This is a genomic window from Kitasatospora sp. NPDC058063 (assembly GCF_042885395.1).
Classification (GTDB): domain Bacteria; phylum Actinomycetota; class Actinomycetes; order Streptomycetales; family Streptomycetaceae; genus Kitasatospora; species Kitasatospora lactacystinica.
In genome coordinates, this window is sequence record NZ_JBHVSD010000040.1 from 1 (window position 1) to 55003 (window position 55003).

At 71.1% G+C, this 55003-nt stretch carries 55 protein-coding genes, 4 pseudogenes and 2 CRISPR repeat arrays (1 of these 61 cut by a window edge); of the genes and pseudogenes, 19 read left to right on the forward strand and 40 right to left on the reverse strand.

Annotated elements, in window-relative coordinates:
* Positions 1-334: 334 nt before the first annotated feature.
* Both ACFVUY_RS39985 and ACFVUY_RS39990 read left to right on the forward strand, forming a co-directional pair.
* Positions 335-541: pseudogene (locus ACFVUY_RS39985) on the forward strand (LysR substrate-binding domain-containing protein); the annotation flags it as partial.
* Positions 534-695 (forward strand): hypothetical protein, encoded by a 162-nt coding sequence (locus ACFVUY_RS39990; protein WP_387736949.1) that lies wholly within the window; start codon positions 534-536, stop codon positions 693-695. The pseudogene ACFVUY_RS39985 and the gene ACFVUY_RS39990, both read left to right, overlap by 8 nt.
* Before the next feature lie 191 nt (positions 696-886).
* On the opposite strand, the gene ACFVUY_RS39995 is transcribed toward ACFVUY_RS39990, so the two are convergent.
* Genes ACFVUY_RS39995 through ACFVUY_RS40005 form a run of 3 tightly spaced genes read right to left on the reverse strand, consistent with a single transcriptional unit; the run spans position 887 to position 4640 of the window.
* Positions 887-1468, reverse strand: a complete 582-nt coding sequence (locus ACFVUY_RS39995) for a 2OG-Fe(II) oxygenase (RefSeq protein WP_387736950.1) — start codon at positions 1466-1468, stop codon at positions 887-889.
* Positions 1465-2589 (reverse strand): hypothetical protein, encoded by a 1125-nt coding sequence (locus ACFVUY_RS40000; RefSeq protein WP_387736951.1) that lies wholly within the window; start codon positions 2587-2589, stop codon positions 1465-1467. Before ACFVUY_RS40000 ends, ACFVUY_RS39995 begins: the two co-directional genes overlap by 4 nt.
* Entirely contained in the window at positions 2583-4640 is a 2058-nt protein-coding gene (locus tag ACFVUY_RS40005) for a carbamoyltransferase (RefSeq protein WP_387736952.1), read from the reverse strand. Before ACFVUY_RS40005 ends, ACFVUY_RS40000 begins: the two co-directional genes overlap by 7 nt.
* Before the next feature lie 203 nt (positions 4641-4843).
* Here ACFVUY_RS40005 and ACFVUY_RS40010 point away from each other — a divergent pair, with 203 nt between their 5' ends.
* Together ACFVUY_RS40010 and ACFVUY_RS40015 are read left to right on the forward strand one after the other, a co-directional pair.
* Positions 4844-6295 (forward strand): radical SAM/SPASM domain-containing protein, encoded by a 1452-nt coding sequence (locus tag ACFVUY_RS40010; RefSeq protein WP_387736953.1) that lies wholly within the window; start codon positions 4844-4846, stop codon positions 6293-6295.
* Between the two features lie 20 nt (positions 6296-6315).
* Positions 6316-6525, forward strand: coding sequence for a hypothetical protein (locus tag ACFVUY_RS40015; protein ID WP_387736954.1), 210 nt, complete (start codon positions 6316-6318; stop codon positions 6523-6525).
* Here the strand turns inward: ACFVUY_RS40015 and ACFVUY_RS40020 are convergent.
* Entirely contained in the window at positions 6468-6986 is a 519-nt protein-coding gene (locus tag ACFVUY_RS40020; RefSeq protein ID WP_387737000.1) for an aminoglycoside phosphotransferase family protein, read from the reverse strand. The two genes, ACFVUY_RS40015 and ACFVUY_RS40020, sit on opposite strands and share 58 nt — an antisense overlap.
* Positions 6987-7848: 862 nt before the next feature.
* Between ACFVUY_RS40020 and ACFVUY_RS40025 the strand changes: the two genes are divergently transcribed.
* Positions 7849-9441 (forward strand): ISL3 family transposase, encoded by a 1593-nt coding sequence (locus tag ACFVUY_RS40025; RefSeq protein ID WP_387736955.1) that lies wholly within the window; start codon positions 7849-7851, stop codon positions 9439-9441.
* Between the two features lie 48 nt (positions 9442-9489).
* Here ACFVUY_RS40025 and ACFVUY_RS40030 read toward each other — a convergent pair whose 3' ends face one another.
* The 4 genes and pseudogenes from ACFVUY_RS40030 to ACFVUY_RS40045 form a co-directional block, all read right to left on the reverse strand.
* Positions 9490-9681: a hypothetical protein gene (locus tag ACFVUY_RS40030; RefSeq protein ID WP_387736956.1), complete on the reverse strand. Its 192-nt coding sequence runs from the start codon at positions 9679-9681 to the stop codon at positions 9490-9492.
* Positions 9682-10137: a CRISPR direct-repeat array (repeat unit 29 nt; unit sequence GGAGCTATCCCCGCGAGCGCGGGGCCGAC).
* A gap of 321 nt (positions 10138-10458) precedes the next feature.
* The gene (locus tag ACFVUY_RS40035) at positions 10459-11070 is read right to left on the reverse strand and encodes a transposase (RefSeq protein ID WP_387736957.1); all 612 of its coding nucleotides are present in this window, start codon (positions 11068-11070) and stop codon (positions 10459-10461) included.
* Positions 11071-11132: 62 nt separating this feature from the next.
* A pseudogene (locus ACFVUY_RS40040) lies at positions 11133-11333 on the reverse strand (winged helix-turn-helix domain-containing protein); the annotation flags it as partial.
* Positions 11334-11409: 76 nt separating this feature from the next.
* Positions 11410-11538: pseudogene (locus tag ACFVUY_RS40045) on the reverse strand (hypothetical protein); the annotation flags it as partial.
* A 137-nt stretch (positions 11539-11675) separates the two neighbouring features.
* Here ACFVUY_RS40045 and ACFVUY_RS40050 point away from each other — a divergent pair.
* Entirely contained in the window at positions 11676-12089 is a 414-nt protein-coding gene (locus tag ACFVUY_RS40050; RefSeq protein WP_387736958.1) for a hypothetical protein, read from the forward strand.
* A gap of 75 nt (positions 12090-12164) precedes the next feature.
* Here ACFVUY_RS40050 and ACFVUY_RS40055 read toward each other — a convergent pair whose 3' ends face one another.
* From ACFVUY_RS40055 to ACFVUY_RS40065, 3 genes are all read right to left on the reverse strand, one after another.
* Entirely contained in the window at positions 12165-12602 is a 438-nt protein-coding gene (locus ACFVUY_RS40055; RefSeq protein ID WP_387736959.1) for an SMI1/KNR4 family protein, read from the reverse strand.
* A 179-nt stretch (positions 12603-12781) separates the two neighbouring features.
* On the reverse strand, positions 12782-13672 hold the full coding sequence (locus tag ACFVUY_RS40060) for a glycosyltransferase family 2 protein (RefSeq protein WP_387736960.1): 891 nt from the start codon (positions 13670-13672) through the stop codon (positions 12782-12784).
* 346 nt (positions 13673-14018) lie between these two features.
* Positions 14019-14396 carry a nuclear transport factor 2 family protein gene (locus tag ACFVUY_RS40065; RefSeq protein WP_387736961.1) on the reverse strand — a complete coding sequence of 126 codons (378 nt, stop codon included), beginning with the start codon at positions 14394-14396 and terminating at the stop codon, positions 14019-14021.
* Between the two features lie 259 nt (positions 14397-14655).
* On the opposite strand from ACFVUY_RS40065, the gene ACFVUY_RS40070 reads away from it, so the two are divergent.
* Positions 14656-15213 (forward strand): hypothetical protein, encoded by a 558-nt coding sequence (locus ACFVUY_RS40070; protein ID WP_387736962.1) that lies wholly within the window; start codon positions 14656-14658, stop codon positions 15211-15213.
* Between the two features lie 173 nt (positions 15214-15386).
* Here the strand turns inward: ACFVUY_RS40070 and ACFVUY_RS40075 are convergent, their stop codons facing one another.
* From ACFVUY_RS40075 to ACFVUY_RS40125, 11 genes are all read right to left on the reverse strand, one after another.
* Positions 15387-15797 (reverse strand): hypothetical protein, encoded by a 411-nt coding sequence (locus ACFVUY_RS40075; protein WP_387736963.1) that lies wholly within the window; start codon positions 15795-15797, stop codon positions 15387-15389.
* Between the two features lie 97 nt (positions 15798-15894).
* Positions 15895-16236 carry a DUF5713 family protein gene (locus ACFVUY_RS40080; protein WP_387736964.1) on the reverse strand — a complete coding sequence of 114 codons (342 nt, stop codon included), beginning with the start codon at positions 16234-16236 and terminating at the stop codon, positions 15895-15897.
* A gap of 238 nt (positions 16237-16474) precedes the next feature.
* Positions 16475-18451, reverse strand: coding sequence for a hypothetical protein (locus ACFVUY_RS40085; RefSeq protein ID WP_387736965.1), 1977 nt, complete (start codon positions 18449-18451; stop codon positions 16475-16477).
* A gap of 97 nt (positions 18452-18548) precedes the next feature.
* A complete protein-coding gene (locus ACFVUY_RS40090; protein ID WP_387736966.1) occupies positions 18549-19076 on the reverse strand; it encodes a hypothetical protein in 528 nt (175 codons plus the stop codon).
* A 12-nt stretch (positions 19077-19088) separates the two neighbouring features.
* The gene (locus tag ACFVUY_RS40095) at positions 19089-20822 is read right to left on the reverse strand and encodes a type IV secretory system conjugative DNA transfer family protein (protein ID WP_387736967.1); all 1734 of its coding nucleotides are present in this window, start codon (positions 20820-20822) and stop codon (positions 19089-19091) included.
* Positions 20819-22348 carry a type VI secretion protein gene (locus ACFVUY_RS40100; RefSeq protein ID WP_387736968.1) on the reverse strand — a complete coding sequence of 510 codons (1530 nt, stop codon included), beginning with the start codon at positions 22346-22348 and terminating at the stop codon, positions 20819-20821. Before ACFVUY_RS40100 ends, ACFVUY_RS40095 begins: the two co-directional genes overlap by 4 nt.
* A complete protein-coding gene (locus ACFVUY_RS40105) occupies positions 22348-23877 on the reverse strand; it encodes an SCO6880 family protein (RefSeq protein WP_387736969.1) in 1530 nt (509 codons plus the stop codon). The genes ACFVUY_RS40100 and ACFVUY_RS40105 overlap by 1 nt, the downstream gene beginning before the upstream one ends.
* A complete protein-coding gene (locus ACFVUY_RS40110; RefSeq protein WP_387736970.1) occupies positions 23874-25778 on the reverse strand; it encodes a hypothetical protein in 1905 nt (634 codons plus the stop codon). Before ACFVUY_RS40110 ends, ACFVUY_RS40105 begins: the two co-directional genes overlap by 4 nt.
* A complete protein-coding gene (locus tag ACFVUY_RS40115) occupies positions 25762-26484 on the reverse strand; it encodes a hypothetical protein (RefSeq protein ID WP_387736971.1) in 723 nt (240 codons plus the stop codon). The genes ACFVUY_RS40110 and ACFVUY_RS40115 overlap by 17 nt, the downstream gene beginning before the upstream one ends.
* A gap of 3 nt (positions 26485-26487) precedes the next feature.
* Positions 26488-26844 (reverse strand): hypothetical protein, encoded by a 357-nt coding sequence (locus ACFVUY_RS40120; RefSeq protein ID WP_387736972.1) that lies wholly within the window; start codon positions 26842-26844, stop codon positions 26488-26490.
* Positions 26789-27691, reverse strand: a complete 903-nt coding sequence (locus ACFVUY_RS40125; protein ID WP_387736973.1) for a hypothetical protein — start codon at positions 27689-27691, stop codon at positions 26789-26791. Before ACFVUY_RS40125 ends, ACFVUY_RS40120 begins: the two co-directional genes overlap by 56 nt.
* A 448-nt stretch (positions 27692-28139) precedes the next feature.
* On the opposite strand from ACFVUY_RS40125, the gene ACFVUY_RS40130 reads away from it, so the two are divergent.
* The 3 genes from ACFVUY_RS40130 to ACFVUY_RS40140 all read left to right on the forward strand — a co-directional run bounded on the left by ACFVUY_RS40130 (position 28140) and on the right by ACFVUY_RS40140 (position 31357).
* Positions 28140-29216: an NlpC/P60 family protein gene (locus ACFVUY_RS40130; RefSeq protein WP_387736974.1), complete on the forward strand. Its 1077-nt coding sequence runs from the start codon at positions 28140-28142 to the stop codon at positions 29214-29216.
* Between the two features lie 129 nt (positions 29217-29345).
* Positions 29346-29759: a hypothetical protein gene (locus tag ACFVUY_RS40135; RefSeq protein WP_387736975.1), complete on the forward strand. Its 414-nt coding sequence runs from the start codon at positions 29346-29348 to the stop codon at positions 29757-29759.
* Positions 29756-31357: a hypothetical protein gene (locus tag ACFVUY_RS40140; RefSeq protein ID WP_387736976.1), complete on the forward strand. Its 1602-nt coding sequence runs from the start codon at positions 29756-29758 to the stop codon at positions 31355-31357. The genes ACFVUY_RS40135 and ACFVUY_RS40140 overlap by 4 nt, the downstream gene beginning before the upstream one ends.
* Positions 31358-31845: 488 nt before the next feature.
* Positions 31846-32852: a CRISPR direct-repeat array (repeat unit 28 nt; unit sequence GTCGGCCCCGCGCTCGCGGGGATAGCTC).
* Between the two features lie 240 nt (positions 32853-33092).
* Here the strand turns inward: ACFVUY_RS40140 and ACFVUY_RS40145 are convergent.
* The 4 genes from ACFVUY_RS40145 to ACFVUY_RS40160 all read right to left on the reverse strand — a co-directional run bounded on the left by ACFVUY_RS40145 (position 33093) and on the right by ACFVUY_RS40160 (position 35266).
* Entirely contained in the window at positions 33093-33548 is a 456-nt protein-coding gene (locus ACFVUY_RS40145) for a hypothetical protein (protein WP_359896551.1), read from the reverse strand.
* 263 nt (positions 33549-33811) lie between these two features.
* On the reverse strand, positions 33812-34384 hold the full coding sequence (locus ACFVUY_RS40150; RefSeq protein WP_387736977.1) for a DUF4240 domain-containing protein: 573 nt from the start codon (positions 34382-34384) through the stop codon (positions 33812-33814).
* Between the two features lie 100 nt (positions 34385-34484).
* Entirely contained in the window at positions 34485-34787 is a 303-nt protein-coding gene (locus tag ACFVUY_RS40155) for a hypothetical protein (protein ID WP_387736978.1), read from the reverse strand.
* A 140-nt stretch (positions 34788-34927) separates the two neighbouring features.
* A complete protein-coding gene (locus tag ACFVUY_RS40160) occupies positions 34928-35266 on the reverse strand; it encodes a hypothetical protein (protein ID WP_387736979.1) in 339 nt (112 codons plus the stop codon).
* Between the two features lie 20 nt (positions 35267-35286).
* Between ACFVUY_RS40160 and ACFVUY_RS40165 the strand changes: the two genes are divergently transcribed.
* The 3 genes from ACFVUY_RS40165 to cutA (ACFVUY_RS40175) all read left to right on the forward strand — a co-directional run bounded on the left by ACFVUY_RS40165 (position 35287) and on the right by cutA (ACFVUY_RS40175) (position 37795).
* On the forward strand, positions 35287-36129 hold the full coding sequence (locus ACFVUY_RS40165; RefSeq protein ID WP_387736980.1) for a PIN domain-containing protein: 843 nt from the start codon (positions 35287-35289) through the stop codon (positions 36127-36129).
* 1049 nt (positions 36130-37178) lie between these two features.
* A complete protein-coding gene (locus ACFVUY_RS40170) occupies positions 37179-37316 on the forward strand; it encodes a hypothetical protein (protein WP_387736981.1) in 138 nt (45 codons plus the stop codon).
* A 158-nt stretch (positions 37317-37474) separates the two neighbouring features.
* A complete protein-coding gene (gene cutA / locus ACFVUY_RS40175) occupies positions 37475-37795 on the forward strand; it encodes a divalent-cation tolerance protein CutA (RefSeq protein ID WP_380347792.1) in 321 nt (106 codons plus the stop codon).
* A 17-nt stretch (positions 37796-37812) separates the two neighbouring features.
* Here the strand turns inward: cutA (ACFVUY_RS40175) and ACFVUY_RS40180 are convergent.
* The 4 genes and pseudogenes from ACFVUY_RS40180 to ACFVUY_RS40195 form a co-directional block, all read right to left on the reverse strand.
* Positions 37813-38457, reverse strand: a pseudogene (locus ACFVUY_RS40180) (ISKra4 family transposase); the annotation flags it as partial.
* A 453-nt stretch (positions 38458-38910) separates the two neighbouring features.
* Complete coding sequence (locus ACFVUY_RS40185) at positions 38911-39657, reverse strand: phytanoyl-CoA dioxygenase family protein (protein WP_387736982.1); 747 nt, start codon at positions 39655-39657, stop codon at positions 38911-38913.
* A gap of 15 nt (positions 39658-39672) precedes the next feature.
* Positions 39673-40536, reverse strand: coding sequence for an NTP transferase domain-containing protein (locus tag ACFVUY_RS40190; protein WP_387736983.1), 864 nt, complete (start codon positions 40534-40536; stop codon positions 39673-39675).
* A 60-nt stretch (positions 40537-40596) separates the two neighbouring features.
* Positions 40597-41142: an NUDIX hydrolase gene (locus ACFVUY_RS40195; protein WP_387736984.1), complete on the reverse strand. Its 546-nt coding sequence runs from the start codon at positions 41140-41142 to the stop codon at positions 40597-40599.
* A 207-nt stretch (positions 41143-41349) separates the two neighbouring features.
* Between ACFVUY_RS40195 and ACFVUY_RS40200 the strand changes: the two genes are divergently transcribed.
* Together ACFVUY_RS40200 and ACFVUY_RS40205 are read left to right on the forward strand one after the other, a co-directional pair.
* Positions 41350-42531, forward strand: coding sequence for a multiprotein-bridging factor 1 family protein (locus ACFVUY_RS40200; RefSeq protein WP_387737001.1), 1182 nt, complete (start codon positions 41350-41352; stop codon positions 42529-42531).
* Between the two features lie 311 nt (positions 42532-42842).
* Positions 42843-43304: a hypothetical protein gene (locus tag ACFVUY_RS40205; RefSeq protein WP_387736985.1), complete on the forward strand. Its 462-nt coding sequence runs from the start codon at positions 42843-42845 to the stop codon at positions 43302-43304.
* 213 nt (positions 43305-43517) lie between these two features.
* Here ACFVUY_RS40205 and ACFVUY_RS40210 read toward each other — a convergent pair whose 3' ends face one another.
* From ACFVUY_RS40210 to ACFVUY_RS40250, 9 genes are all read right to left on the reverse strand, one after another.
* Positions 43518-43898 (reverse strand): hypothetical protein, encoded by a 381-nt coding sequence (locus tag ACFVUY_RS40210; protein WP_387736986.1) that lies wholly within the window; start codon positions 43896-43898, stop codon positions 43518-43520.
* Positions 43895-44476, reverse strand: coding sequence for a hypothetical protein (locus ACFVUY_RS40215; protein WP_387736987.1), 582 nt, complete (start codon positions 44474-44476; stop codon positions 43895-43897). Before ACFVUY_RS40215 ends, ACFVUY_RS40210 begins: the two co-directional genes overlap by 4 nt.
* Before the next feature lie 545 nt (positions 44477-45021).
* On the reverse strand, positions 45022-45810 hold the full coding sequence (locus tag ACFVUY_RS40220; RefSeq protein ID WP_387737002.1) for a type II CAAX prenyl endopeptidase Rce1 family protein: 789 nt from the start codon (positions 45808-45810) through the stop codon (positions 45022-45024).
* Between the two features lie 109 nt (positions 45811-45919).
* Entirely contained in the window at positions 45920-46399 is a 480-nt protein-coding gene (locus ACFVUY_RS40225) for a hypothetical protein (protein ID WP_387736988.1), read from the reverse strand.
* Between the two features lie 42 nt (positions 46400-46441).
* Positions 46442-47710, reverse strand: a complete 1269-nt coding sequence (locus ACFVUY_RS40230) for a hypothetical protein (RefSeq protein ID WP_387736989.1) — start codon at positions 47708-47710, stop codon at positions 46442-46444.
* A gap of 22 nt (positions 47711-47732) precedes the next feature.
* On the reverse strand, positions 47733-48827 hold the full coding sequence (locus ACFVUY_RS40235) for a hypothetical protein (protein WP_387736990.1): 1095 nt from the start codon (positions 48825-48827) through the stop codon (positions 47733-47735).
* The gene (locus tag ACFVUY_RS40240) at positions 48824-49387 is read right to left on the reverse strand and encodes a helix-turn-helix transcriptional regulator (protein ID WP_387736991.1); all 564 of its coding nucleotides are present in this window, start codon (positions 49385-49387) and stop codon (positions 48824-48826) included. The genes ACFVUY_RS40235 and ACFVUY_RS40240 overlap by 4 nt, the downstream gene beginning before the upstream one ends.
* Positions 49384-50328, reverse strand: coding sequence for a hypothetical protein (locus ACFVUY_RS40245; protein WP_387736992.1), 945 nt, complete (start codon positions 50326-50328; stop codon positions 49384-49386). Before ACFVUY_RS40245 ends, ACFVUY_RS40240 begins: the two co-directional genes overlap by 4 nt.
* A 529-nt stretch (positions 50329-50857) precedes the next feature.
* Positions 50858-51424: an ATP-binding protein gene (locus tag ACFVUY_RS40250; RefSeq protein ID WP_387736993.1), complete on the reverse strand. Its 567-nt coding sequence runs from the start codon at positions 51422-51424 to the stop codon at positions 50858-50860.
* A 232-nt stretch (positions 51425-51656) separates the two neighbouring features.
* Here ACFVUY_RS40250 and ACFVUY_RS40255 point away from each other — a divergent pair, with 232 nt between their 5' ends.
* The 3 genes from ACFVUY_RS40255 (at position 51657) to ACFVUY_RS40265 (ending at position 54276) form a co-directional block, all read left to right on the forward strand.
* The gene (locus ACFVUY_RS40255) at positions 51657-52928 is read left to right on the forward strand and encodes an XRE family transcriptional regulator (RefSeq protein ID WP_387736994.1); all 1272 of its coding nucleotides are present in this window, start codon (positions 51657-51659) and stop codon (positions 52926-52928) included.
* Positions 52925-53443: a GNAT family N-acetyltransferase gene (locus ACFVUY_RS40260; RefSeq protein ID WP_380347821.1), complete on the forward strand. Its 519-nt coding sequence runs from the start codon at positions 52925-52927 to the stop codon at positions 53441-53443. The genes ACFVUY_RS40255 and ACFVUY_RS40260 overlap by 4 nt, the downstream gene beginning before the upstream one ends.
* A 281-nt stretch (positions 53444-53724) precedes the next feature.
* Entirely contained in the window at positions 53725-54276 is a 552-nt protein-coding gene (locus ACFVUY_RS40265; RefSeq protein ID WP_387736995.1) for a hypothetical protein, read from the forward strand.
* Here ACFVUY_RS40265 and cutA (ACFVUY_RS40270) read toward each other — a convergent pair.
* A complete protein-coding gene (gene cutA / locus ACFVUY_RS40270) occupies positions 54273-54602 on the reverse strand; it encodes a divalent-cation tolerance protein CutA (RefSeq protein WP_387736996.1) in 330 nt (109 codons plus the stop codon). The two genes, ACFVUY_RS40265 and cutA (ACFVUY_RS40270), sit on opposite strands and share 4 nt — an antisense overlap.
* A 237-nt stretch (positions 54603-54839) precedes the next feature.
* Between cutA (ACFVUY_RS40270) and ACFVUY_RS40275 the strand changes: the two genes are divergently transcribed.
* Positions 54840-55003 carry the 5' end (the start) of an STM4013/SEN3800 family hydrolase gene (locus tag ACFVUY_RS40275; protein WP_387736997.1) on the forward strand. Its footprint extends 463 nt past the window's final position, so the window shows 164 of its 627 coding nt (coding positions 1-164); it begins with the start codon at positions 54840-54842; the stop codon falls past the right edge of the window.

Below are 55003 nucleotides of genomic sequence, written 5' to 3' on the forward strand. Positions count from 1 at the left end.
CCGTGAGCTCTCAGGACAGCGAACTGTCACCCGCGTGGGTTACACAGAAGCCCTGGGCCCTTGCGGACAAGTCCTCCGACATCGACCGATTCGCACCACCGGTCATCATGCTCGGCCCAACGAGCTGCCTGTCGGCCCGGGCACGGTCAGTGCTGGCGTGCAACATCACCCTCGGTGGCAGGAGCGAGCTGCGACTGGATCGCGAGGACGCCATGCCGACCACGGCCCAGCTCACCTCCCTGCGCGCGGAGACGATCCGTGCTGGGCATCGGCTGGGCGACCAGCGACGGACGTCACCGGCGTACGGGCGACGGTGCTGTCCAGCGAGCGGTTCATGGCGCTGGTACCCGCGGCCCACCCCCTCGCCGGACACGCGGAGCTGAGCGCGACCGAGCTCTCCACCACCGACCTGCTCACCTGGCCCCACCAGATCAACAGCTGCCTGTGCGACCGTCTCCTGTCCGCCTTCCAGATCGGTGGAGCCGACCTGCGGATCATCAGGACCGCCGACAGCGTCCACGCCATCGCCGCCCATGTCGCCGCCGGAACGGGCATCGGCATCACCGTCGAGTCCGCACTCGACCACCGCCGACCAGGTCGTCCTCACACCCGCCGAACCGTCGGACGCCGCCACGGCGCTGCGCGACCTGCTGCTGCACGCCGCCTCGGCGGAGTCACCCTCCGCCGCGCACTGAGCGGTACAGGTCGTGACGTCGCAGGTCGTCCACCACCACGTCGCTGCGCAGGTGCTGGCCGAGGGCGGTGGGTGAGGGGGACTCGCGATCCCCCGGCCTGCCCTTCGATCCCCACTCGGGTGCACGTGCATCGAGCACTCGGAGCCGGGTGGGCGCTACGTGGTGGCGTGACCTTCGAGGTGCTACCACCCCTATCGCAATTGCGGTCCGGCCAGCCACCCGACCAATGCGCACCTGACTCCCGATGTGACGGATGTGACCTTGTGGTGTACGAAGGCGGGGAGCACGACGATGCTGCCCTGTGCCCTCGGCATGGGCTGCGGTGTGCCGAACACCTCGAAGTCACCGCCCTCGTAGTCGCGCCCATCGGTGAGTTGGATGCTGACGGTCAACTTCCGTTTGGACAGCGGTCGTTCGAGGCCATAGTCGTTGTGCCAGTGGAAGTGCCCGCGGCCCTCGACGTACTCGAGGAACTGCGGGGGTTTGACGATGTCCGTCACGTCCAGCTCGAAGTAGCGGCGGTTCAGTGTCTCTCCCGCGTCCCGGATGAGTTGATAGACGTCCTCGAACAGCGCCGACCGCGGAAGCAGGCGTGAATGGCCGACGCGGTGATCGGGCAAGGACTTCTGGCCGACGACGCCAGGGGTGACGGTATCGAGAGACCTGCACCGTTCGACGAGCTCCGCACACACGGCGGGGCCGAGGCCGGACACGATCGCGGCCCACTGCCCGGGCTCGCCGATGACGCGGGCGTTGGCGTTGGCGTCCATCATCCTGCCGCCTCGCCCGCCAACGGTCGGAGCATCATGTGGTCGAAGGGTCTCTCGGCGGGGATGTTCAGTGCGCCGGTCTCCCTCACGGCGCGTACGAAACCCGCGATGAGCGATTCGGTTTCGGCGGCCGCGTACTTCTGCAAGAAACCACGTAACTGTGAGGGCTCGTCGAGCGCGGCCAGGGCACCCAGTACCACCCGGTAGTCGGGCTCGGTGATGCGATGCAACAACGTCACGGCGCCCGCATGGCGCAGCCCGGCAACAACGGCGTCACCGAACGGCCCCGCCACTCCCGGCCACCGCGCGTCCGACCACCCGAGCGCCGCAGGCACCAGTGCTGAGGCCGCCGCGTTGCGACTGAGTTCGCGCACCACCAGGAACGCCGTGTGCACGTCGCAACGGGCGATCAACGTCTCCACCGTCCGGCCGAGCCCCGTGGCACCGGAACGGATCAGCATTCTGATCAACTGCACCGTGCGTGTCCGAAGTCGATCGTCCTTGCTGGGGTCGAGAGCGATGGCGGGAGGAAAGTAGGCGTACTCCGGGATGGGGGTGGAATGCGCACAGGTGCGAGCCACCAGGGTCACGCTCGGGCAACCAAGATGCACGACGGAGTGGATCAACGCGGGGCCTTGGTGAATCTCGTGCACGGCTCCGACGTCGAGCAACTCCGCGTCGGTGGCGACGACCCGCCCGATCATGAAATGCTCGTCAACCCGGTGTGTTTCGGCGAATTTGAAGCGGGTGTGGACGCTCTGACCGTCCAGGACGGCGAAGGCGCCGGAGAACCCGTGCGCGTGCACGTCGGTGCTGCTCTGGACCCAGAACAGTGCGTCGAGCTGAAACTCGCCGTCGTGGTAGAGCGTGACGGGCGGTTGCCCGAAGGTCTCGTCGAGCCGCGGCTGAAAGGGGAGCTCGGCACCGTCGAGTACCCAGTGCAGCACGTCGTTGCCCGTGACGGGCTCGCGGGCGAGGCCATCCGAAATGGCTCGGGCGGCAATGGATGGAAACGATTCAGGGGTGTTGTCGGACCGTCGCCAGCGGTGCCGGAGCTCGGCTGCCGTGCAGGACACGAAATCGTCGACCCGACCGCGTGTCACCGTCTCACTGCCCGTCACCATGCGACAACCCCCTGGCGATCAACCAATGGAATCGAGGGCAACCTTGCCCGGAAGTCCATGATCCGGGTTCGGCGAAGAAACCGCATCGTCCGGATCAGCTGGGCGGCGTCGAGTTCGTCGTTCTGGTCGCGCCGAAGCCGCTCGTGGATTTCGTGACCCGTCGCCACGCCGTCGATCAGCGCCAGCACGGACAGGTCCCTCGCAGTGACCGGCTGGAGCCTGCTGCCCCACGGTGTGACCACCTTGAAGTGGACGGCCGACGCCCGGCTCTTGACCGAGGTCGTCGGCCCTGGTGGGAACGAATGGTCGACGGTGTAACCATCGGCGACGATGACGGGCACCAGTCCCAGGACGGAGTCGAAGTCCGCCGCCGGCTCGACGAGCACGCCTTCGATCACCGCGAAGTCCAGCCCCAGTTCGAGCATCGTCCACAACGCGTCGGACGGCGTCTCGACGATGGGCTGCCCGGAACCGTTCAGCGACGTATTCAAGATCATCGGCACGCCGGTGCGCTCGTGGAAGCGCCGGATCAGCGCGTGGAAGCGTGGCTGGAGCTCTTCGTGAACGGATTGCACACGCGCGCTGTCGTCGACGTGCGCGACGGCGGGCACCCGGGATCCGCAGCCCGGTCGGAAGGTGAACGTGCGCAGCATGAATGGGCTGTCGCACCGCGCCTTGTCGACGTCGAACCAGGTGTGGACGTGTTCGGCCAGCACCGATGGAGCGAACGGGCGGAACGCCTCTCGCTGCTTGACGTCGCGGTTCAGCCTCACCTTGTGCTCCGCACGGCGAGGATCCACCACGATGCTGCGCTGCCCCAGCGCGCGCGGGCCGAGTTCGCTCCCGCCGTCGAACCACGCCCCGAACTTTCCGCGCTCCAACCGATCCGCAGCCACGTCGGCGATGTCGGTCACATCCCGGTCCGGGCAAACGGCGACAAGCGGGATCGATCGGATGGCTTCGCGCACCTCACTCGGGCCGTAGCGGTGCCCGAATCCCTCACTCACCAGCCTGGCCGGGCGGTGCTGGTGGTGACGCCAGAGTCCGTAGAACGCGGCGCCGACGGCGGGTCCGCTGTCCTCGGCGAAGGGCGCGACGAAGACGTCGGAGAAGCCGGACTCGTGCATCAGGCGTTCGTTCACCAGGCAGTTCAGCGCCACGCCACCGGAGTAGCACAGGTATGCCGAGGTGGACGACGCGCGCAACCGACTCACCAACGCCAGGATCGCCTCCTCGAGGGCAGATTGAACCGAGGCGGCGAGGTCGGCGTACTCGCGCTGGCGCAGAGGCCATCGATCGGAGTGCCGAAACTTATCCGGTACCGCAGTGGCGAACGTCGCCAGGCCGTTGGTCACGGACACGAATTCGTGGGGCTGGAACGACGGCGTACCGAACGGGGCCAGCCCCATGACCTTGCCTGCGTCCATCGGATCGCCGAAGATCTGCTGAGCGACGGCGGAGTACATGCCGCCGATACTTCCGAAGCCGGGCATTCCCTCGCCGGCGTGGTCCAGCCACTTGCCTTCCGGGACGAGCTGCTTGGCGATGGGGCGGATGGTCGTTCCCGACGCGTCGTACGCCGAGATGATCTCCCAGCCAGAGGGTGCGCCGATGACGGCGCAGCGCTCCTCCTCGCTGAGATCTTGATCGGGTGACCCCATTCCATCCACGACGAGAATGGCGGCATCCGAGAAGCCCGACAGGGCGTAGGCGCTGATGGCGTGGCCGAGGTGGTGCGATATCCGCAGGGCAGGAATCCCGTGAAAGCATTGGCGCAGTTGATGATTCAGACTTACGTCCTGCTCGACGTGCCCCGCCTCCCCCTGCGCACACAGCACGATGGCGTCCAGTTGCTCCGGCTCGATCCCGGCATGGCGAAGGCAGTACTCGGTGGCCAGGCTGGCGCGGGCGCCGTAGGTACGGTCGCGCTTGACGCCTGAGAGCCGCTCCTCTTGGACGGCGGCGACGATCTCGGTTCCGTGCAACAGACACGCACCGCCGTTGTGCGCGGCGCTGAGTCCGAGAATCCACGGCGTTTCAGTGTTTCTCAAGTGTTCTCCCGGCCTATCATCGGAATTCGAGGCGACCCGGCGCGCGCCAAGCCTATGCCCGGACGGGTGGCGTCGTCGTCGAATCGGCCGGTAGCAGGCCGCCCCGTTAATCCTTCCGAATGAAGCCCGCGCGCCGAACGGCGGCACGTCGAGTAGGTTCAGCACGGGGATTGCGGCTTCCGGTCCCAACGAATGGAGGCGGGATGCTGAAACAGCTGCCGATCTTGAACGTCGCGAACACATCCGGGTGCGGTTCGTGCCCGTCCAAGGCCAGCCCACCGGACGTCTCCGCCCTCGCGTTGCAGGAGGAACTGCGCACCCTGGTGCAGCGAGCAGCCGACCAGCAGGCCGAACACGTCACGCTGAGCGCAGCACCGACCGACTCGGGACCAACGGAGCTCACGCTCGCGCTCGACGAACCCTTGCCACTGGTCCACGAACTACACCATGAGCCGGTGAACGGTGCCCACGTCTGGGTCGGCGTCCAGGAGGCGGCACTGGCCGTGGCGGACGACGCACAGCACCGGCTCATCGTCAGGTTCGCGGCCGGCGGGTCGCCGCGCAGCATCGCGAACGACGTCGGATGGAACGTTGTTTCGAACGTCGTGTCCCTCCTGGCGACCTCCGGGCTGATTCGCGGGTTGACGGGCTACCGCGACCGCAAACCCGTGGGCGTCACGCTGTTCGCCCGCCTCCACCTCACGCAGGCCTGCCAACTCGAATGCGCACACTGCTATGCGGATTCGAGCCCGCACATCGATCGCGCGAACGAGCTCCCGACGGCGCGGTGGCGCACGTTCATCGACGACTTCGCCGCGCTCGGGGGCAGGCAGGTGCTGTTCACCGGTGGTGAGGCACTGATGCATCCCGGCTGTCTCGAGCTCATGGCGACCGCCAAGGAGCACCGCATGAAGGTGACCCTGTTCAGCAACGGCCTGCTGATTCCCAAGCTGGCCGAGCAGATTCATCCGCTGGCCGACCTGGTGCAGATCAGCATCGACGGACCCGACGCCGAGTCACACGACGCCATCCGCGGCCGCAACTCCTTCAAGCACGCGATCGCGGCGATCGACAGGTTGACCGAACTGGGCACTCCGACGCGCATCGGCATGACGATCGCGCCGGCCATGTGGCCCAACTGGGTGCAGAAATTCTCTCAGCTGCGAGATCGCTTCGCGGGGGCCCCGAACGTCGCCTTCAAGTTTACCTACGGCATCATGCCGCACGGCCGCGGCACCCAAATCGACTCTGCCGGGCCGGCGTCGCGGGAGGAAGTGCGCGACTTCCTTGAAGCGGTCAACGGTACCGCTCCCCAGATCACGCGGTATATGGCCACGTGCGGATACGCTGACCAGATGGTGATCGGACCCGACGGGTCGGTCTACCCCTGCCACCTGCTGGACGGGAAGGTCTGCCACATCGACGACATGCCCCTGCGCAACATCGTCGACCTGGTGGCGGGACTGGCGACACAGATCGACGTCGACCACGTCGAGGGCTGCAAGACGTGCGAGATTCGGTACCTTTGCGGCGGGACGTGCCGCGTACGCGACAGCAAGAACACCGGCTCTCGCCTGATCACCACGTGCACGCCCGAGGACAAGCATCGCAATTACGTGAAGATGGCTGGCGATTTCGCTCAGCACATGCGGTAACGGCCGAGAAAGGGAAAATCATGCCCGACAAACCCGAGGTGCCCGAGTACCCGGAAACGAAACACGAGCGGCTCACATTCTTCGTCCCGGAGGCGAACATCGACCTGTCCGGCAAGGGAATGCGGATCGCGCTCGACGAGGACCAGCTCGCGGACCTCAGCGATATGATGGATCAGAACTCGGGAACTTCACCCGGGTGCATCAGCGCGCCCGGTGGACCCAGCTGCTGACTGACCGGGCAGGGTATGCGCTGTGGCTCGCGGCCACCGGCTGATCTCCGTTTGTCCACACACCTGACGGTGATCAACGGTGGCCGTGTCCGTTTGCGCCACCGGACCTGCCGGCGCATCGACGCTCTACGAGTGTTCGGTGAGCAACGCTGCCAGGCGGTCGGCGAAGTCAGTGAGCCAGTCCCGTCGTGGTCCACTGCGGGCGATACGGAAGCCGTGGCGGAGGCCCCGAAGGCAGCTTGGACGGCATGGAACCGGACCCATCGCTGGACGCGTTCACGGTCGAGTTCCGCTGCTTCGGCGAATACGTCCAAGGTCCGGTGGACAGCCTTGCGCAGGTCGTGCGATTCGAGGAGCACCAGCGCGCGGGACTTCAGCAGTGTGTCGCCGTCGTAGGCGGGGTCTCCCGCGTACCCCTTGGGGTCGACGGCCAGCCACGGCTCGCGGTCGGCGCGCAGGATGTTCCGGGCATGGAGGTCGCCATGGAGAGGGTGTCCGGCTGGACCCGGCCCAGCTCCCGGGCGGTCGCCACGACGGCATCCAGTACCCGGCGTGGCAACGGGTGTGTCAGCTCGTCGGCGTGCCTACGCAACTGTTCCTCCCGGGCATCGGCCTGCTCACACAGCCGGGGCAGGCCGGACGGTGCGGCGGATGGCCAAGCGGCGATTGAGCCGCCCGACAACCGTCACAACCTCGTCGCCGTCCTCGACCTCTGCCAGGGTCACCGTGTGAACCCGCTCAAGGGGCATCGCGAACCGCTCGTCGTCGCGCTCATGCAGCCGGACGGTGCCACACCCGGCCCACGCCACGAACGCCCTGGACGACGGCAGGGTCGCTGGCGCGCACGGTGGCGTCGAGACCCTCGACGGTGAGGCCTTGGAGGCTCGACACGGCCTCGGCCGGACTTGGGTGGTCGCCAGGGTGCTTCCGCCGACCGAGCGCGGTGGTGACGGGGGAGGACGGCGGGGCGGGCACGGTCTTTCGTTACGGTGATCAGGGACTTCGACACTTCATGATCACCTGGAGGACGGTGCCTGCTGCGGTCCCACAACCGCTCGGCCTGCGCGAGGGGCCGTCCCATCCCGGTTGTAGAGCTATCCCCGCGAGCGCGGGGCCGACGACATCGCCGACCGAGCCGGCACCGCCGCAGCGGAGCTATCCCCGCGAGCGCGGGGCCGACTTGCCGTACTCGTCGGCGATGTTCTCGTCGCCGGAGCTATCCCCGCGAGCGTGGGGCCTGTCGGCGTCGGCTGAAAACGGGTTCTGGATCACTTTCCGTGCCAAAGCCACAGAGCATCACCAGAACCGCAATCATGAACAGCCGTGGCTGACGATCTCCTCAAAGACCTCTGGCTCCACCAAACCGCCGACATCGCGGTCAACACCCTGACCATCCGCGCCGACCGCGTCACCGTCCACGCCGCCACGACCACCGACGAGGCGGGTTGTCCGTCGTGCGGAGCTGTCTCGACCCGGGTACACAGCAGCTACGTGCGACGGTTGGACGACAGGGCGGCGGGCGGGCGGCGGGTGGTGGTCGAGTTACGGGTCCGCCGTTTCCGCTGCCGTGAACGGGCTTGCCCCCGGGCCACGTTCGTCGAGCAGGCGCCGGGGCTGACATTCCGTCACGGACGGCGGAGCCAAGGCCTGCAGACCGCGCTCCAGCAGCTCGCCCTTGCCCTTGCCGGCCGGGCCGGTTCTCGCCTGGCCGAGACCTTCGCGGTCCCGGTGAGCCGCTCCACGCTCCTGCGGCTGATACGCGCTCTGCCGGATCCGGCGCCCACGGTGCCACGCGTGCTGGGCATCGACGAGTTCGCCCTGCGCAAGGGCCACGTCTACGCCACGATCCTGGTCGACATCGAGACCCGCCGCCCGGTTGACCTGCTGCCCGACCGCACGGTCGCCACCGTCCGGTCCTGGCTGGCCGACCACCCGGGAGTGAAGGTCGTCTGCCGCGACCGCTCCGCCTCCTATGCCGAGGCCGCCCGGCTCGGCGCCCCGGACGCGATCCACGTCGCCGACCGGTTCCACCTCTGGCAGAACCTCGCCGACGCGGTCGAGACGACCGTGCTGCAGCACCGAGCCCTGCTGTCCGAACCAGCCCCTCCACCCGGCCCTGCCAGAGCAGTTGCCCTTCCGCCCGTCAGCGCCGAGCCCCGCCGGACCGGACGTCTGTCCGACCGGGTCCGCGAACAGCACGCCGCCGTCCACGCGCTCGTGAAGGACGGATTCAGCCTGCGCGCTGTCGCCCGCCGACTCGGCCTTGCACGCGGCACCGTCCGCCGACTGGCCGGCGCGCAGGATCCCGACGAACTGCTGGTCGGCCGCTGGACGGGACGCACCAGCATCCTCGACCCCTACAAGCCCTACCTCGATCAACGCTTCGCGGAGGGCCACACGATCGCCCGGCGCCTGTTCGAGGAGATCCGACACCGCGGATTCCCTGGTCAGGAGCAGATCGTGCGCGTCTACGTCCGTCGGCTGCGGGAAGCCTTCCCGCACCAGGACCCGCCCCGCCGAAAGCCGTCCGTCAGGGACGTGACCAGCTGGATCACCCGCCACCCCGACCGTCTCCCCACCGACGCGGGCCAGCAACTAAAGGAGATCCTGGCCCGCGTCCCGGCACTCGCCACCACTGCCGAGCACGTCAGGGTGTTCGCCGAGCTGATGAACGAACGGCGCGGCCGAGAGCTCAAGGAGTGGATCGCGCGCGTGCAACTGGACAAGGTCCCAGCCCTTCGAAGCTTCGCCGCCGGCCTCCTGCAGGACCTTGACGCGGTCGTCGCCGGTCTCAGCCTGAGCTACAGCTCAGGCGCGGTCGAGGGCCACAACAACAAGATCAAGATGCTCAAGCGCCAGATGTTCGGCCGCGCAAACTTCGACCTCCTACGCAAGCGTGTCCTTCACGCGACATGAGGCAGGTGGTCGTGGCGGCGTGGACGGTGACGCGGTCGGCGCGGATGGTCAGGGTGTTGACCGCGATGTCGGCGGTTTGGTGGAGCCAGAGGTCTTTGAGGAGATCGTCAGCCACGGCTGTTCATGATTGCGGTTCTGGTGATGCTCTGTGGCTTTGGCACGGAAAGTGATCCAGAACCTCGTTTCACCCGTCGACGACAGGGCCGACTGCAGGACGGACTGCAGCAGCACCTCGCGCACGGAGCTATCCCCGCGAGCGCGGGGCCGACCATGTCCCAGAACTCCTCCGTGGTGCGGCGGAGGAGCTATCCCCGCGAGCGCGGGGCCGACAAGCCGAACGCCGTGAGCTCGCCGGTGGCCGGGGAGCTATCCCCGCGAGCGCGGGGCCGACCGATGCGCAGCTGGAACACCCCCGACCACCGCAGAGCTATCCCCGCGAGCGCGGGGCCGACCCGGTGGAGGGGGTGCGGCCGGGCACCCGGATGGAGCTATCCCCGCGAGCGCGGGGCCGACGCCGCCCCGGCCCCGGCCTACCCCGAGTACTGGGAGCTATCCCCGCGAGCGCGGGGCCGACGCCGCCCCGGCCCCGGCCTACCCCGAGTACTGGGAGCTATCCCCGCGAGCGCGGGGCCGACACCCCGCCGCCGCCCGCGGCGCTGCGCAGGAGGGAGCTATCCCCGCGAGCGCGGGGCCGACACTTCCTGATCTGCTGCGATTGGGAGCAGAGTGCGCCAATCCATTCAGTTCGAATCCAGAGCCCCACGTGTGCCGGGCCGATGCCCCAGAGGCTATCTCTCCCAGCTGCGCCCCGGCGCACCGACTCTGAGCCTTCGACAGCATCGTACGGACTGTTGAAGTCAGGCGTGGGTGCAGGGGACGGGCTCGCCGGGTAAGGGCGTCGGTCAGCGCCCGGGGGCGGAGCGGCTGACGCTGGACGACCTTCAGCTCGGCGATGCCGCCGTCCTCGCCCCCGACGCCCGGACCTGAAATATCGCGGCGCCTACTGACCTTGGCGCTTCAAGGTGATGGCGGTGGGAGGTCGAGGGAGAGTCCGGTTCCGGTGAGGAAGCCGTCGAGGATGTCGGAGCGGTACTGGAGTCGTTTGAGGAGGTTGCGGACGAGGGCTTCGAGCCGGTCGAGGGCGTCACTGGCGAGGTTTGCCAGACTTCGTTTGACGTGGGCCCACAGGTACTCGACCGCGTTCGGTTCGGGTACGTAGGCGGGCAGCACGAACACCGTCAGCCAGTCCCTCGCGTCGATCAGGTCGCGCATCGCGTGGGAGTCGTGGGTGTTCAGCCGGTCCCACACCAGCACGATCGGCGCCTTGACCAGCTGGTGGATCCCGTCTATCAGCCCGATGTAGTCGTGTTCGGACAGGCTGCGGCGCTCGCCCTTGCGCCCGCTGTGCCGTCGCAGCCTGTGGCACAGGCGGGTCCGTGAGCCCGGTCGCATCGCGATCAGTCCGGCGACGGAGATCCTCCCCGAGCGGTTGCCGCTGACCTTCACGATCGGGGTGCTGCCGCGTCGTCCCCATGTACGGCCTTTGGGCGGTCTGCGGGTGAACCCGGCCTCGTCCTCGAAGCAGAGCCAGCCGTCGCAGGCCGCCCGGGCGCTTTTACCTCCGCCCACGTCGCCTCCCTCCAAGCGGCCACGGCCTGCTCGTCGCATTCAGCGGCCCGCCGCACGGGGACCTGCGGGGTGAAGCCGAGCCGGCGCATCAGACGGGTGGCCCCCGAGACGCTGTAGGCGACGTTGAACTTGCGGCCGATCAGCGTCGCCACCCGAGCCGGTCCACGCCTGGTCCTGGTCCCAGCCGTGCACGGCCGGCCCCTGCTCGAGGTATTCGGCGAGCTTCTCCCGGCACCGCGCCGACAGCTTGCATCGCTGCCCACCCGGTCCCCGTGAAGCCAACGCCCCGATCCCGTCCTCCCGCCAGGCCTGGTGCCACTGGTAGGCCGATTTCGCGGTCACCCGCAGCCTGCGGCCACCCTCCCTCGGCGGAACACCTTCGTCGAACAACGCGGCGGCCTCCAGCCGAACCGCCTCACGGCGCTGACGTGCCCTCGCCGTCAGCCCGCCCCCATCCGCATAGCGCATACCAACGGCATAAGCGCGCAAATGATGGTCAGTCAGCTACACAAACAGGCCAATCACCTTGAAGCGCCGAGGTCAGTAACGTGCAGAGTGAGCCGGGGTCCTGATGGCTGCCCCTCGCTGTTCGAGATGATGGGGCTGTGAATCTCCGTTACTTCAATCAGACCGGCTGGATCGCGATCTTCAACGGAACCGGGACTGAGATCGGTCGCATGGTGCGTGTGGAGGGCTGGGACCAGGCCACCAGGGCGGCGTTGGTGGTCGACCGGCAGCGAGGAGCCCTTCGTCCGGTGACGGACTATGAGGACTTCTCCCATCTGGAGCCGGCCGACCAGGTCGTCGCCGCGGTGCCCGGCGGAGGATGGCGGGCTCACTGGACGGACCAGGGTCCCGGCGGAACCGCGCTGACCGAGCAGGTCCTCGCGTGGCTGATCACGTCGAACGGGCGGGCAACGGCTATCACGGTCGACGCGTACGGCCATGTCGAGGACGCCGACAGCGCAGACACCTTCATCCCACCGGGTGAGGAGCTTGGGCCGCCGAAAGGGCGGTGACGGTCCTCCGCCCGGAAGGTGGAGGACCGTCACCGTTGATGAGGATCCGCGACAACGGGCTCGGGATCGCTTTGGTTACTGCCGATACCAGTCGTCTCCGCCGACGCGCAGCGAACGCCCGAGGTAGTCATGCAGGTTGTTGGCCACCCACCTACGGCTGTCGCTCTCGTGTTCCCAGACGAACACGTCCGGGCGCTGCGGCTTCTGCACGAAGGCGAACTGATCACCGCCCCCGTTGTCGCCGAAGAACATGAGGGCGTCGAAGGGCATGTAGAGCTGGGCGAAGGTCTCATCGGACCAGAAGCGGAGGTTCTGCTCGACGATCTGATCGATGGTCCAGACCGTGTGCACGTGAGCGTGGCCGAGCACCCCGTTGCTCTCCAACAGCAGTTGTTCGAGGTCCGTTGGCAGAGCTCGCCCGAGCCGCCTCTCGGCCTCGACGATGTCGGACGCCGTGACCGGCTCCCGAAGCCCTGCATCAGGAAAGACTTCCTGCACCAACTGTCTCCACATGGCCGCGAGCTTAGCCAACGGCGACGTCATACTTGGTGAACATCCACAGCGCCCAAAACCACCAACTGCTGCCCATTCCGCTGACCAATCGCGGCATCTTCACGTGAACGAAGCCAACGGCCGGACCGGAAGACCGGAATCACCGACGGATCCGGGGCAGGGACGCGAGCGAGCCGGGGTCACAGGACCGGGGGACGCCCCGCCCGGGTCAGGCGCCACACCGTGGCCCAGGAGATTGGCCGGCGCTCGCCGTGCCCGCCCCGAAGCCCCTCCCGCAGCCCGGCGAACCAGGTGCGCAACGCGGCGCGGTCGCGCCGCATGCGGATCGCCGTGATGACGATCCAGGACGTGCTGTAGATCGGGACGAGCGGTACGGGCAGGCGACGGTAGGCGACCCAGACGCGGTTGCGGGCGACCAGGCGCAGGTAGAGGGCGTGGCGGGCGGGGTCGCTGGCGGGGTGGTGGACGATGATCTCCGGGGCGTAGAAGCCGGTGCGGCCCTGGTCCCAGATCCTCATCGCGAGGTCGAAGCCCTCGTGGTACAGGAAGAAATGGCCCGGCCAGTGCCCAGCACGCTCGAAGTCCGCCCGGCGGATCAGCATGACGCCCTCGGCCATCGCGGTGACGGTACCGGGCCGGCTCGGATCGCCGGCCCGCAGCCGGGGCACCCAGCGGCGCACGGTGACGCCGGTGTCGGGGTCGGCGATGCGCGGCTGGATATAGGCGGCCTCGGGATGGCGGCGGGCCTGCTCGACGAGCCGGGCCAGGACATCGCGCTCGGGCAGGATGGCGTCGTTGTCGAAGAAGAAGAGGAACTCCGCCTCGTCCGGCCCGGCGAGGCTGTCGGCACCGACGTTGCGGCCCTCGGGGATCCCGAGGCTCTCCGGCACAGTGACGACGGTGACGCCGTCAGGCGCGTACTCCGGTTCGCAGCCGTTGCCGACGATGACCACGCGCAGGTCGACCCCCTCCTGGGCGAGGAGCGAGGCCATCGCCCGCGGGAACTCCTCGGGGCGATCGTTCATGGTGAGGACCACCGCGTCGACGGTGGGCTTCGGGCTGCTGGTCATGCGGGACTCCGGGGCATGGACGGCGGATCGGATGCGATGCTCGATCAGATCGCACGGGTCGGTGGCCGCCTGTGCGGCGGTCCGGTGGGGTGCCCTTGGGAACTACGGGCCAGCCGTGCCGGGAGGCGAGGCGGCGCAGGCGGGTGGCGATGTGCTCGGTGAACTCGCCGTACTCCTGCGCGTCCCGGGTCAGGACCCCCGCGCGGTCGATCACCGCGTCCGGGCAGCCCACGGCCAGGTACCAGGCGATCCGGTCCGGCCTCGGAGCAAGCAGGAGGTCGAGCGCGTCGGTGGTCCAGGCCGGAAAGGGAGAAGTTCGCGAGAAGGACAGCGGCAAAAGGACGACTCAGGAGGCGGACGGCTCGATCTCCCCCGCAAAGACGATGACCTGGTCGATGAGGCTCCGCCGCAGATGGACGACGTCCGTTCCCGCCAGGCGGGGGCCTCCGTCCGGCATGGTGAAGACCCACTGGTACCGGGCCCACTCGTCAGGCATGTCCACCGCCGAGCAGCGCGCCATCGTGCCGGTCCCCGCCGGGTGGCGCCGGATGTCCAGCACGAACCGCTCGACCGCCGCGATTCCTTCGCTGCGGCCCAACGGCCCCCAGAAGACCACGTCCGAGGTCAGGGCCTGGGAGAGCAGGGCAGTCACATAACTGTCGTCCGAGGCGTTGAACGCGGAGATGAACGTGTCGATCGCGGAGCGTGCCGTCTCTTCCTGCATGCCCCAGTAGTACCAGCCGTTGCGCGTGGGCTCGTCCCGTTCGCCGCCTTCCGATCACGGTGTACCGTCCCCGGTCACAGCACGTCGCTTCTGTCCGGTTGGTTGCTGATCGAGCTATTGGTCAGCCGGTGTTGTCCCTGATCAAAAATGCTGAGGCCAGACGGATCGTCGCGCGACAGCTGTCGTAGACGGTGGTGCAAGACGACGTAGAGTGGCCCGAGGCTCGGTTGTTGGGGGCTCCAAGGGGGCGGGGCTCTTGATGGGTATGAACAAGGCGGCCAGGACCGAGTGGTGGGAGAGTTTGCCTGCCGGGATCCGTGACGAGATCGACGGATACATCCTTCAGGACTCCCTTCTCGGGGCAGTGCGTGTCATCGTCGCCATCGGCCTCGTTCCCCACGGCATAGGTGTTGGTACCGCTCAGCTGATCGCCAATGACCGCTATCTCCACTACGGGGACCGGATTGCACGAGGGCCGGAGAGCCCCCTCGATCTGGAGTCTCTGACCTACAGGGCGGCCGGGTGTGGGGGCCGCATCGTGGCGATCGAGGCGATCTGGGATGGTGACACCGTCCACGACTGGTTCGTACGACTGCTGGCCATCACCGCCGACCCGGCGGGAGAGACTCACATGGCCACCGTCTACTGGTCAACGGCCAAGCGGTACCTCGGCGAGGACGAGGACGGCGGCCAGCGCCGCCCCGTCGCGGTAGCTGCCGAGCGGGCGGGGCGTGCTCTTGCTGAGTACCTCTCTGTACCGTTCCACTTCGCCAGCCCGGACACACCCGATGATGAGGCCCCGCGCTGGCAGCCCTGAGCGACGACAGAGGCCACGGTCGTCATGCTCCCTGGCGCCTTTATCGGGTCCGTGCGGACAAGGGCTCGCCTGCCCAGTCGCGTCGGTTCGGCCGGACCTGGCTGCTCAGTCAATTCGCCCCGTAGTCGGGTGAACGTGCGAGGTGTGCCGCTCAGCGAAGGGTTTCGGCTCCGTCACACCGTGTCGGCACTGATGACGATGTCAACAGCGCGAGCCCGTCCCTGAGCGTCGTCGACCGACACCCGGACTCGCCGCCGGCCCGGCATGCCGAGCAGGGAAGTGGTGAACCGGCTCTCGCCGATAATGTCCCCGACGACGAGTCGGCCATCGCTCAGCAGAAGATGTCCGTCGAACACCGTGGTCAGACTTTCCAGCTCCCGTCCCTGGCCACCGGAGGCGTCGTGATCTTTGAAGATCCGTACCTTGACCAGGACGGTCTGGGCTTGCACGCGGACGATGAGGTGCGTGTCGCAGGCAGCGGCGGGCGCGTTGTTGAGTGCGAGTGTCGTGGGGATCCACTCGGTCGAACCGATGGCCAGCACTGGGTGATTCGCGTACAGGTCGATACCTGCGATCTGCATCATGTGCTTCCCATGCCATCCGTGATGTCCCTGGAGAATAGGGCCCCGCACTGACAGCGCCGGGAGGCAGGTGGCCGACGGGCGTCATTCTGGCCTTCGCTCACCAGTCTCTGCCAGCGATCAGCTCCTCTGTATCCGCGTCTGCGAACCCGTATGCCGACGCGACAAGCCAGAACTCCTCAGCGATCCACTCACGCGCAACTGTCTCGATCTCACTCCCGGCTGCCTCGAACTCCGCTTCCAGCAGATTGAACTCCTCCGTCGCGGCCTGGGTGAGCGTGTACAAGGCTTGCAGATTCGGTGGCTGCTCAGCCTCGATCCGCTCGCACAGCCGCACCAGGATTGCCCTGCCCTGGTCGACGACGTGATCGGGGAAGTACGAGTCCTCGTACATGGACCGCAGAAACGCGTGCCCTGCTACCTGCTGGTTTGTGATCGGCATGGCGCCTTCCCGTCTACAGAAAACTGACGTGCCGATCATGTACGACACCACTGACAGCTACGCCGTCCACGCATGCCAGATCACTCGTGACCAGCGCTCTCACGGCAGAGGAACATTGATCGGTAGGGCTTGGTGCCGTCCGGGTTGAAGCGCGGGTTCGGGAACAGCGCGAGCTGGTCCGTGAGGGTGTCCGGGAAGCGGTTGCGGACCCGGTCGCGCTGATGGTGGACGAGCCGGATCAGCTCCAGGAAGGAGCGCTCGGCCTCGCCGAGGGCGACGTGCCCTGCTGCAAGGGTTCGGCGAGCCGCAGCGCCGCCGCCCGGTGGGCCGGCGGCGTCGGCGTGCCGGCCCGGGAGGGCAGTGTGATGCCGGCGGTGGCGGCCAGTCGGCCCGCGTGGACGGCGGCGGCCAGGGCGAGGGCGTCCAAGGCGGCGAGGTCGCCGGGCCGGAAGCGGCCGCCGGCGCGAGCGGCTTCGGCGAGGGCCCTCGCCCGGTGCGCGACGTGGTGGAAGGCCCGGGCTGCCACGGCGGGGCCGCCGGGGAGATCGACCGGGGGAAGGCTTCTCCAGGACGCTCTCAACGCGGCCACCCGGGGGTGCCGGGAGCCGTGCAGGTGGCCGCCCATCTCGGTCGCCGTCCACGCGCTGAGCGCGTCCGCGACCAGCATGGAGCCGCCGCTCGCACCCTGCCTGGTCGCGTACGGGGCGTGCCGGACGGCGGGCGGGGGCGGCGTGAGGCCGGCGGCGGGCGCGACCCGGCGGGTGTGCTCGTCCGCGGCCCGCGTGACGGCGTCCAGCACCGCCACGTCGGCGCTGCGGAACCGGCGCGCGGCGCGGGCGGCGTCGGCCAGGGAGCGGGCCGCCCTCGCCAGCCGGGCGTAGGCGCGCGCCACCGACACCGGTTCGATGCCGGGGCGTGGGATCCCCTGCCAGGCCCTGCGGAGCGCGGCGACGCGCGGGTGGGCGGAGCGGGCCAGCCGGCGGCCCATCGGTGTGCCGGCCCAGGCCGCGAAGGCCGCGGCGACCCGGTCGGCCCCGTCGGCCAGCACCGCGCGCCGATCGGCCCGCTCCGCCTTGGCCACCGCCACGACCTCGGCGTCGAGCGCGGCCAGGCGTCGGGCGGTGGCACGGTCGACGGGACGGCCGAGGACCCGTGCGGCCAGCGTTCCGGCCCGCCGGGACAAGGCACGCAGCGCGGTCCAGGCGGGCGTGCCGCCGTAGCCGCGGGTGGTGAGGTCGTGGGCGAGGTCGGCCGCGTGGCGGGAGACCGCCCGGCAGGCCGCGGCGCAGATCCCCCGCAGGAGCCGGGTGGCCCGGTACTCACCGTCGGCGAGTACCGTCTGCTGCCCGACGGCCTCCTTGACGGCGGCCCAGGCCCCGACGGCTGCCGCCTGGACCGACTGGACCTGTGCCCACTGCGGCAGCGCCAGCCACCACTCCGCGCGGGCCCGTACGGTCTCGATGGCGGAGGTGAGTTCGGCGAGGGCCTGCTCGGGCGGGAGCCCGGCGTGCGCTGCGTCGTCCGGGGCGGGCTCGTGCCGGATGTCCGGCGGGGCGGCGGTCAGCACGCCGAGGCGCTCCCGCAGGAGTGCGGCCTGTTCCGGCGGCATGTCGGCGGTGAGCGCCAGCGCGTCGGACAGCCACCCGTCGTCGGAGGAAGGGGACTTTGCGGCGGCGCCCTCGTCGTCCTCGGCCGCCATGCCGTCGTCGGGCCCTGCGTCCAGGCCGTGCAGGGCGGTCTCGGCCTCGGCCCGCTCGCGTTCGCGTTCCCACCTCTCGTTGTCGCGGACCTGGACGTCCCAGAGGTCGCCTTCCTTGACGAGCTGTTCGTAGAGCGAGGTCGGGGCGTTCGGTCCGGTCATCGTGCGGTAGGCGTCATGGGGTCGGAACGCCCCACCGCTGGTCATGAGCTCCTCGGACTCCTCGCGGCGGTGGACCCAGAGGGACTCCTCCTCGGTTCCGCGCCGGTAGGCGCGCACGTAGGTGCTCTCGCCGACCTGTCGGGACTCGACGATCTCGTACCCCGGGTCGCCGAAGACGCTGTAGGGCGGCTGCGCGGGCGGCTGTCGGAGCGCGGCGCCCGGTTGCGCGGAGGCGGACCCCCGGATCGTCCCGCCGGTCGTGGACGGTGGTGGGGTGGGGCCGTCGGTCGCGGCCTCCTGCGGCGTGAGCCGGTCCCGTGCTTCTGTGTCGGGTTCGGCGGGCTCGGGTGGCATCAGGTCCTCCTCGGGGTCGGCCGGCTTCCACTGGATCTCGGCGGGTGGGTGGGGTGTCGTCGGGTCCGACGCACTACGGTGCGTCGGGCTCGGCGCACTACAGCGGTGGCTCGTCGGTGCTCAGCTCCGCCGCCAGGGCCGGGCTGGGGTGCTCGCGCTCGCGGGTGCCGAGGCCGCCGGGCTCCTCCAGCCACTGCCGCAGGGTCTCCTCGTCCGGCCCGCCCCAGGGCCGGGCGACCGGGTCGGCGTGCCCGTTGGCGCACTTCGCCCGGCGGGTGGTCGGGAGGAGGTTGTTCGCCGTGATCAGCCAGTCCGCCTCGGCGGTGTCGCGGCCCGGGCTGGGGCAGGTGTAGGAGCGGACCCATCCGATCTGCAGCGCGAGGAGGACCTCGATGACGTCCTCGTGCCGGTACCAGCAGGCGGGCACCGAGGCGCGGGCCTCCGGGTTGACCTCCACCAGCCAGCGCAGCCAGTTCCCGAGCTCCTCCAGTCGGGAGCGCCGTTCCTGCGGCTCCATGTCGCGCAGGACGATCCGCGGCACGGGTGCGGGGTCGGGCTCGGGGACGTCCGTCCACGGATCGGCCGGGTCCAGGCCGTCGGTCGGCTCGGTGCAGGTCTCGGACACGGGGTGTTCTCCTCAGGACTTGGTCAGCGGGACCGGGGGTGTCGTGGGTGAATGCTGCGGCCGCGGCGGGACCACCGGCGCGGGGCCCGCCGCGGCCGTCCGTTCGGGTTTCTCGGCCAGGAGCCCGATCAGGTCCGGGTCGGCGTAGGTGCGGCGCAGCTTCACCCGCAGCGGGCGCTGGTTGCCGTAGACGGCGATCGCGGTGAAGTCGGGCAGTTCCCGCAGCACGTGGGTGGGCGCGAGGTCGGTCTCGACCAGCTGCTCGGAGGTGGACGCGCCACCGCCTCCCCTACTGGTCGACCTCCTCGTCACCAGGGCCCGGCCGAGGAGGTTGGTGAAGGCCCGCAGCGTCTCCGGGTCGGCGTTGCCGGGCAGCAGCATGCGCAGGCCGCTCGCGTTCATGACGGTGTTGGCGGCCTCCCGGCCGAGTACGCCGATCAGCTGGCTGAGGTCGTGCCACACGGTCAGGGCGACGATGCCGATGCCGCGTCCGACGGTCAGCAGTCTCGGCAGGGCCTTGTAGCGGAAGCAGTTGCCGGCCTCGTCGATGACGAGGCCGAGCGCGGGGTCGAGGGGGCGGCCGGTGCGCTGGTAGCGGGCCTGGGCGGCGTGCACGATGCTCGCGGTGATCGCGGTCAGCAGCGGCGCGAAGCGTTCGCCGTCGGCCTCGCTGGCGATCAGGCAGACGGTGCCGCACCGGTCGAGGATCTCCTCGGCGGTGAAGTCGCTGGCCGCGGCGGTGGCCCGGACCTCCTCGTCCGCGTAGACCTTGGTGATCACGCTCAGGGTGAACTTGATGCTCCCGACGCCGTCGGGGTGCAGGGCGAACGCGGCGGCGTAGTCGTCCGCGACATCGGGGTGGCCGCCGTCGACCAGGACCTCGCGGACCTCGTCCACGGCGTCCTCGGCGAGCGCGAGCCAGCGCCTGAACGTGGTGATGTCCCCGCCGGCGAGGTTGGCGGCCAGCAGCACGCCCTTGACGACGGCCTTGGCCTGGTCGACCCAGGGGCCGGACCGCGGATCGCCCGCGGTGGAGGCGGCGTCGGCCAGCCAGGTGGCCATCCGGTCGGCGGCCTTGGCGTCCGCGCAGTAGTCGACGGGGGACCAGCGGGCGGTCGGGCGGTCGGGCAGGCCGGCCGGGGCGACGACGTACACCGGGCCCAGGGCCGCCCGCCGCGCGTACACCACGTCGAGGTCGGCCGCCTTGACGGTGGTCATCACGCAGGGGCCGTACCACTCGGCGGCGATCGGCAGCACCAGTCCGGTGGTCTTGCTGCTGCCGGGCAGGCCGAACACGGTCGCGGAGATGTTCTCCTTGGCGGCGAGGATCCAGTTGCGGCGGGCCTTGCTGCGGCCGAAGGCCATGCGGTTGCGACGCCGGTCGGGCTCCTCCGGCACCCGGAGCCGGCGTTCGGTCGCCCGGCCGCCCCAGCGGGCGCCGTCCGCGCCGGGGTCGGTGCCGCGGCGCATCCACAGCCACGTCCCGCCCGCGACCGGGACGGCCCAGATCAGTACCAGCAGCGGCCACCACAGCCAGCCCGGCGGTGCCGGGGCGAAGGCCGCGGCCGGGCCGCGCAGCGGCCAGGTGAGGGCGGCGAGGCCGGCGCCGCCGACCGGGCGGCAGGAGTGCCCGGTGAGCAGGGCAGCGGCCCGGGCGGCGATCAGGCCGGAGGCCAGCAGCCACAGCACCGCGGCGCCGAGCACGGTCGCGGCCCAGGTCGGTTCGGAGCGCTGGTCGCTCGTCACAGGGCCATCCGCTCGTCCGTGTGGTACAGCTCCTTCTCCTTCTCGGTGAGGTGGAGCTGGACCGGGAAGGCGCCGGAGCGGCCGGGCATCCACAGGCCGCGGCCGGCGTGCGCGCGGCCCCAGCCGGAGATGAGCTCGACCTGCGGGTCGGTGAGGCCGACCGCGTCCCGGATCGGCCCCAGGGCCTTGGCGTCCTGAGCCATCGTGATCTTCGTGTCGAACGAGGAGACCATGTGCTGGGCGATCATCGCCGCCTCGCTCCCGGCCGCGCCGACCGCCTCGAAGTCCGACAGCCGGTGGGTGGCGGCGAGGTCGAAGACGCCGTCGGCCCGGTGCAGGCGCAGGTCGCTGTCCAGCTTGCGGATCACCGTGGCGCCGCCGACCTGGAGCGCCCGCCACAGCTCGTCCCTGACGACCAGGCGTTGGGGCCCGTCGGGCTGGTCGATCGCGGCCTGGGTCCAGCTGGAGATGCACATCATGATCATGGCGACGGTTTCGTCGCCGTAGGCGCGGGTGCGGGAGATGTCGATGCTGACCATCGGTGCCGACCAGTCGATGCGGCTGGGGGAGGTCTCCGCGGTGCTGAACAGGTCGCCGACGTGCCCGTCGAGCATGGTGGCCAGCGCGGCCCGGGACGCCCTGGTCGCCTCCCGGGTGGCCTGGATGTCCTCGCCCCGGATCCGCAGCTCGCGCGCCATCTCGGTGCTCGGGTCGCGCAGGGCGGCGTGCACGGCGCGCAGGGTCGGGGTGGCCAGGACGGTGGTGCCCCTCAGCTGGCCGGTGACCTCCTTGATCGCGGCGGAGATCGCCTCCGTCTCCTCCGGCGTCAGCGGGCGGCGCATCTGCAGCTCCAGCAGCGTGCACAGCAGGCTCAGGCGGCGCCGGTGGATCTCGGTGAGGCGCTCGCGCCGCTCCACCGGGTCGGTGACGCGCTCCAGGCCGTCGCCGAGCGAGCCGGCGTCCAAGGGGTTGATGCGCCCGGGCAGCCCGGGGCCGAGCTCCAGCGGCTCGCACCCCAGCCAGCGGCACACCCGCCCGTACTCGCCCTTCACGTCACCGGCGATGAGGACCTTCACGCCGAACGCCGCCAGCCGTGTGGACAGGGCCTTGATGAGCGCGCTCTTCCCGGCTCCCATGGTGCCGGTGACCAGGACGGCGGGGTTGGAGACGATCTTGTGCTGGACCCATGCGCCCGGGTGCATGGAGAACTGCCGGCCGGTCAGGACGTCGTGGCCGATGTAGGCGCCGACCGGAGGCAGGGCCGAGCCGCCCCCGAAGGGATAGAGGCCGGAGACGTTGTGGGTGTCGCAGCGGTGGACCTCGGGGGCCGCGACCCGTACGGCCCTTCCGGCGTGAGGGCCGGGCCACCCCAGGAGCGGCGTCGGCGGTGCGGCGGCCGGGCGCCGCGGTGCGCGCCGTCCGCGCTGGGCGGGAACCGGCGCCGGCCCGGTCGTCAGGACCTCCGGCAGGCCGATCGAGGGCAGGTCGGTGTCCCCGCGGCGCATCCAGTCGCTCAGGCGGCCCATCAGATCACCGCCCGCCGCTTGACCGGCAGACCCAGCCCGAGCGGCAGCGTCGCCGCGAAACCCGAGTCCTGCGCGGCGTAGAGCTCGCGCAGGCGAAGGCCCGAGGTGTACGCGTCGCGCTTCAGCCGGGCGGTCGCCAGCGGCAGCTCGTCGGGCTCGTCGACCGTCACGGTGACCACGCCGGTGAAGCGCGCGATGCCGTGGCCCGCCGTGCGGGCGTGGTCCTGGTCCTGGGTGTCGACCAGCGCCTTGCGCTCGTCCAGGGACTCGATCCGCCCACCCCGTGCGCGCACCCGGCGCTTGACGTCGGCCTTGGTGCGCTCGCGGCTCAGCGTGGCCCGGGCGGTGCGGGCACCGAGGCACTCGTAGGTGAGCGAGACACTCCGCCGGGCATTGCCGGAGGGGCTCATCAGCGGAGTCAGCACACTCGCGTACACCCGGCCCTCGGGCCAGCCGTAGACCTCGAAGCTCGCCGACACGCCGCTGTCGTGCCGGTAGCGGCTCCAGTGCTGCTCGGCCGCGGCGGGGCCGGCCGCCGACTCGTCCACCCCCGGCGGTGTGCCGGCCCACTCGGGTGCGCAGGCGGCCGCCGTGTGGGCGGCGAGCACGGGCACCTCGCCCGGGTCGTAGGCGGTGCGGATCACCTCGACGATCTGGCCGACGGTCAGCGTGGCGACGACCTGGAGGTCGGCGGCGGCGATCGCGCCCTGCATCGCGAGCAGCTCGCGCACCAGGACGGCCGTCGCCCCCAGGGTGCCGCCGCCGCTGCTCCTGATGTCCTGGCGGACCCGGGACGCGGCCAGGGTGACGGTCAGGTAGGTACGGCGGGTGGACGCCGCGGGCGCCGCCTCGGCGGCGAGAGCGGTGACCAGGTCGTGGGCCGCTGCGGGCGCACTCCGGTCGAGGTGGCCGGTCGTCCACGCCATCAGCGCGGTGCCGTCCTCGGGAGCGGACCGGTCGGTGACCGAGATCCGCACGATCGGCCCACCCTCGACGCAGTGCCCCCGGAGGAAACCGCCCCAGCCGGAGACGCGGGCGTTCACCCGGGCCGTGTCGGCGAGCGCGATCCCGGGGTAGCGCACCTCCATGATCGCCGAGTAGTGGCCCTGCAGCGGGTCGTGGACGACGCCGATCTCCCGGCCGGCCCCGGTGGGCACCGTCAGGAACTCCAGGCGGGCCAGTACACCGGGCAGGTCCGTGCGCCGCGACCCGTCGGCTCGCCGGGGCGCGAACGCGCCGCTGAAGAACATCGTCTGCCTCCTGACGACAGCAATCTGGAATCGGACCGTGAGTACCGCCCACTCCGCCGCGGTCAGGCCGTACACCCGCAGGTAGACCGCCGCGAGCAGCAGCAGCGCGACCGGCACGGCGACGATCTCGCCCGCCCACGCGTGGGTGTAGACCGGCAGCATCGCGACCAGGCCCGCGCCGGCGACCGTCACCAGTCCGCTCAGGCTCAGCTCGCCCAGGTACGGGCTGCGCTCGCGCTGCCAGCCGCCGTACGTCGCCGGCTCCTCGGGGGACGTCACGGCCCCTCACCTCCTGATGGCGGGTCGGCCGGCAGGGGCGGGACCGGTGCCGGGGTCGGGTGGGCGGCGGCCGCCGGGACGTCCGCCGGGACGTTCGTCGGACCGGGATGCGGGGGAGCCGGCGGCGCGGGGGCGCCCGCCGTGCGCGCCAGGGGCGGTCGCGGCGTGCCGGCAGCCGGAAAAGGCGGGGCCGCAGCCGTGCCGGAGTGCGCGGCCGAAGACCGGGCGGCGGGGGCCGGACGGGGCGCGGGAGCGGCTGCGGCCCCCGCAGTGCCCGGCGACCCGGCGGACGCGGAGGCCTCGCCGGAACGGCTGGGCGGGAGGTTGACGGAACCGCCCATGTCGCGCCCGGAGCCGAGCCCGGCGTGCGCGGCCATCGCGTCCAGACCACCGGAGGCCAGCTCGGTGCCCGCCTTCACGCCCTGGGCGGCCATCAGCCCGGCCATCACCGCGCGGCCCGCCGAGGAGCGTCGGCCGTCGTCCGCCCTGCGCCGGTCGGCGTCGTCCGACTCCACCGCCCTGGCCAGCGCCGGCCCCGGCGGTGCCGCGCCGCTCCCGGACGGAACCCCGCCGCCACGGCCCCAGATCGCCGAGGCCGCGGTGCCGCCGACCGCGCCGATGATGCCGCTCGCGACCGACCCTCCGCTGGAACCCCCGCCGGCGAACGGCATGAAGCGGGCGGTCACCGGCCAGGCGACGGCACCGACACCGACGACCAGCAGGCCCCCGACGACGCCCGTGACGGTGGTGGCCGCACCGACCATGCCCTGCCCGATCAGCAAGGTGATCACGACGACCGGCTTGATCATGACGATCGAGTACACGGCCTTGCGGGCGGTCGGCGCCCACTGCCGGGTGAACTCGCTGATCGCCCCGGCCGCCGACACCGGGAACGCCACGACGAGAAGGTCGAGGGCGTCGTGCCGGAAGATGAACTCGATCCACATCAGTCCGGCGACCAGGCAACCGACGATGCCCAGCACCAGCAACCAACCGACCTCGGAGACGGTGTCCATCCCGGCGAACAGGCCGCTGATACGGGCGACGAACCGGTCGGTGGTCAGGCCGGAGGAGCGGATCATCCAGTTGGAGACGTCGTCGGCGGCCCAGATCAGGGTCTGGGTGACGGTGTACATGGCCGCGCAGCTCAGCCCCCACTCGACCAGGCCCGTGACCGCCGTGGCGATCCCCTTGCCCTCGTGCGAGACACAGGTGCGGGTGACCTCCACGCACAGCAGGATCGTGGCGATGACGGCGGACAGCTGGAGCATCAGGGCGAGGGTGTCCGAGATCCCGTCCGCGTCCAGGTCCACGACGGACCCCTCCAGCACTGTCTTGGCCATCTCCCCGAGCACCCACTTCGCCGCACTGGCGAAGGTGCGGGCGAGGCGGCTGGTCCCCTCATCGGCGATCGCGGCGCCGGGGTTCTTCAGGGCGGCGCCGAGGCTGTGCTTGGATTCGGCTTCGCAGTGGGCGACGCCTGGGTTCTTCTTGCACCAGGCGGTCATCTCCCTGTCGGCGTTCTCGCAGTACACCTCCATCCCGGGTAGGGGCAGGACGTCGGCGTCGCAGTACTTGTGCTTGTAGGTCGCGTACACGCAGGTCGAGAGCGGGTGGTCTCTCAATCCGAGGGCCCGGCAGCCGTCCTCGTCCAGCGGTACACAGCCGCCGCGCGCGTCCATCTGTTCGGCCGGCGGCTTCGGTTGCAGACCAGTGGCGGTCAGCTCCTCGGGCTGCCCGACGGGCCGGGTGTGCGCGGGGCAGGGCGTTCCGGTGGCGGCACCCGGGACGGGAACCGGTGGAGGCGCGGCGGCGAACGCGGCTGCGGGCACGACCAGCGCGGCCAGGACGAGTGCCAGGACGAGCACCGCGCGCCGCACGCCGTTAGTGCTGGTAGGCAACGGGCCTCCAGCCGGCCGCGTCGGCCTGCACTGTGCCCGGCTGGGCCACCACCGGGGTGTCCCGCATCTTCTTCGAGGTGAGCCTCCAGTCGTCGCCGTCCCACACCACTGGGGCCGCGACAGCGAAGACACCAGTGCCGTGCTGGATACCGCCGACGGTGGGTGTCTGGGTGGTCAGCAGCCACACGTCGACGGCGTCGGCGCTCACCGACTCGGTCTGGTAGGCGCGGACCTGGAAGGCGATGAAGTCCGAGCCGGTGCTGCCTCCGGCCTCGGGGAGGCCGAGCAGGCGTCGCCAGTCCCGGGCGTCCGCGATCGCCAGCGAGGTCAGCTTGAAGAAGTCCTCGCCCTTGCGGGCCATCACCATCATTTGGTCGGGCACCGTGTCGGGGCTCAGCAGGTCGCGGGCCTCGGTGTAGTGAGCGGCCGCGGAAACGGCACCGGCCATGGTGTGGGGGTAGCCGATCGGGATGCCCTTCTCGACCCGGGCGGGCGCGGGCAGCGGCACCGCCTGCACCACCGTGGACGGGCTCGCGGACGGCGGCGCGGCGGCGGCCGAGGAGCTGGCAGCAGTGCCGGCCCGTGGTTCGGGCTCGGCCTGCCAGACCAGGACGGCGACCGCGCCCGCGACGGCGGCCGCCGCCAGGGCCGCCCCGGTGACGAGCGTGCGCAGGGCCCGGCGTCGGCGGAGCTCGACGGAGTCCACTCGTCAGCCCTTCAGGCTCGCGCCGAGCCAGACGATCGGCCACGCCAGTCCGATGATCACAGCTCCGCGGAAGCACTTCGGCATACCCGCCTTGCCCCGCGCACTGATCTCGGGTCGGTCGGACATGGACCCGAAGCTGTCCATCGCGGCGCACGCGCAGAGCGCGGCCACCACGAGGACCAGGCAGATGCCCATGGTCCAGTTGACGATCGTGGTGAGCGCGCTGCCGACCTCCCCGGACGGGATCTCCGGCTTGAAGCCCTTCCCGACGTCGTAGAACGACCCGTTCGGGGCTGTGGTGGGGTCATTGAGCGGCAGGGCGGTCAGCCGGGTTGCCAGCAGCGACATAGAGGTCGTCATGTGAGGGATCCTCCGAGGTGGCGGCCGTCCCGGCCGGGGCCCGCAGCGGGCCCCAGGACCTCTCGGCCGTGGTGATCAGGGTGTCGGCGAGCCCGGTGCCGGCCGCCTCGAACCGGCGGCTGAGGCGGTCGGTCCGCAGGGCGTGCGACCGCCAGGCCGGGCAGTGCGGTACCCGCACCACCGTGCCGACCCGGGGCGCGAGCATGGTGGCGACCGCGCGGCACTGCCGCGGTATCCCGTTGGCCATGCCGACCAGTGCCAGCACGCACCGCTGAAGCGGAAGGGACGCGGCCTCGGCTGCGGCGATCGCGACGGCGGCCGCCTCCAGTCCCTCCCGCGACGTCGGCGCGCAGATCACCGGCACGGCCCCTTCCAGCAGCATCCACTGGGCGGTGCGTGAGTGGACCCCGGCGTCACCGAGGTCGTCCGCGACGGTCAGCGCCGTGTCCGCCACGCTCACCTGCCAGCCGCCGGCCCCTGCCAGTGCCGGCCATGCCGACGGCGCCGAGGGCAGGGCGAGCGGCGGTTCCGACCATGGCCTGCGGTCGGTGAGCACCTGGACCCGGCCGTCGAGGCAGGACGAGGCGGCGGAGCGGACCTGACCGGTGTCCAGAGGTCGGTCGACGGGTACGGAGACGAGCCCGGCGCCGCCGGCCAGTGGCCAGCGGCGCCACGGCGACGACGCGGTCGACGCGCTGTCGAGCACCACCGTCGAGGCGAGCCGGGCCAGTCCGGCCGCAGCAAGCAGGGCCACGGTGCTCCGGCCGCTGCCGGCCGCCGCCCCCAGGACCGGGACGACGAGCCGGGCGCCGACGTGCAGCCCGGCCACGGGCACGGACCTGCCCACCGATGTTCACCCCCTCCCACCTGACCGATGTCCAGCGATGCCAGTTCATGGGCCATCACTGGCCGTAGCCGCACTGTCTAGCACAGTGACGACCAGCTCTGTTTACACTCGGCGATCGACTTGGAGCGGATCGTGACCAGGGGTGTGCCGGTGCCGTACGACACCACCGACTTCGGGGCCGGGGCCGGAATGCGGCCCTGTCCCCGCTGCCTCGACGGCCGGCCGGAGGTGATGCCGGCCGCCGAGGCAGCGGCCCACCTGCGGCGTCGCCGCCTGCGAGTCCTCGTCTCCGGCCGCTCCGGGCACCTGCCCGGTCGGCAGGTCGGCCGGCTCCGGCGGTGCGGCAGGCAGCGCCCGGAGCACACCTTCGCCACCGGCCGCGCCGGCCTGCCCGGCCGGTCCGTACCTGACACGCCGACGGGTGCCACACGATCGGGGGACCTGGACTGTGCCCAAACGGACGATCCTGCTGGCGGGCGGCGCGGTCGCCGCACCCGCCGGACTGCTCGCCCTGGTGCTGCTGGCGGCCGCCACCGACGTACCCGCCTCAGCGAGCGCCCCGGGGCACGGACCGTACGGCAGCGCGCTTCGGCCGGGCAGCGTCCCGACGCCGTACGGTCCGATGATCGAGCGCGCCGCCGGGGCCTGCGACCAGGGCCTGACCTCCCCCAGGCTCGCCGCCCAGCTTCACCGGGAGAGCAGCTTCGACCCCAACGCCCAGAGTCCGGCGGGCGCCCAGGGCATCGCCCAGTTCGTCCCGGACACCTGGCGCACCTGGGGCCGGGACGCCGACGGCAACGGGGTGAGCAGCCCGTTCGATCCGGCCGACGCGATCGACGCCCAGGGACGGATGATGTGCTCGCTGATCCGCCAGGCCCGCGACTCCGGCATCGCCGCCGACCCGTGGCAGCTCGCGCTCGCGGGCTACAACGCGGGCTGGCACGCCGTCCAAGCCGCGCACGGCATCCCGCCCTACCAGGAAACCCAGCAGTACGTCGCCGCCATCGTTGCCGAGGTCCCGGACTTCACCGCCCCCTCGCCCGCCGGACCACCGACCGACGCCGATGACGCCCTCCCCCCGGAGTGGGACGTCCCGGCCGGCACCCACCCGCAGGCCGCCGCCGCCATCCACTGGGCCCTGGCCCAACGCGGCGGCTGGTACACCTTCGGCGGGGACTGCACCGACCCGCTGGGCGCCACCCCCTCCCGCCGGTGCGACTGCTCCAGCCTCGTCCAGCAGGCCTACGCCCGTGCCGAGATCCGGCTGAGCCGGTCGACGTTCACCCAGGTCGAGGAGGGGCAACCGGTCGACCCGGACAGCGTCCGGCCCGGCGACCTCGTCTTCACCACCGGAATGGACGGCGGTCCGGGCCGCCCCGGCCACGTTGCCCTCTACATCGGTGACGGCCGCCTCCTGGAGGCCCCCCGCACCGGCCTCCAGATCCGGACGGGCAGCTACCAGGCCTGGAGAGCAGCCGGCAGCGGCCCCAACCAGGTCGTCGCCGTCCGCCGGGTTGTCACCTGATCCCCCGTCCGGGTGACCGGATCCACCCACAACCCCGGGTTATCCACAGGAACCCGCACCATCGGCCCCCGGGGACGGCCGGATCGGCCACCCTGACCGCCACGACAACAACCGACGAAGGAGTCCGCCATGACGACCGCCTGGTTCGACCGCATCGCCGCCCGCCTCGCCGAGCCCGGCATCCAGGGCCCGCTCTCGGCGGCCTGGTCCCTCGCCCACCAGACCGTGTTCTGGTCCCTGGCCGTCACCACCGACAGCGGCGGCGACACCCTGGCCGCCTGCGGCACCTACAACCACGCCATCGAGCTCCGCGGCTTCCTGCCAGAGCCCGACGACGGCGACGACCCCGAAACCGACCTCACCTTCGCCGACGGTCCGCGGCTCGCCGAATTCCTGGAGCAGGCGGAGCTTCGGCTTTCGGCAGCGGCCGCCACCGCGGCGACGCCGGACGAGGTCTACACCGTCCTGGTTGCCGTCCGCCTCCTCGGGCACACCGCCGCCGCGGTGCGCACCACGCTCCGCCCGGCGCAGACCGCCCGGTGAGCGCCGAGTTCGCCGAGTTCGCCGAGTTCGGCGAGCTCGTCGTCCTCGCCGGCAGCTACCTCACCGACACCGACTACCTGCCGATCGAGCGGAGCTCGGAACTCTACCGACGGACCGTCGGCCATCAGGTCGCGGACCTGCTGGACCTCCTCCTCGCCGTGGAGACCCGGTACGCCTGGGAACCGGTGGACACCCTGCCCGACCGGGCGCCCACCGGCCCCGGCCCGGCGACGGCACCGGACAGTGCCCGCCGGGCCCGGCTGCACGTGGCCCTGGTCGAAGCCGCCCGACAGCTCAGGGCTGCCTACGGCAAGCCGCCGGCCCTCACGCCCCTCCAGGCGTTCCAGGCACCCCGGTACGTCCCCCATGCCATCCAGGCCCTGCGCACCGGCCTGGACCTGCTCGCCACCCACACCGATCCCGACGGCCGACCTCTCACCCGACACGGGCTCGCCCTGGAGAGCACGCAGCTGCGCACCGCCGTCCTGGTCAGGGTCCTCGCTCTCACCGGAACAGTCGCGGACCTGGTGGGCCGCCTTGGTTCGGCCACGTCCAGCGCGTCCTTCACCGAGCGCATCGGTGCCCTCGGCCGGGTCGTCGACCAGCTGGGAGTGGTGCAGCAGGAGGTCCGGGCGCTCGCCGCCGACCCGGACGTCCGGCTCGGCGCCGCGGCGCTCGACACCGTACGGCCCCGCGCTCTGCTGCAGCCCGACCCGCCCCGCACCATGGAGACCCCCGCACAGCTCGGCACCGGCGCCGCCGCCTCCGCCGACCGGCTCGCGGACATCAGCTGGCGCGCCGTACAGGCGGGTGACGACTCCCACGCGCACACCGCCTCCGCCATGGGCACAGCAGCCTCCAACGCCTTCGCCGTCTACCAGCTGACCAGGTTGCTGTTCACCCACGCCGCCACCCATGCTCCCGCCACCGTGTCCGCCCACCTCGCCTCCGTCCACGCCGCCGACACCGCCTGGGAAACAGCCGAGCACGCCTGGCGCCGCGTACGCGCCTGCTGGTTCCCCCTGCGCTCCGCTCCCGACAACACCCTCTCCGCCGTCACCGCGGAGTCGCACGCCCTGGTCGACCGGGTGGGCCGGCTCCTCTACGCCGACCCGGCCTGGCGGCTGTCCCACGGCCACGGGGGACCGACCCGTCAGGCCTGCGACATCGCCGCGGCCCTGCCGGTGTGGAGCGACGCCCTGCGCCAGATCTCCGCCCGCCTCCAGCACCTCGCCGAAGACCACGCGGTCCTCGCCGAACGCCTCGCCGACACCCGACGGCTGATGATGCGGGCCTCCGGCCCCGGGCATAACCGGCTGCCGGCCCGGCCGCTGCCCGCCGACCGGCGCGCCGAACTCGCCGAGGAGTACCGGTCCGCCGGCCGGGCGAGCGCGGCCGCCGAGCGGGCCCTCGCCAATGTGGTTTCGGCGCTCGGAGCCGATGTCGCCGCCCAGCACCTCCAGCACCGGCTCGCCTCCGTCCCAGACGCCCAGGCCGCCGACCGCATCACCCTCAGGCGCTCAGCGGTCCGGCTCGCCGCCATCGGGCAGAACCCGCAGCCGACCCGGCGTTCACGGCGGAGCGGCCTGGGCCTGTGAACTACTGGACCCGCCGGGCGGAGTCCAAGAAAGCGACGTGGCCGACACCGGTGACGATTCCTACGAGGTGCCTCCCCGCCAGTCGGCGCCGAAGCCTGGACCACCGGCAAGCGCTGTGCCTTCGCCGACGACCCGATCCACAGTCAGCTGCTCGCGGTCGAGCGGTGGGTCGACCTCGTATGTCCGCAGGAGCACGTAGTGGCGGTTTGTGGCGACGATATTGGTGACGGCGGCATCGGGGAGCTGAAGGTCGTCCTGCGTCAGCCTCTCGGTCCCGGGCCCTGGTCAAAGCGGTCACTGGCGATCACGTTCCCTACGCCCATGCCTGATGACAGCCCGTACGATGCTGTCGAAGGGTTCAGAGCTGTCTCGCCGGGGCGCAGCTGGGACATACAGCCGCTGGGGAGTTGGCCCCGCACACGTGGGGCTCCGGATTCGAACTGAATGGATTGGCGCGCTTTGAGCTCAATCGCCGCAGGTCAGGAAGTGTCGGCCCCGCGCTCGCGGGGATAGCTCCATCCAGCTCACGGTCACCATCACCCACCGGGAGTCGGTCCCGCGCTCGCGGGGATAGCTCTGGCGTTGACGATGTGACGCGTTCTTCTGGTATGTCGGCCCCGCGCTCGCGGGGATAGCTCCACCGGCCCGTTCAACGGCATCAACATCGGGCTGTCGGTCCCGCGCTCGCGGGGATAGCTCTGGCGTTGACGATGTGACGCGTTCTTCTGGTATGTCGGCCCCGCGCTCGCGGGGATAGCTCCCCGGACGTGGAGTTCGTGGGGGTGATCGTCACGTCGGCCCCGCGCTCGCGGGGATAGCTCCTGGCGGATCTGCTGGGACGGCTCGGCCTGCCGGTCGGCCCCGCGCTCGCGGGGATAGCTCGACGTACGGGCGCGATTTCTGGCGCCACGACATGTCGGCCCCGCGCTCGCGGGGATAGCTCTCCCTCAGGAGGGCCGTGGAAGAGCGGCGTGGTGTCGGCCCCGCGCTCGCGGGGATAGCTCCCAGCCCCGACGCCCGCTCCCGGGGATCATCGCGTCGGCCCCGCGCTCGCGGGGATAGCTCCGCCATTGCCGAGGAACTGCGAGCCACGTACACGTCGGCCCCGCGCTCGCGGGGATAGCTCCCTGTAGCCGACGAGAGGCAGCACACATGGCAGGTCGGCCCCGCGCTCGCGGGGATAGCTCCTCGACCTCCTCGGCCCAGAAGCTCAGGATGTCGGCGTCGGCCCCGCGCTCGCGGGGATAGCTCCTACGTGCCCGAGCAGGAGTCGTGATGACCCAGGTCGGCCCCGCGCTCGCGGGGATAGCTCGACCAAGCACGCGACCATCGCGCCGACCGCGCAGTCGGCCCCGCGCTCGCGGGGATAGCTCCCCACCAGTGACCGGGCGGACGAGGACGAGGACGTCGGCCCCGCGCTCGCGGGGATAGCTCCCGCACCGGCGATGAGAGCGGCTCCTGCCAGGAGTCGGCCCCGCGCTCGCGGGGATGGAAATCCACGATCCTGGGCGGGCGGGTCCTGCGCGCCCGCACCCCGACCGGGATCGAACAGGAAGTCTGGGCACTGCTGATCGCCTACCAGGCGCTACGGACCGCGATGACCGATGCCACCGACAGCGTCCCGGGCACCGCCGTCCGCCTCCCCCGGGCGAGCCGATCGCGGCTGGTCACCCAGGAGGAGGCGGACGGATCACGTCAGGTCAGACCGGGTCAGGCCGGTCCTCACACGCCCCGGTCAGCAGGTCACGACGGTCGACACGGTTGCGGTCGACGGCGACCAGCCGGGCTGCTCCACACTGAACGTGGCGCTCACCGTCGTGCCGCAGGGCACGGTGCCCGTGATGCCGCCGACCTCGGCCCCTCCGGCCGGGATCAGGACGGTCGGGGTGACGGTGGCGAACGGCGGGCTGGTGATGCCGGTGCTGGTCAGCCGGAAGGAGACCTGCTGGTCCTGCCAGGTCGGGCTGGTCGGTGTGGCGCGCCCGGACGCGTACACCTGGTTGCCGTTGACGGTGATACAGGCCCTGGTCGTGACGTAGTTCGGCGCGCCCGGGCTGCCGCAGACGGTGGTGCCCGCCGGTCCGGCCGGGGAACCGGTCGCGGCGGTGGCGGCGTAGGCGGTGGCGGCCTGGGCGCCGGTCAGCGCCGCCAGGGCGGCGGCACCGGCGAGCACGGCGGAGAAGCGGTTCATGGGGTTCCTCCCTCATTCGGTGCTCCCGGCGGACGCCGAGAGCACTGTGACATGTCACATCGCTCTTGTCGGGCAGTGTGGCAGGCCATCACGAACGGAGTGCCGGATTCCCCCAGGAGGGCCGCGCCCTGTCCACAACCGGTCGCCGAATGGCCTGGATGGCCTGTCATGGGCCGAACGAACCGCCACCGGCCGCACAACTCCACGGGAGAACAGGTGAGTTGGCGAGAACCTCGGGAACCGACACCTCGGGAACCGCCCCGTCAGTCCAGGAAGAGTGCCGCGAGTCGGGGAAGGTGGCGCCGCATCGCGTCGTCGTCCTCCGGATCCCAGGTGCCACCACCCGGCCGGTCGGGACGCGTCATACCGTTGATCGCGGCCTCCACCGCCGCCCCGAGCGTGTCGGTCTCGCCCCGGACCTTCCGGTACGCGTCCGTGATCGGGAGGCTCAGCGCCTCGAAGCCGATCCAGCCGCCCTCGTCGCGGCTCATCCTGACGACCACCGGCAGATCGGCCAGGGAGTCGGGATCGGCCACCGCGCGGCTGAACGTCTCCCGTCCGAGCAGGGCCAGCCCGTCACGGAAGTCCATGAAACCGTCGTCCGAGACGCTGCCCTCGATCAGGAAGGCGGCCCACTTCAGCGGATACCGCTCCGCGGCGTCGGTCACCTCGATGTGCTTCACATAGAAGTCGATGATGTCGTCCGGCTCCAGCGCCGCGAGTACGTCGACCAGCGCTCCGGGCAACGGGTCATCGGGCCGATCCCGGTCGTCGGCCCGGTCCCCGACCGCGGCGCGCGCCTGCCCGATGATGCCCCACCATGCGTCGATGTCCATGCCCGGGATCGTAGAAGCCCCCTCCGACAGGTCCCCGCCCACGGGCCACGGGCCGCAGACCACGGACCACTCGCCGAGCACCGGGGCTGTCACCTCGGCCCTACACCAACTCTCCCAGGGAGAAGGCGGGTCCGGTCTCCATGGATCGCCATCCCTGACCGAGCGCCGCGCGGACTCCCGCCTCGACGGCGGACGGCACGACCGGAAACGCCGACGTGGCGGCCACGAGCACCGCGCTCCTCCGGCCGACCCGTTGGACCGCGAAATCCGAAACGCCGTTGCTGCACGGGACACAGCACCGGACGCTGCCGATCATCCGCCACCGGTACACCACACCGTCGACGGTGATCAGACGCGAACCCTTCTTCACCAGCGACAACTTGTCCCCCTCGTCGGGAACCACAGTACCGACCGCAGTCCGCCACTGGCCCGGACCGCCCCAACTGGTCCGGTCCACGGACGAGGCTGCGACCGGCCGCCTCGCCAAGGGCAGGGCGAGTACCGGCCCTTGGCGAGGGACAGTGAGGAGTCGCGTCAGTCGGTCTACTCGGCGGCCGGCCAGTTCGGGGTGATGTCGTAGGCGTACTCAACCTCCCCGAGCGTCTTGCCGTCGTCGTCCACGAAGGTCGACTTGGCGGTGTAGCTGCCCCGGGACAGCATCCCGCTCGGGGCCTCCTCCCAGCTATGCCGGGGAATTCGCACCGAGTGCGCCTTGTCCTGCGGGCCAGCCGTCGGCTGGCTCGGCTCTGTGACGATGACACGGGACCAGCGCCGCCGGGGCGGCCGCCCTCCTGACCAACCGCCCGACCGGCTCTGGGGCGGTCGGTTGCTTGTCGGCAACGATCTCCGCGCCCAGCGGAAACCCGGTAGGCGTGGCGGCATGGCGCTGGCATCATCCCCACATGTACCTCACCTTGCACCCGGATGCGCACCGTGAGGGTGCGCTCCAGGCCCTCGAGCACGTTCACACGAAGGTCAGCAACCTGTACACCGGCTTCTCGGGCGACGCCGGGCAACTCGTGCTCGCCTACCTGGAGTGGGCGAACGACGCGTTCTCTCACCTGGAGGGGCGGATCAGCGAGGCGGACATCGACCGGCTGATCTTCACCCGCCGGTACGAGCACATGCTGGCCGGTGCGACCGAGTTGGGCGCCGCGCACATGGTGCGGTTCACCAACAGCCTCGTCAGGCTCGAACTGGGCGTGCGCAGCCGCGAACTCGCGCTCGCCGTGAACGCGCTCAAGGAAGCGATCGCGAACCGGCCTGCCGTATCGCTCAACGCCGTCTTCGACACCAGCCTGTTCATCCACCACCCCGAGAAGCTGGATGCGATCGACTGGGTCGCTCTGACCGGGCTCTCCGAGGGCGCGGTCAACTTGATGATCCCGATGGTCGTCATTGATGAGCTCGACCGGACCAAGGACACCCACTCGAAGGGGGACGTGCGAGGCCGGGCCCGGGTCGCCTTGGCCGTCATAGACCGGTTGTTCCCGAAGGGCGATGAGACCTTCCCCGTCCTGCAGAAGGGAGGAGCCGGGGGCCTCGATGTGACCGTAGAGATCATGTTTGACCCGCCGCGGCACACCCGGCTCCCGATCCCCGACGACGAGATCGTGGATCGGACGCTCGCCCTGCGGCCGATGGTCGGTGATGCCCCCGTGACGCTCTTCACCTATGACACCGGCCAGTCGACCCGGGCCCGGTACGCCGGCCTCGACGCCCGGAAGCTCAGGCAAAGGGACTGAGGGGGTCGGCTGTCCACCGCTCCCGGCTCACACGGCGAGCCGGTCTGTGCCATTCTGTCCGGCCCAATCGGACAGGAAGGGCACAGGGATGACGACCCTCCACATGACCAGCGACGACTTCTGAGCCACGCGTCCGGAGTGGACGGCGCGTTCGCGATCGAGCTGACCGAGCAGGGGATGCGCCGGCTGGCCAGCGCGGTGAGGTAGCACGAGCAGGCGATGACTGAGCCGGGGCAGCGGGCGGTGTGGCTGCGCAACCTGCCCGGCGCCGAGCTAATCGAGATCGCCCTCGGCCGGTGGGGCGGACGTTCTCGACGAGGCCGTGCGCCGCCCCCGGAACCTGGTCGCCAAGGCTGGGATGGGGGCGTGAACGCTGTTCAGCAGGACCCGCAGGCCGGAGCAGTGCCTCCCGCAACCGGATTTCCCTACCCGCTCGGAGACCTCAAGGCCGGGACGGTCCGCTGGTGGTGCCCGCTGCGCTGCGGCCGGCACCTCGACGGGTGGCCTCGGGCTGGAGACCGTCGGGCCGACCCGGCTGCCGATCGGCTTTTGGTACGGCGCCCCGGTTGGCCTGCGGCGGAGCCGCCTGGGGACGGAACCCAGCCGGCCCCAGGACGAATCTCAGCAGCCGTTGCCGAACGTCCCGCCGGCGTCGTCTGGCTCAGAGGGTGATCGGGCGCCACATGGAGACGTAGCGGGGGGAGTCCGGGTACGGCTGCGTGATCCCCATCTCGGTGTAGCCCCACCGTTCGTAGAGGGCCGGACCTTCGGGTGTTCCACGTCGACCAAGAGGTTGGAGCGTTCCTCGGCGCGGTGGGAGAGCAACTCTTCGTGGAGCGTGCGGGCAGTGGGTGCCGCGGTAGTCCGTACGGACCATCACCTCGCACAAAGCAAAGGTGCGGCTATCGTGCTCCTCCAGGTCCACGCCCGGCACGGTGCTGACGAGCCCGGTCCCACTGGTAGCCGGCGGTGCGGGCGAAGCCGCAGGCGTAGCCCACGAGCTGCCTGTCCACCTCCCCGAGGGTACAGCCCCAGCGGGAGGCGGCGGTGTGGCGGCGGAGGCGGTCGGTGAACCGCTCGACGGAGAAGAACGGATCGGTGGCGGCCTCGACCTTGTAGATCTCGGCGTAGAGGTCGAGCAGCAGCGGCTCGATGGCGGGCGGGTGCTCGGTGGCGTGGGTAGCTGACGGTCAGGGCTTTGGGCTGGGTGGCCACGGTGCTGCTCCTTCTGTGGTGGTGGTGTCGTCGTAGCGTTCATGAAGGCGGCCGCGTAAGGGGTCGTCACGCTTCCGGGACGGGCACTGTGCTGTTCCCCGGGCGTGATCCGGATGGTTACGCTCGGGCCATGAGTGACTTCCTCGTGGTGACGACGACCCATGACGACGAGACGAAGGCCCGCGAGCTGGCCGCGAAGGTGATCGGCGAGCGGCTGGCCGCGTGCGCGCAGGTCTACCCGGTCCGCTCGGTGTACTGGTGGGAGGGCGAGGTGCGGTCCGGCGACGAGTGGCGGATCGACTTCAAGACCCGTGCCGAGCTGGCCGGGCCGCTCAGCACGTTCATCGGTGAGCAGCACTCGTACGACGTGCCGGAGGTCGTCGCGGTGCCGGTCGTGGCCGGCGCCGAGAGCTACCTGAACTGGATCAGCGCTGAGACGTCGGCCGGCTGACCGAGCAGGGGATGCGCCGGCTGGCCAGCGCGGTGAGGCAGAGCACGAGCAGGCGATGACTGAGCCGGGCAGTGGGCGGTGTGGCTGCGCAACCTGCCCGACACCGAGCTAATCGAGGTGGGTGCAGTTCGTTTCGAGCGAAGCTGCTGATCAAGCTGTTCGGGCCGCATGACCACGCCCTTACCGTCCACCTGGACCACCAGCGACATCTCGCGGTTGCACGGGACGGGGATCCTCGCCCGGTAGAAGCCGTAGACGTTGACCGCGGCGGCGACCACGAGCGCTTCGAGCCGACGTTTGCCCAGAACCCTTCCGCAGCGGCGCTCGATGGCCTGCTGGGCTTGGTCGAACGAGCCGCGTACGGCTTCGGTGACCGCGAGCAGCCACAATCCCATCGAGTGCCGGCCCGCCGGCAGGGACAGCGCGGCGTCGGCCGGGTGGACGTTGCACGCGCCTCGGCCCCGGTGGGCGATGCGGGTGACCCGGACCAGCCCGAACACGCTGGCCAGCCAGCGCGCGAGACCCGTCTCCCGCCATGGCCGCACCCGCCCCTCCGGCCCCACCACGACCGGCCGGGCACCGGCACGGACCACTTCTTCCTCCCGCACCGCGTGCAGGTCCAGATGGTCCTGCAGCAGCTGCCGTAACAGCTCCCGCCCCGCCGGCCCTCACCCCATGGTCTACACCGACCTGGCCCGGTGCGTCGCGGCCGCCACCAGCCGCAAGGCACCGCTCGCCCCGACCGCCGGCTACGGACTTGGTGCCGACGGCCAAGGCGGCGAGCAGCGCATCGACCACGCCTACGCCGACCCGCACACCGCCGAAGCGATCCTGGGGTTCGAGGTGCTGACCGGCCATGAGGACGTCTCCGACCACCGTCCCCTGCTCCTGACCGCCGACCTGGACGGTCTGTGCGCGGCCGCGGCCTCCGGACATGCACAGCGGCGCACACAGACCGCGGCGAAGACCGCGTGGCGTGCGAACCTGCGTACGGCCCGGCACACCGCCGAGGCCTCAGCCTGCCGAGCCGGGGGCAAGGGCCTTCCCGCAGAACGACAGCCTGAACAGAGGGTGGTGGTCGACACCCCAAGGGCTGTGCCGACCACCACCAGCTCCTACCGAGATTTGGGTCGGTTCGGCCGGTCGTTGCCCCGGTACAGCTGGGCGCCGGCGACGACGATCTGCCGGTCGGGGTCGGGGCGGGCATCGAGCTCGTCCGCGCTGCGGTAGCCAAGGACCGCGCTGGCACGCGTCGTACCGCCGGTGTTCGCGCCCACCGTGTGAAAGAGGGTGCCGTCGAACAACAGGACACCGCCGGCAGGGACGGGCACGGGAACCGATTGGTCGGCGAGGTCCGCCAACTCGGGATGCTCGTCCATCCACGTGCCGCCGCCGTCGGGCTGCGGGACGCCGACGTACGGAGCGCGGTGGGACCCGGGCACGATCCACGTGCATCCGGTCTCCACGGTGGCGTCCTCGAAGTACACGATGGCGGTCAGCAGGCCGCGGGTGGGCTGGAGGATGTCGCGGTGCAGCCGCACCTGGTGGGCGCCGGAGGCGTTCAGCGAGCCCTGATTGTGCCGGTTGAGGACGTAGACGACGTTTGGGCCGAGCAGCGAGGTGAGCGGCCCGAGGATGGCGGGGTGGGCGATGAGGCGGTGCATCAGGGTGCGGTCGTGCTGGTAGAGCCGGTAGATCTTGGCCTGCCCGACGGGCAGGAGGGCGGCGTGGGCGCGGACCGTCTTGGCGACCTCGACCAACAGGTCGCGGGGCAGACCGGGGTCGGGCAGGCGCAGGTAGCCGAGGTCGCGGAAGTGGCGGGCCTGCTGCTCGGTCAGCGTGGACAGGGCGATGCTGGGCACGGTGCTGCTCTCCTCTCAGGCGCTGCGGCCGAAGGCGGCCAAGCGGTCGGGTGTGCCGAGGTCGGGGGCCGAGGTGCGGATGTCGAAGGCCCCGACCGGGTGGCCCTGGCTGATCGCCCAGGGCATGAACTGCCGGTACAGGTCCGCCTCGCCGGGGTGCGCCAGGCGCCGGGCATACTCCTCGAACAGCGCCCGGAACGGGGCAGGGGTGAGGACGACGGCGCCCGTGCTCGTGGCCTGCCGCAGCCCGCTGCGACTCCCGGTCGGCAGGGTGGCGTCCACGCCCTCCAGCGCGTGGACGACGTGCCGGCCGTCGGGGTCGAGGAAGAGACGGCCCGCGTTCTGCGCGCAGCGGCCGGGCGCGGTGGTCACGGTCCACGTCACCGCTGCCGGGCGGGAGCGGTGCTCCGCGACGGCGGACGGAAGCAGGACGGTAGGGAAGAGGGTGTCGGCGGGCAGCACCACCGCGGCCGGGACATCGGACAGGTGGCCCAGGGCCGCGTAGGCCGCACCGGCGGTGCCGAGCGGGTGCTGCTCGCGGTGGATCGTCAGCTCCACCTGCCGGGCCGACGGGTGGGTGAGAGCGTAGGTCTCGACTGCGTCGGCACCGGTGGCGGGGTCGGTGCTGGTGAGCACGGCGATCCGGCGGAACCCGGCGACGGTGAGCCGGGTGAGCGCGTGGCCGAGCATCGGGGTGCGGCCGACGGAGGTGTCGATCGGCACCAGCACCTTCGGCGTGCCCTGAAGTTCGGCATCGGGCGCGGCACGCAGGCGGCTGCCCTTGCCGCCGGCCAGGACCAGGGCCACGGTCTGGGCGGGCAGGGAGACGAGTGCGCTGCTGTAGTACGGGGCGGTGTCGGTGGTGCTCCGATCGGTCACGGGGTCCTCCCGGGTGGCGGGTGGGTGAGGATGTGGTGCCGGCCCGCCCGTCTCGGGGGACTACAGGAGGCTCAGCGCGTCCAGTGCGAGGTAGGCGGCGGCAGTGTCGGTCATCTCGCCCCGGCGGAGCACGCAGTCGCGGAACTCGGTCAGGGAAAGGGCGACGACGTCGATGAACTCGGTGCGCTCCGGCTGCGGTTCGGCGACCTTGACGCAGTCGGTGGCGACGAAGGCGAAGCGGCGGACGTCGGAGTAGGCATCGAGCCAGTAGGGCCCGACCTCGCGTACCTCGCCCTGGTAGCCGGTCTCCTCCAGCAACTCGCGGGCGATCGCGTCCGCTGCGGATTCCCCGGGTTCGATGTAGCCGCCCGGCAGTTCGTGCAGAACGCGGTCGGGGCCCGGACGGTACTGGCGGGCCAGGATGACCTGCCGGTCGGCAGTGAGAGCGAGTACGGCGCCGGCCGGGCGCTCGCACTTGAGGTAGAACTCCTCCTTCCGTCCGTCGGGCAGTTCGAACTCGACCCGCTCCACGGACCGGCCGAACTTGCTGAAGGCGGTGGTGCGGTCGATCTCGCGCCACGATGCAGTGGTGATGTCGGTCGTCATGGCCAGGACTGTACGGCCCCTGGTCGGTACGGCGCGGCCGTTCGACCACCGCTCCTCGGCCGGTGCCTGGTGGCGGGTGGAACATCTCCAGGAGACCACCGGATCGGGTGACAACAGCAGAGCAGATCGGTAGGCAGTCTGCGGCAGCCCCAGCACGCTGAGCTCGCTGCCCGGGCCGAAGGTTGAAGGCGGGGCATTGTGACGAACATGCTGTTCAGGCGCGCACGGCTCACTCGGGGCTTGACTCAGCGCCAAGTCGCGGAGCAGGTCCGCGCACTGGTTGAAGCGGACACCGGGCGCGAGTCGCCGTTTGACGCCGGCTATGTCTCACGCATAGAACGTGGCCTCATCACCTGGCCGCACAAGCACTACCGGCAGGCCCTCTGCACTGTGCTGGGCGCGGAAAACTCGGCCGAGCTGGGCCTGACCGCCAAGCAGCTCCACCACGAGGAGGCGAGCACCTCGAACCGCCGAGACGTCCTGGCCACCGCCCTCACCGCCCTGCTGCCACCTACCCCGCCCCTCACGCGCCTGCGCATGGGCGACATCCGCGCCATCACCGAGCGTACCGGCCTCCTGGAGCACTGGGACCGGGCCTCGGGCGGGCGCGCAGTGCGCGACTTCGCGCTGCGCGAGCTGCACGCCGCAGTCAGCCTCACCGAGGCATCGACCAGCCCGGCCGTACGCCGTGCACTGCTCGGTGCGATCGCGCGCCTGGCGAACCTGACTGCCTGGGCGTCGTTCGATGCCGGTTTGTTCGACGAGGCCCGCTCACTGTTCCAGGTCGGTCTGACCGCCGGTCGCGAACACGGCGACACCGGACTGCTGTGCCACCTCGCCACCAACGCCGTCCGCCAGGAGATCCACCTGCGCCACCCCGGGCAAGCCCTCAAGCTGGCCGGCGAGGTGGGCGGGCGCCTGCCCGCAGCGGTGCGGGCGATGCTCTGCGCCGTCTTGGCCCAGATCCACGCCCTGAACGGCGACGAACGCCAAGTGGCCCGCCACCTGGTCGCAGCCGATCACGCCTATGACCGGGTCACCGACCTCGCATCCGGACCGGCCTGGACCTCCACGATCACCGCAGCCAAGATCGGCAGCGACACCGGATTCGCCCTCTACCTGCTGTCCGCCACCACCGGCCGCGACAACCCGCAGGTTGTCGCCGACCTACGCCGGGCTGCCGAAGCCAGCACCGTCCAGGCCCAGACCCGGGTGCGGGCGATGGCCACCGCCCGCCTGGCCACCGTGCTCTACCGGCAAGGCGAACGCATCGAAGCCGACCACCACGCTGCCCAGGCCACCGCGCTCGCAACCACCGTCGGCTCAGCCCGCTTGACCTCCGCCCTCACCGACATGCGCCACGCATCCCGCACGCAGGCCGTTCGGTAGTCGAAGTACCTCCGGAAACCGGCCGGCCCCGCCCCCAGGGAGCAAGATCTGTGCGTTTCACCAGGTCAAGAGTGTTTTACCGGGCCCGTTATTATCGTGACGTTCCAATCGGATCCACTTGGAGTGCCGGTAAGAACCGTGTCACCGGCCGCAAACGGCGTGAGCGGAGCGAGCCGGGCCATGCGGCAGGATCGTCTGCATAACACCGGAGATAGCCGCAGCGCTGATCGGCTTGGTCGGAGGGCTCGTGGGGGCGGCGATCGCCGCGAGCGCAGCAACCGGAGCGGCAAGGCATCAGGCCGGGAAGGCGGTTGAGGCAGCTCACCCAGGCGAGTGCCGCCTACCTTGGGCCACTGGACACCGCACGGCGGACCGCGCGGCGGGAGGCGCACGCTCGCCTGCTCACGGCAGCCCTGAACCACGCGGAGGCCGTAGAACCTTTGCTTCACGTCGTGCGGGCCCCCAATGCGGAATGCCGCACCCGAATCGACGCGGTGAACAACCACTACCCGGTCGACTTGGCTGTCCAGCATGTACGGCTTGAGGGGCCGGCCGACGGCAACATCTATGACTCCGCAGTCCTTGTAGAGGTGGCTGCCATGCGTCTCGGCATCGTGCTGGGCGAACCGGGCAGCGAGCCCCGACAGGCACACGAGGGTCTTCTCAGGGCTACCGACGCGTTCGCCACGGCTGCTGGCGAGCATCTCGGTCGATGGGGCCTGGGCCAAGAGGGGCAGATGCGGCGCCGCCGGTGGCAGAGGAACCGGTTGTAGCCGGGTTCGTATGTGTGGGGCGGCGTGCGAGATACGTGCCAGAGTTGAAGGGCAACTGGGCCGCATTCGCCGAGGCGACGGCCTCAGCCGAAGCGCCCCGGCGTCGCGGCCGCAAGAGCGGGTGAGCGGGCCCGCCGCAGGCGGCTGACGGAGGCTTGGCGGCGGCGCGGTCTCCGGCCTCGGCTCCGGGACTCGCGAGAAGATCGAATGGGCTCAGGGTCGCTCTTGCACCTCCATACCGTCGTACGTCCCGCCGACGCACTTGCCGAGCCCGGGTTCGATCTGGAAAACCTGCCCGCCCCCGTCCACGCATGCTTGCGGGTAGATCCAAGCCTCCGCGTTGGCGAATCCCGCGCTTCCGAGCGTGAGAGCAACGGTCGCGGCGCACAAGGCGACCGCTGTGAGGGCACGACGCATGGGGACATCCTCGGGTCGAATCGATTGGGCAACCAACCAATTGGATCCTCGCTCTGTGCCCTGCCGCGGCATTCCTCCGATCATGGGCGCGTCGTGCTTTCCGGCCAGCAGGTGACCGGCGAGCTCCAGCCCACCGGTCACGGTCAGAGCGAAGCCGAGGTTCTGCTGTCGGGTCATCGTGGGCCTTCCCTCGGCCGGTGTCCGGGCGTGGGGGCCGGTTGAGCGCTGACGCGACCGGAGCAGTTCGGGACCTGTGGCACGAGGCGGGTGCGCCACTCGCCGGACGTACTCGTCCGTCCCGCCAGCCGGACGGCACGGCAGTGGTCAGCTCGTGCGGCGCCGACGGAGGCGGTGCTCTCCAGGAATCTCCGGACCATGGGCACGTCGGACTGCGGAGCGAACCTCGAACGCAGATCGGTGAGCGTGGATGAACTCCGGGCCGAGGTGACGCCGCCCATGTGTTCGACCGCCCGGTGAGCGGCACCGGGGCCGTAGCCGGCCGTCGGTGCGAGTGCCGCACCGCCGACCTTGCGGGCCAGGTCGACGACCCGGCGGCGGTGAGAGCCCTCGTCCGTGCGGTGGTCCGGCACCCGACCGACGCCGTGCCCGTAGTGGGTGCGGTTGTGGAAGTGTGCCCGGTCGGCGATGGTGGCGACATCGAGTTCCTCTCCCAGTGCCGGCTCGTTGAAGTCACCGCAGGCCAGGGCCCGGCCGTGGGCAGTGAGTACCCGGCTGAACCACTCGGATTCGATCATCCGCAGCGTCGGGCCGTAGAAGGTGGCGTGGTGGCCAACGAGGACGATGCTGCCCGGGGCCCACCGGCCGTTCTCCCCAGGACACCGAGTTCGACGTTCACCATCGGGATGCGAAGGGCGCGGCTGTGCTCGGTGATGTGCTCGTGCCTGACGAAGAAGGGCCGTCGCGCCGTACCAGGACGGCGTTGCGGTGCGGGGTGACCGGGTGTCGGCGATCTTCTTGGCAATGTCGAACGCCTCGCGCGTGTCCAGGCGTTCGGTGGCCGTGCCGTAGACCTGTCCCCGTGGAGGACCGAGAGTGCCCGGCTCGCCTCCGGGGTGGCGAGTCGCACCGTCACCCTCGGGGGCAGGGAGAGGTCGGAGATCTGCTAGACCATCGGCGCCGCTGCGCTGAGGGCGTTGCTGAGGCCGTCGGCCAGGTGGTCTCCGTCGGAGCCGGCGTCGTTGAGGATTTCTAAGGAGGTCATGATCGTTTCTGGTGAGTAGGGGGCCGGCGGCGGGTGGTTCCACGGTCGACGGCCCGGGCAGGAAGGGGGTGCTGTGTTCTACGCGGGGGCGAGGACGAGGGCGTAGAGGTCCCAGGCGACGTGCGCTGCCACCAGCGGGAGCAGGCGTCGTTGGTCCCAGTACAGGGCGACGGCGGCGACCGCGAAGACGGCGCTTGCCAGGCCGGGCGCGCCCAGGTAGGCGTGCAGGGCGATCCGGCCAGCAGCAGCGGCTGCCAGCAGGACCGGCACGGGTACGCGTAGCTGCCGGCCGATGGTGACGAGCGCTCCCGTGAGGACGAGTTCCTCGATGAGGGCAGCGCCAGGCTCATCGCCGCGAGCGCGATGGTGGGCACGTGATCGTGAGCGTCGAACCCGGCCGTCGGGGCGGGGACGGGGTAGGACTGGGCGATCAGGTCGGCCACCGCGGCCGCCGCACGGAGGGCGAGGAGGAAGTACAGGGCGGACAGGACCGCGAGGCCGGCTGTGCGCCAGGTCGGCCGGGTGAAGCGGACCGGTGCTCCGACCCGGCGCATCAGCTCGGCGGCGAGCAGGGCGAGGACGAGCGGGTTGAGCAGCAGGCGGAGCAGGTCGCCGGCCAGGCTGCCGTCCTCGGCGGCGTCGGTGAGTCGACAGAGGGCGAGCACGGCGGCGGTGAGGACGACGGGGTCGCGCCAGGCCTCGGTGCCGCCCCGGGTCAGGCGCAGCCGGGTGGTGCAGGCGGCGGCGGCCAGGACGCCGGCGCATTCGATCCAGGCGAACGGGCCCGCACCTATTCGGTGGTCGGCGAGGCGGTAGGCGAGTTCGGCGATCTGTGCGGCGTAGGCGGTGGTAGCGAGGGTGCCCCATAGCAGCAGCCAGCGCAGTGTCGCGGGCCCGGTGCGGGTGTGGGGCGGGGTGGTCGTGGCGGTCATGGTCTCTCAGCGGTCGGTGGATCTCGGTGATGAAGCGATGCGGTTCAGGTGACCGGGTGTCCGTCGGCCAGGAGCACGGGGGCGCTGGGGTCGGCGAGGCGTCGCAGGGCTGCCTGGATGCGGCCGGAGGGAATGCGGTTCGGATCGGTGAACCGCATCCCGTCGTGGACTTCGCCCGGCTTCGGGAGCTCCTGGCAGGAGATCTGCTCGTCGCGGAGGGTGCCGCCGTCGAAGACCAGCCAGTACGCCTCGGCAGTGGTCTCGGTGGTGGGCGTGGTGTCCACCACGAGCAGCCGCAGGGTGTCGACATCCAGGGAGGCATCGCGCCGTGCGGCGTGCCGGGCGGCATCGTGCGGCGCCTGGTCTCTGATGGCGCGCCAGGTCGGCACGTCCCAGCCCCGGTTGTCGTCAGCGTTGGTCGTCACCTGGAAGACGCCGCCGGACGCGTTGCGGATGATGACCTGGGCGTAGACGCAGCGGCCGGGCGGGTACAGCGGGTCGAGCTTGGAGTACGGCAGGAGCATGCGGGTCGGGTCCGATCGGTCGCAGGGGTGGGAGGGTGCGGTTCAGGGGCGGGGCGGCAGGCAGTCGATGACGTCGTCCTCGGCGAGGCACGAGTACGTGGTGCGGTGCTCGTCGTCGGTCAGCGGGCGCGAGAGCGGCGGCGTCTCGCTGTCGGCGGACTCCCGCAGGGCGAAGAGCTCCGGGACGAGGTCGGCGGCGGCGTGCGCGTCGGCGGCGTGGGGGCCGCGCAGCATGAGGAGGCTGGTGCGGGGCAGCATCGCGGCCTGGCGTACGAGGGTGGGCGCCAGGGTGTAGGAGCTGCCCGGGAGCTCGGTGGTGGTGACGGCCCGGCGCAGGTCGCGGGTGGTGAAGGGGCCGTCGGTGCGGCCGCCGGTGCGCAGCGAGACGGTGTGGAGGTAGCCGCCGGCCAGGACCTGGACGGTGTGCGGGTGGGCGTGGTTGTGCGGGACGCGCTGGTTGGCGGGGTGGTGGCGGGTGTTGAGGCGGATCTCGAAGCCGCGGTCGTCCGCGGCGGCCAGGACCAGGCGGTCTTCGAGCAGGGTGGTGCGGGAGGCCTCGTACCGTTCGGGGGCCAGGACGGTGGTGGTGGTGAGGTAGGACAGCAGGGCGCGGTCGGCGGCGAGGCGGTGCAGGGCGCCGGCCTGGGCGTGGAGGCGCGGCAGGTCGGCGCCGCGCAGGTCGGGGATGTCCTCCGGCAACGCGCCGCCGGGTCGGTCGTCGTCGCGGCGCGGCGCGGTGAGGCGGTAGCGGGCGGTGGCGGCGGCCGGGTAGTCGGCCGCGCTCAGCGGCAGCAGGTCGGGGTCGGTGGGCGGGAGGTGGGTGAGGACGAGTTGCACGCTGTCCGGGGCGCCGGTGAGCAGGGTCGTGGCGCCGGCGTGGAGGAGGCACAGCTGGCCGGGGTGCAGGGTGCGCAGGTACTGGGGGCTCTGCCGGTCGATGTCGTCCTGGTCGCGGTAGAGGGCCAGGGGCAGGGTGCCGGCCAGCGGGAGGACCGCGGTGGTGCGCCCGGTGGGCCGGGGCGCGGCGGCGGTGCCGTCGGGCAGGCGCAGGTACCAGGCCGGGTGGCCGTCGCGGGGTGCGGCGAGCAGGAGCAGGGTGTGGCCGGGGCCGGTGTGGGAGCCGGCCGCGAGTGCGTGCGGGGCTGCCTGGTCGAGCAGGTGCAGCACCGCGTCGACGGTGGGGGTGAGCCAGGCGTCGCCGACCAGGCGGTGGGGGTCGGCGAGCGGGCTGCTGGGGTCGTGGGTGAGGAGGTCGGCGGCCGGCAGGGGGATGACGCCGGCCGGGGCACTCGGCGGAAGCGGGGTGGGCATGGTGGTCGTGTCCTCGTGGGGGTCAGAGGGTGGTGGGCGGCCGGGGGGAGTTCCAGGGCCTGGCCTCGGGAGGGACCAAGGGGCGCTCGGCGCGCAGTTCGGGGGTGGTGGTGGCCACGAGGGCGTGGGCCCGGTGGCGGGCGGCGGAAAGTTCGGCCTGCCGATCGAAGCCGGCGGCCAGTCGGCTCTGGCTCTGCTCCAGCCGGTCCTGGCGTTTTTCCACGGCGGCCAGGCGGTCGTTGACGACCTGGGCGCTGCGCAGGACGACCCCGAGGTCGGTGAGGTTCGCCATCGCCCGGGCCCGCATGTCGGCCAGGTCGGGGGACAGCTGCGAGGTGCTGCGGCGGGCGTCGGCCAGGGTCTCGGCGGTCAGCGCCGCCACCAGGTCCAGGGCCTCCTGCGCCTCGAAGCGGGCGGCCCGCAGCTCGGTCATCCCGTCGTCCAGCCTGGCCAGCGCATCGGCGAGTTCCTGGCGGGCCCGGCGGTGCTCGGTACGCCAGACGGCCGCGGCCGCGACGTCCTCGGCCCAGCGTGCGGCTGCTTCCCGGGCCTCCTGGCGCGGGCTCGTGGCCAGCTCCTGCTGCTGGCGGCTCAGCACGCATGCCGGCCGCGAGCACCCGTGGTGACGGCGCGGCAGTTTCCCCAGGCCGAACAGCATGGTGATCATGGCCGGGATCCGTTGCACTCCGAGGAGCTCGCCCACCTCGCGTACGGCGTCGCGGACCACTGCGGGGCCGCGCCCGGTGATCTCGGCGATCTCGCGCGGCATGAGCCCCGCGGAGATGTGGGCGAACACTCGGACCTGGGTGGAGTCCAGACGGCCCGGCGGACGGTCGGGCCCCACCGCCGGCACGATGCCGGCCCGCACACCGATCGCAGCAAGGTGAGCCGCATTGCGGGCACCGGTGATACTCCGCAGCCGCTTGAGCTCGTAGCAGACGACCCCCGTGCTGCAGCCCATCCGCAGGGCGACCGCCGGGATCGTCCTGCCTGCGGCGGTGAGCACCAGAACGTCGCGCTGCTCCCGGGTCAGGACGATCCGGCCCCCGCAGGTGAGGCACGGCTCGCCGTGGACCACGGACTCCCGGTCCCACGGACCGGCGTAGGGCCGGATCACGCCGCCCCCTTCGACACGCAGATCGGGCAGAACGGCGAGCCGTCCAGGGCGCCGGGCACGCCGTGCAGGCGGAAGACGGCCGCAGGGTTGCCGCGGGTGCCGGCCCGGTGCCGGATGTCGGCCAGGTACGTGGTGACCGTGGCCGGTGTCACTCCGAAGTAGCCGGCGATTTCCTGGCTGGTCCAGCCCTGGGCCCGGAGCTGGAAGTGGGCCAGAGGCGTCTTCGGGAGCGGCCTTGCCGGTTCCGTCCGCGGGGGCAGCAGGATCTTCGCGCGGCAGGCCACGTCCACCATCTGCTCCCGGGTGCTCGCCCGGAGCCGCTCCTGCAGGGAGTGCAGGCTCCTGCGCACCACGTTGGGCGTCAGCCTCTCGGCATTCCGGCGCCCGGGCATCGCGTTGACGGCGAGCGCGATCCGGATCGAGTCCAAGTCGGTGACCAGGTGGCTCAGTACCAGGGCCTCGTGTCCGGGGATCTCCTCGGCGACGTAGTGGCCGCACCGCATGACCGCGGGCTCGTGGACCACCGGCAGCAGGGGCCCGCTCGGGCGGGAGGTCGTCATCGCGGCCCCCAGTTCCACGGGGCCGGGTGGGCGCCGCGCAGGCACGCGACGCGGTGCGCGGCTTCCGCGCGGGCCCGCTGGTCGAGGTGGGCACTGCGGACTGCGTCCATCACCGCGGTGAGGACCACGACGTCGCGCACGACCTGGTAGCCGGACCAGGCCCCGATGTAGGGGTAGGCCTGCTGCTCCATGTCGTAGGCCAGGTAGGTATCGGCGTAGGTCCGGTGGTCCTGGCGGAGGCCGGTGAGCAGTTCGGAGCGCCAGCGGGCGGCGACGAGGTCCCACTCCCTGTGGCCGCGCGTCAGCGGGCGGCGCAGCAGGGTCCCGGCGTGGACGCCGTCGTCGTGGACCGGGACCATGCCGAGGGTGCCGAAAACGACGGTGTCCGGGGTCGGCCAGTCCAGATAGTCCCACTCCTCGTGCAGTTGGATGGTGCGCTCACGCAGGAACCCGCGGGCGGCCGCGTTCAGCGGGGCGTCGTCCAGGCCGTTCAGCAGCCCGGTGAACGGGTCGTGCTCGCGCAGCCACGGCGCCGTCCGGGGGTCGATCCGGTGGGTGAGCGCGGTCACCCACCCGGACAGGGATGTGTCGGTGCTCAGCTGCCCCGGGTTTGGCCAGAACGTCACCGTCTGCCCCACGGTGTCCGCTCGGACGTCGCCGTACCGGGGTGCGGTGGCGAGGACCTCGTGCTGCCGCAGGAATTGCGCGCCCCTGATCAGGGCCCAGGCCTCGTCCGGATCGGGGTGCACCATGGCCAAGGTGTGCGAGGCGGGCAGCAGCCACAGGTGGTTCGGGCTGTCGCTGACCAGCTCGGCCTGCCGGGCGTCGATCCCGCTGGCCGCACAGGCCTGCGTCAGAGCCTCGTAGGAGGCCGCGACGTCCGTTCTGCGGGCCGGGCTGGTGGTCTTGAGCAGAGTTCGGGTGCGGGTTCCGACGCTCACAGCAGTCCTCGATACGAAGTTCGATGGAAGAAGGGGGGCGGTCCGGGACGGCCAACGGGCCGTCCCGGACCGGCCGGCCCCGTGCCGGGTGGCACGTGCCGGGACGGACGGGCGGAGTGCAGTTCCCTCCGCTCTTCACCCATCCGGTTTGCCCGGGGCCCGGGGCGCACGGGGGTGGCGCCCTGGGCCCGGGCTGCCCGCCTCTCCCCAGGGGCGGGTGCTGGTGGGTGCGCGGGCCCGGGCCAGCTCCCCAGCGGCCGGGCCCGCACACCGGGCGGCGCCGTCTTCGGGGAGACGGCACCACCTGGGTTCGCGGGGCCGCCCAGGACAGGCTGGGCCCCGCGGGTGTCCGGGCCGGCCTCCCCGAGAGCAACGGGAGGCGCGCCCGGACCGCGGTGAGCGTGCGCGCACGGGGGCGCTGCTCTTCCGCTGCCCACCCCGGCGGGATCGGGGCAGGCGGTCTGGAGTCCGGTGCAGCCCACGCGGGAAGGCGTGCGGCGGGCGGCACCGGAGGTCTACAAGGAGACGGTCACGCTGGTATTCGGTCGAGCGCCGGCTGCCCGGGCAGCATGCCGACGGCCGGCCGCGGCCTGGACTCCCGCAGCGTGGTGCCCGCGCGCAGTACCGCGATCTGCAGGCCGACCTGCTCGGCAAGGGCGGCCGTCGACCGCGCGGACGCGGGCAACGTGACCTCCGCCCAGACCGCCTTACCGCCCTCGGGAAGGGGATCGACGCCGAACCGCGACGCGAGCCGGTTGACCAGCCGCAGGCCGCGGCCGCAGGTCGCCTCGTCGTCCACCGGCCGGTGCTCCGGCCGCCCGGGCCCCGGATCGGTCACCGACACCCGCAGCACCCCCGCGACGTACTCCAGGGAAGCGGTCAACGTCACGTCCGGCCGGTCGCCACCGCAGCCGTGCACGACGGCGTTGGTGCCGAGCTCGCTCAGCACGAGCTCCACGCCGTCCTGCACGACGTCCACCTGGTGCGGATCGAGGCCCAGCAGCGGCAGGGCCTCCCTGGCCCAGCGGCGAAGGTCACGGATCCGCGCCCGCTCGGCGGGGAACCGCGTGGTGATGGTGCGTGATCTCGGCTCCATGGGGGGCGCCTCACTCACTCGGGTCATTTTCAGGGTCACTGCAGCAGTCGGCCTTCCTGCGGGCCCGAGGTTCCGGCCCACCGTTCCGGCGACTGACACCCAGTGAACGACCATCAGCACCGTGTAGGGCAGGAAGAAGTACGGGCTTTCCGCTCGCACGAAACCGGAAGAACCAGCTGTGGGATTCACCGGAGCGTCAGCGCTATGGTGACAGTGGCGCTACGTTGAGTGCATGGGGGAGAACGTCCTACTTCAGCAGCAGATGGCCGAGCGAGGACTGCGGCAAGCCGAGCTGGCCCAGCTGATGAACGACCATGTCGCCCGAGAGAGCGGCACCCTGGGTGCGTTCTCCGAGCGCACGGTCTACAACCTCATGACCGGAAGAACTCGCTGGCCCCAGGTGAAGACCCGTGCCGCATTGGAGGCAGTATTCGGGTGCACGAGCAAAGAGCTCGGCTTCTCTCCCCCAGGTACCAAGCACCCTGTTCCGCCGGAGGACCCCATGCATCGCCGACGCTTCCTCGCTGCTGCCCCGGCCGCCGCTGCGGCGGTCGGCGTCCCCGGCTTGTCCTCACGGCCCAACGCGGTGGGCAAGTCCGATGTGGAGCGACTGCGAGCCGGCCTCAGGGCGCTGGCCGAGCTGGACAACGAGCGGGGCGGCCACCAGGACCTTGAGCGTGCCTCGCTCGCAGGCGCCGAGGCCGCAACGCGACTTCAGGACCGGCCCGCCAGCCAGCGGGTACGCAGCGCGCTGTACTCGGTCGCCGCCGACTACACCGCCACCGCCGCATGGTCATGCGTGGACGCCCGCCAGTTCGATCAGGCCCAAAAACACCTGGACCGAGCATTGACACTGGCAGGATTGGCGGGCGACAGCATCTCCGAGCTGCGTTTGTGGAACGCGACCTCGATGATGGCTTACCAGCAGCGCCGGTACCCGCTTGCCCTGGCTGCCGCTCAGGCTGCACAGGTCTGTGGAATCGCCCGGCGCGACCCGTTCTTCGCCGCGCTTGCCCATGCTCGGGTGGCGATCGGTCACGCCGCTCTCTACGACCGCCAGGCCGCACTGCGGTACATCGGGCACGCAAACGACGCCCTCGCCCACGCGGTCAACGACGTGCCCCGCCCGTCATGGACGGCGTTCTTCGGCACCCCGGAGTTGCACGGCCTGACCGGGATCATCCACGAACACCTTGGCGAGTACGCCAAGGCCGAGGGCGCATGTCACCGCTCGCTGGCCGGCATCCCGAGCCACTTCCGGCGCAACACGGCAATGGTGACCGCCAGAATGGCGCTCGCGCAGCTCTACCAGAACGAGGTCGAGCCGGCCTGCGTGACAGCCGTTCAGGCCCATACTCTGATGGCTGGCGATCCGTTGCCGGGCCGGCTGCGCTCTCTCCTCGGTGACTTCCATCGTGGCTTGATCAAGGTGGCGCCCGACTCCCGCGAGACGCTGGAATGGAGAGACCGCATCCGCACCAATGAGGAGGACCACCAGCCATGATAGAGATCCGCCGCTTCCCCCAGGGCAGCTTGCCCGAAGGCCTGCGTCAGCTGCTGTTGGACGTGCACGACGAGGCCTACCACGACCGGCGCGACGAGGAGTTTGTGCAGCGCTTCCCCTGGTTCGTTGACCACTGGAGCGAGAAGCCCGGGTTCAGCTGCGTCGTGGGCTACGACGACGACGAGCCGATTGGCTTCACCTACGGTGCCCCGCTCGCCGAAGGAAAGGAGTGGTGGCGCGAGTGCATGCCCGCACCTGAACGGGCCGCGACCTTCGGCGTGTCCGAGCTGATGATCCGCCCCCGCTGGCGGAAGCAGGGCTTGTCCCAGCAGCTCCACCAGGCGCTCCTTGTCGATCGGACGGAAGCGATGGCCGTCCTGTCCGTCGACACCGCCCGCCCCAAGATCCAGGCGCTGTACGAATCCTGGGGCTACCACAAGGTCGGTGAGCACCGTCCCTTCATCGACTCCCCGCTCTACGCGATCATGGTGTACGAGCTGCCAGCCACAGGTTGATCACAGAACAACGGGTTGGTGGCCGTGTACATCGCTCGTGAGGGTGAAAGGGCGGCCGGCGGTTGGTGCTGTCGCCCTGCGCTGGGCGTCTACACCGAGATCACCGGGATCGGCCTGCGCGGTGTCATGGCCGAGCAGGCCCGGCTCGCGGGCTGGGCGGCGTTTGACGCAGGCCTTTACGGCGAGGCCCGCGTGCACTTCCTGACCTCGATGACTGCAGCTCAGGCCGCCGAGGACAGCTCGCTGACCGCGAACTCCTACGCCTTTCTCGCCTACCTGGAGTGGACCATCGGAGGCAGCTCCGGAGTCAAGTTCGCCACTGTGGCCTGCGAGACGGCCGGCCGCGACGACCGGCAGTACGGGCCCTGCTGTGGGACCGTCTGGCCTGGCAGCACGCGACCAGCGGCAACGCCAACGCCGCCGACCGTGCCCTCGCCGCCGCTGAGGAGGCGATCCACGAGGAGGCCGACCGGCCGGAACCGGACTGGGTGTACTGGGTCAACCGGGACGAGGTCTCCATCATGACCGGCCGGTGCTGGGCCGAGCTCCACCGGCCGTTGCGAGTAATCCCCGCGCTGGAGTCGGCGTTGTCCCGCTACGACGACACCAGGGCCCGCGACAAGGCGCTGTACCTGTCCTGGCTGGCCTCCGCCTACCTGGACGCGGGGGAGATCGAGCACTCCGTAGCGATCACCAGCAAGGTGCTTGACCTCTCCCGGGGACTCGCGTCGACCCGCCCTTCGGGGCGCTCGCGCATTCTCCTCCACCGTCTCCAACAGCACCGCCAGCTCTCGCCGGTCGCCGAGCTCCTGGAACGGACCGCAGCGTCTTAGCCTTCGGCAGGTCGTGTCGCCCGGGTGATCCAGTCCAGGTAGGCCAGCGGCCCGGAGAGGATCGGCAGCGAGATCATCTCCGGGTTGTCGTAAGGATGTTGCGCGACGACGTGCTCCTCCAACTCGGCTGCCCGGTCCTCGGTTGTGCGGAAGGTCACCTGCCACTCGGTGCCCTCGCACACCTCGCCGTGGTGCCGGTAGGTCGTGGTGACCGGCCCGGTGACCTGCCCTGTGGCAGCCAACCGGCCGGCGACTGCGGACCGCGACAGCGCGGTGGCAGCGGCCTCGTTGTCGACGGTAGTGATCATGATCAGGAAGTCGGGCATAGCCGCGACACTAGTCGGACTCGTCCGCGTCCGGAACACGCAATCCGCGTCCACGGGATCGCTCGTTGGGGTGACAAGCAGGTCGGCAGCTGGTGCTGCCGACCTGCCGCGATCGGATATGCGTCCGTCTCGGACCGCCAGGCGGCTCTGCGCTACCTCGGGCACGCTCATGACGCCCTGAACCGGGCCGGGGATGCAACGCGGCCCTCTTGGCTGGACTTCTATAGTCGCGCCGAGTTGTTCGCCCTGTCCGCGCACGTCGCGTTCTTCTCCGGGTTCCTGCCGAAGCTCCCGCAACCGAAGCAGCCCCCGCGGCTCTGGGAGTGCCGGCCGCCGGCGTTCAAGACGGTCGACCAGCGCACGTTCGTCTTCGACGCCCCGAACCTCCTCGTCGGGCTCGG

What these genes read in the sequence shown, in the direction of transcription:
- ACFVUY_RS39990 (WP_387736949.1), top strand. Translation starts at nt 534, where the DNA reads ATGTCGCCGCCGGAACGGGCATCGGCATCACCGTCGAGTCCGCACTCG.
- ACFVUY_RS39995 (WP_387736950.1), bottom strand. Translation starts at nt 1,468, where the DNA reads ATGATGGACGCCAACGCCAACGCCCGCGTCATCGGCGAGCCCGGGCAG.
- ACFVUY_RS40000 (WP_387736951.1), bottom strand. Translation starts at nt 2,589, where the DNA reads ATGGTGACGGGCAGTGAGACGGTGACACGCGGTCGGGTCGACGATTTC.
- ACFVUY_RS40010 (WP_387736953.1), top strand. Translation starts at nt 4,844, where the DNA reads ATGCTGAAACAGCTGCCGATCTTGAACGTCGCGAACACATCCGGGTGC.
- ACFVUY_RS40015 (WP_387736954.1), top strand. Translation starts at nt 6,316, where the DNA reads ATGCCCGACAAACCCGAGGTGCCCGAGTACCCGGAAACGAAACACGAG.
- ACFVUY_RS40055 (WP_387736959.1), bottom strand. Translation starts at nt 12,602, where the DNA reads ATGTGGAGACAGTTGGTGCAGGAAGTCTTTCCTGATGCAGGGCTTCGG.
- ACFVUY_RS40060 (WP_387736960.1), bottom strand. Translation starts at nt 13,672, where the DNA reads ATGACCAGCAGCCCGAAGCCCACCGTCGACGCGGTGGTCCTCACCATG.
- ACFVUY_RS40065 (WP_387736961.1), bottom strand. Translation starts at nt 14,396, where the DNA reads ATGCAGGAAGAGACGGCACGCTCCGCGATCGACACGTTCATCTCCGCG.
- ACFVUY_RS40070 (WP_387736962.1), top strand. Translation starts at nt 14,656, where the DNA reads ATGGGTATGAACAAGGCGGCCAGGACCGAGTGGTGGGAGAGTTTGCCT.
- ACFVUY_RS40075 (WP_387736963.1), bottom strand. Translation starts at nt 15,797, where the DNA reads ATGATGCAGATCGCAGGTATCGACCTGTACGCGAATCACCCAGTGCTG.
- ACFVUY_RS40080 (WP_387736964.1), bottom strand. Translation starts at nt 16,236, where the DNA reads ATGCCGATCACAAACCAGCAGGTAGCAGGGCACGCGTTTCTGCGGTCC.
- ACFVUY_RS40085 (WP_387736965.1), bottom strand. Translation starts at nt 18,451, where the DNA reads ATGCCACCCGAGCCCGCCGAACCCGACACAGAAGCACGGGACCGGCTC.
- ACFVUY_RS40100 (WP_387736968.1), bottom strand. Translation starts at nt 22,348, where the DNA reads ATGGGCCGCCTGAGCGACTGGATGCGCCGCGGGGACACCGACCTGCCC.
- ACFVUY_RS40120 (WP_387736972.1), bottom strand. Translation starts at nt 26,844, where the DNA reads ATGACGACCTCTATGTCGCTGCTGGCAACCCGGCTGACCGCCCTGCCG.
- ACFVUY_RS40135 (WP_387736975.1), top strand. Translation starts at nt 29,346, where the DNA reads ATGACGACCGCCTGGTTCGACCGCATCGCCGCCCGCCTCGCCGAGCCC.
- ACFVUY_RS40145 (WP_359896551.1), bottom strand. Translation starts at nt 33,548, where the DNA reads ATGAACCGCTTCTCCGCCGTGCTCGCCGGTGCCGCCGCCCTGGCGGCG.
- ACFVUY_RS40150 (WP_387736977.1), bottom strand. Translation starts at nt 34,384, where the DNA reads ATGGACATCGACGCATGGTGGGGCATCATCGGGCAGGCGCGCGCCGCG.
- ACFVUY_RS40160 (WP_387736979.1), bottom strand. Translation starts at nt 35,266, where the DNA reads ATGCCGCCACGCCTACCGGGTTTCCGCTGGGCGCGGAGATCGTTGCCG.
- ACFVUY_RS40165 (WP_387736980.1), top strand. Translation starts at nt 35,287, where the DNA reads ATGTACCTCACCTTGCACCCGGATGCGCACCGTGAGGGTGCGCTCCAG.
- cutA (WP_380347792.1), top strand. Translation starts at nt 37,475, where the DNA reads ATGAGTGACTTCCTCGTGGTGACGACGACCCATGACGACGAGACGAAG.
- ACFVUY_RS40195 (WP_387736984.1), bottom strand. Translation starts at nt 41,142, where the DNA reads ATGACGACCGACATCACCACTGCATCGTGGCGCGAGATCGACCGCACC.
- ACFVUY_RS40200 (WP_387737001.1), top strand. Translation starts at nt 41,350, where the DNA reads ATGCTGTTCAGGCGCGCACGGCTCACTCGGGGCTTGACTCAGCGCCAA.
- ACFVUY_RS40210 (WP_387736986.1), bottom strand. Translation starts at nt 43,898, where the DNA reads ATGACCCGACAGCAGAACCTCGGCTTCGCTCTGACCGTGACCGGTGGG.
- ACFVUY_RS40215 (WP_387736987.1), bottom strand. Translation starts at nt 44,476, where the DNA reads ATGATCGAATCCGAGTGGTTCAGCCGGGTACTCACTGCCCACGGCCGG.
- ACFVUY_RS40220 (WP_387737002.1), bottom strand. Translation starts at nt 45,810, where the DNA reads ATGGGGCACCCTCGCTACCACCGCCTACGCCGCACAGATCGCCGAACT.
- ACFVUY_RS40225 (WP_387736988.1), bottom strand. Translation starts at nt 46,399, where the DNA reads ATGCTCCTGCCGTACTCCAAGCTCGACCCGCTGTACCCGCCCGGCCGC.
- ACFVUY_RS40230 (WP_387736989.1), bottom strand. Translation starts at nt 47,710, where the DNA reads ATGCCCACCCCGCTTCCGCCGAGTGCCCCGGCCGGCGTCATCCCCCTG.
- ACFVUY_RS40240 (WP_387736991.1), bottom strand. Translation starts at nt 49,387, where the DNA reads ATGACGACCTCCCGCCCGAGCGGGCCCCTGCTGCCGGTGGTCCACGAG.
- ACFVUY_RS40250 (WP_387736993.1), bottom strand. Translation starts at nt 51,424, where the DNA reads ATGGAGCCGAGATCACGCACCATCACCACGCGGTTCCCCGCCGAGCGG.
- ACFVUY_RS40255 (WP_387736994.1), top strand. Translation starts at nt 51,657, where the DNA reads ATGGGGGAGAACGTCCTACTTCAGCAGCAGATGGCCGAGCGAGGACTG.
- ACFVUY_RS40260 (WP_380347821.1), top strand. Translation starts at nt 52,925, where the DNA reads ATGATAGAGATCCGCCGCTTCCCCCAGGGCAGCTTGCCCGAAGGCCTG.
- cutA (WP_387736996.1), bottom strand. Translation starts at nt 54,602, where the DNA reads ATGCCCGACTTCCTGATCATGATCACTACCGTCGACAACGAGGCCGCT.